Origin of the sequence: Pseudomonas frederiksbergensis, from assembly GCF_001874645.1 — a bacterium.
Lineage (GTDB): Bacteria > Pseudomonadota > Gammaproteobacteria > Pseudomonadales > Pseudomonadaceae > Aquipseudomonas > Aquipseudomonas frederiksbergensis_B.
This window is the reverse complement of sequence record NZ_CP017886.1, coordinates 899381-957051: the sequence shown is the minus strand read 5'-3', so window position 1 is coordinate 957051 and position 57671 is coordinate 899381. Positions and strand designations below refer to the sequence as shown.

General features: G+C 59.8%; 47 protein-coding genes and 1 other RNA gene (2 of these 48 running past the window's edge). 18 read left to right on the top strand and 30 right to left on the bottom strand.

Features of this window, described 5'->3' with window-relative positions; translation table 11 throughout:
- Positions 1 to 145 carry the beginning of a D-alanyl-D-alanine carboxypeptidase/D-alanyl-D-alanine endopeptidase gene (gene dacB, locus BLL42_RS04745; RefSeq protein WP_071551006.1) on the bottom strand. 1316 nt of this gene lie to the left of the window's left edge, so 145 of the gene's 1461 nt are visible here — the first part of the coding sequence; it begins with the start codon at positions 143 to 145; the stop codon falls past the left edge of the window.
- Positions 146 to 378: 233 nt separating this feature from the next.
- On the opposite strand from dacB, the gene BLL42_RS04740 reads away from it, so the two are divergent.
- Positions 379 to 723, top strand: coding sequence for a YggL family protein (locus tag BLL42_RS04740; RefSeq protein WP_071551005.1), 345 nt, complete (start codon positions 379 to 381; stop codon positions 721 to 723).
- Positions 724 to 852: 129 nt separating this feature from the next.
- On the opposite strand, the gene BLL42_RS04735 is transcribed toward BLL42_RS04740, so the two are convergent.
- Positions 853 to 2043: a benzoate/H(+) symporter BenE family transporter gene (locus BLL42_RS04735; protein ID WP_071551004.1), complete on the bottom strand. Its 1191-nt coding sequence runs from the start codon at positions 2041 to 2043 to the stop codon at positions 853 to 855.
- 347 nt (positions 2044 to 2390) lie between these two features.
- On the opposite strand from BLL42_RS04735, the gene BLL42_RS04730 reads away from it, so the two are divergent.
- A complete protein-coding gene (locus BLL42_RS04730) occupies positions 2391 to 3155 on the top strand; it encodes a GntR family transcriptional regulator (RefSeq protein ID WP_071551003.1) in 765 nt (254 codons plus the stop codon).
- Between the two features lie 159 nt (positions 3156 to 3314).
- Here the strand turns inward: BLL42_RS04730 and guaD are convergent, their stop codons facing one another.
- The 4 genes from guaD to xdhA are packed head-to-tail and all read right to left on the bottom strand — an operon-like array spanning position 3315 to position 9336.
- On the bottom strand, positions 3315 to 4619 hold the full coding sequence (gene guaD, locus BLL42_RS04725) for a guanine deaminase (protein WP_071551002.1): 1305 nt from the start codon (positions 4617 to 4619) through the stop codon (positions 3315 to 3317).
- 22 nt (positions 4620 to 4641) lie between these two features.
- Positions 4642 to 5484, bottom strand: a complete 843-nt coding sequence (gene xdhC, locus BLL42_RS04720; protein ID WP_071551001.1) for a xanthine dehydrogenase accessory protein XdhC — start codon at positions 5482 to 5484, stop codon at positions 4642 to 4644.
- An 11-nt stretch (positions 5485 to 5495) separates the two neighbouring features.
- Positions 5496 to 7889: a xanthine dehydrogenase molybdopterin binding subunit gene (gene xdhB, locus BLL42_RS04715; protein ID WP_071551000.1), complete on the bottom strand. Its 2394-nt coding sequence runs from the start codon at positions 7887 to 7889 to the stop codon at positions 5496 to 5498.
- Positions 7882 to 9336: a xanthine dehydrogenase small subunit gene (gene xdhA / locus BLL42_RS04710; RefSeq protein ID WP_071550999.1), complete on the bottom strand. Its 1455-nt coding sequence runs from the start codon at positions 9334 to 9336 to the stop codon at positions 7882 to 7884. Before xdhA ends, xdhB begins: the two co-directional genes overlap by 8 nt.
- 266 nt (positions 9337 to 9602) lie before the next feature.
- Here xdhA and BLL42_RS04705 point away from each other — a divergent pair, with 266 nt between their 5' ends.
- From BLL42_RS04705 to ffs, 5 genes are all read left to right on the top strand, one after another.
- Positions 9603 to 10262, top strand: coding sequence for a GntR family transcriptional regulator (locus tag BLL42_RS04705; protein ID WP_071550998.1), 660 nt, complete (start codon positions 9603 to 9605; stop codon positions 10260 to 10262).
- Between the two features lie 2 nt (positions 10263 to 10264).
- Positions 10265 to 13753: a chromosome segregation protein SMC gene (gene smc, locus BLL42_RS04700; RefSeq protein WP_071550997.1), complete on the top strand. Its 3489-nt coding sequence runs from the start codon at positions 10265 to 10267 to the stop codon at positions 13751 to 13753.
- A 256-nt stretch (positions 13754 to 14009) separates the two neighbouring features.
- The gene (gene zipA / locus BLL42_RS04695) at positions 14010 to 14858 is read left to right on the top strand and encodes a cell division protein ZipA (RefSeq protein WP_071550996.1); all 849 of its coding nucleotides are present in this window, start codon (positions 14010 to 14012) and stop codon (positions 14856 to 14858) included.
- 91 nt (positions 14859 to 14949) lie between these two features.
- The gene (gene ligA / locus BLL42_RS04690; RefSeq protein ID WP_071550995.1) at positions 14950 to 17307 is read left to right on the top strand and encodes an NAD-dependent DNA ligase LigA; all 2358 of its coding nucleotides are present in this window, start codon (positions 14950 to 14952) and stop codon (positions 17305 to 17307) included.
- 189 nt (positions 17308 to 17496) lie between these two features.
- An RNA gene (ffs, locus tag BLL42_RS04685) (signal recognition particle sRNA small type) lies at positions 17497 to 17593 on the top strand.
- A 120-nt stretch (positions 17594 to 17713) separates the two neighbouring features.
- Here the strand turns inward: ffs and BLL42_RS04680 are convergent.
- The gene (locus tag BLL42_RS04680) at positions 17714 to 18082 is read right to left on the bottom strand and encodes a VOC family protein (RefSeq protein ID WP_071550994.1); all 369 of its coding nucleotides are present in this window, start codon (positions 18080 to 18082) and stop codon (positions 17714 to 17716) included.
- 136 nt (positions 18083 to 18218) lie between these two features.
- Complete coding sequence (locus BLL42_RS04675; RefSeq protein ID WP_071550993.1) at positions 18219 to 18533, bottom strand: helix-turn-helix domain-containing protein; 315 nt, start codon at positions 18531 to 18533, stop codon at positions 18219 to 18221.
- 489 nt (positions 18534 to 19022) lie between these two features.
- On the opposite strand from BLL42_RS04675, the gene BLL42_RS04670 reads away from it, so the two are divergent.
- The 5 genes from BLL42_RS04670 (at position 19023) to BLL42_RS04650 (ending at position 25413) form a co-directional block, all read left to right on the top strand.
- The gene (locus BLL42_RS04670) at positions 19023 to 20723 is read left to right on the top strand and encodes a putative bifunctional diguanylate cyclase/phosphodiesterase (RefSeq protein WP_071550992.1); all 1701 of its coding nucleotides are present in this window, start codon (positions 19023 to 19025) and stop codon (positions 20721 to 20723) included.
- Between the two features lie 173 nt (positions 20724 to 20896).
- Complete coding sequence (dnaX, locus tag BLL42_RS04665) at positions 20897 to 23008, top strand: DNA polymerase III subunit gamma/tau (RefSeq protein WP_071550991.1); 2112 nt, start codon at positions 20897 to 20899, stop codon at positions 23006 to 23008.
- A 67-nt stretch (positions 23009 to 23075) separates the two neighbouring features.
- Positions 23076 to 23414 (top strand): YbaB/EbfC family nucleoid-associated protein, encoded by a 339-nt coding sequence (locus BLL42_RS04660; protein WP_008028561.1) that lies wholly within the window; start codon positions 23076 to 23078, stop codon positions 23412 to 23414.
- Positions 23415 to 23557: 143 nt separating this feature from the next.
- Positions 23558 to 24160 carry a recombination mediator RecR gene (gene recR, locus BLL42_RS04655; protein ID WP_071550990.1) on the top strand — a complete coding sequence of 201 codons (603 nt, stop codon included), beginning with the start codon at positions 23558 to 23560 and terminating at the stop codon, positions 24158 to 24160.
- Positions 24161 to 24264: 104 nt separating this feature from the next.
- Positions 24265 to 25413, top strand: a complete 1149-nt coding sequence (locus BLL42_RS04650; RefSeq protein WP_071550989.1) for an acyl-CoA dehydrogenase family protein — start codon at positions 24265 to 24267, stop codon at positions 25411 to 25413.
- 86 nt (positions 25414 to 25499) lie between these two features.
- On the opposite strand, the gene BLL42_RS04645 is transcribed toward BLL42_RS04650, so the two are convergent.
- From BLL42_RS04645 to ccoN (BLL42_RS04570), 16 genes are all read right to left on the bottom strand, one after another.
- A complete protein-coding gene (locus BLL42_RS04645; RefSeq protein WP_071550988.1) occupies positions 25500 to 26048 on the bottom strand; it encodes an adenine phosphoribosyltransferase in 549 nt (182 codons plus the stop codon).
- Between the two features lie 78 nt (positions 26049 to 26126).
- Positions 26127 to 26861: a fumarate/nitrate reduction transcriptional regulator Fnr gene (fnr, locus tag BLL42_RS04640; RefSeq protein ID WP_071550987.1), complete on the bottom strand. Its 735-nt coding sequence runs from the start codon at positions 26859 to 26861 to the stop codon at positions 26127 to 26129.
- Between the two features lie 79 nt (positions 26862 to 26940).
- Entirely contained in the window at positions 26941 to 28323 is a 1383-nt protein-coding gene (gene hemN, locus BLL42_RS04635) for an oxygen-independent coproporphyrinogen III oxidase (RefSeq protein WP_071550986.1), read from the bottom strand.
- Positions 28324 to 28537: 214 nt separating this feature from the next.
- Positions 28538 to 29221, bottom strand: a complete 684-nt coding sequence (locus BLL42_RS04630) for a sulfite exporter TauE/SafE family protein (RefSeq protein WP_071550985.1) — start codon at positions 29219 to 29221, stop codon at positions 28538 to 28540.
- Complete coding sequence (gene ccoS / locus BLL42_RS04625; protein WP_071550984.1) at positions 29214 to 29444, bottom strand: cbb3-type cytochrome oxidase assembly protein CcoS; 231 nt, start codon at positions 29442 to 29444, stop codon at positions 29214 to 29216. Before ccoS ends, BLL42_RS04630 begins: the two co-directional genes overlap by 8 nt.
- Before the next feature lie 22 nt (positions 29445 to 29466).
- The gene (locus tag BLL42_RS04620; protein ID WP_071550983.1) at positions 29467 to 31917 is read right to left on the bottom strand and encodes a heavy metal translocating P-type ATPase; all 2451 of its coding nucleotides are present in this window, start codon (positions 31915 to 31917) and stop codon (positions 29467 to 29469) included.
- A gap of 140 nt (positions 31918 to 32057) precedes the next feature.
- Positions 32058 to 32591 carry a FixH family protein gene (locus BLL42_RS04615; RefSeq protein ID WP_071550982.1) on the bottom strand — a complete coding sequence of 178 codons (534 nt, stop codon included), beginning with the start codon at positions 32589 to 32591 and terminating at the stop codon, positions 32058 to 32060.
- A gap of 11 nt (positions 32592 to 32602) precedes the next feature.
- Positions 32603 to 34018, bottom strand: coding sequence for a cytochrome c oxidase accessory protein CcoG (ccoG, locus tag BLL42_RS04610; RefSeq protein WP_071550981.1), 1416 nt, complete (start codon positions 34016 to 34018; stop codon positions 32603 to 32605).
- A 359-nt stretch (positions 34019 to 34377) separates the two neighbouring features.
- Complete coding sequence (ccoP, locus tag BLL42_RS04605) at positions 34378 to 35355, bottom strand: cytochrome-c oxidase, cbb3-type subunit III (RefSeq protein WP_071550980.1); 978 nt, start codon at positions 35353 to 35355, stop codon at positions 34378 to 34380.
- Positions 35352 to 35537, bottom strand: coding sequence for a CcoQ/FixQ family Cbb3-type cytochrome c oxidase assembly chaperone (locus BLL42_RS04600; protein ID WP_003175465.1), 186 nt, complete (start codon positions 35535 to 35537; stop codon positions 35352 to 35354). Before BLL42_RS04600 ends, ccoP (BLL42_RS04605) begins: the two co-directional genes overlap by 4 nt.
- Positions 35538 to 35542: 5 nt before the next feature.
- Complete coding sequence (gene ccoO / locus BLL42_RS04595) at positions 35543 to 36151, bottom strand: cytochrome-c oxidase, cbb3-type subunit II (protein ID WP_054593209.1); 609 nt, start codon at positions 36149 to 36151, stop codon at positions 35543 to 35545.
- The gene (gene ccoN / locus BLL42_RS04590) at positions 36151 to 37593 is read right to left on the bottom strand and encodes a cytochrome-c oxidase, cbb3-type subunit I (protein ID WP_071550979.1); all 1443 of its coding nucleotides are present in this window, start codon (positions 37591 to 37593) and stop codon (positions 36151 to 36153) included. The genes ccoO (BLL42_RS04595) and ccoN (BLL42_RS04590) overlap by 1 nt, the downstream gene beginning before the upstream one ends.
- 482 nt (positions 37594 to 38075) lie before the next feature.
- Complete coding sequence (gene ccoP / locus BLL42_RS04585; protein ID WP_071550978.1) at positions 38076 to 39029, bottom strand: cytochrome-c oxidase, cbb3-type subunit III; 954 nt, start codon at positions 39027 to 39029, stop codon at positions 38076 to 38078.
- Positions 39026 to 39232, bottom strand: a complete 207-nt coding sequence (locus BLL42_RS04580) for a cbb3-type cytochrome oxidase subunit 3 (protein ID WP_071550977.1) — start codon at positions 39230 to 39232, stop codon at positions 39026 to 39028. Before BLL42_RS04580 ends, ccoP (BLL42_RS04585) begins: the two co-directional genes overlap by 4 nt.
- A gap of 3 nt (positions 39233 to 39235) precedes the next feature.
- A complete protein-coding gene (gene ccoO / locus BLL42_RS04575) occupies positions 39236 to 39844 on the bottom strand; it encodes a cytochrome-c oxidase, cbb3-type subunit II (protein WP_071550976.1) in 609 nt (202 codons plus the stop codon).
- A gap of 10 nt (positions 39845 to 39854) precedes the next feature.
- Entirely contained in the window at positions 39855 to 41279 is a 1425-nt protein-coding gene (gene ccoN / locus BLL42_RS04570; protein WP_071550975.1) for a cytochrome-c oxidase, cbb3-type subunit I, read from the bottom strand.
- A gap of 98 nt (positions 41280 to 41377) precedes the next feature.
- On the opposite strand from ccoN (BLL42_RS04570), the gene BLL42_RS04565 reads away from it, so the two are divergent.
- Complete coding sequence (locus BLL42_RS04565) at positions 41378 to 42052, top strand: alpha/beta family hydrolase (protein ID WP_071550974.1); 675 nt, start codon at positions 41378 to 41380, stop codon at positions 42050 to 42052.
- A 99-nt stretch (positions 42053 to 42151) separates the two neighbouring features.
- On the opposite strand, the gene BLL42_RS04560 is transcribed toward BLL42_RS04565, so the two are convergent.
- The 3 genes from BLL42_RS04560 to acnA all read right to left on the bottom strand — a co-directional run bounded on the left by BLL42_RS04560 (position 42152) and on the right by acnA (position 47546).
- A complete protein-coding gene (locus tag BLL42_RS04560; RefSeq protein WP_071550973.1) occupies positions 42152 to 43717 on the bottom strand; it encodes a methyl-accepting chemotaxis protein in 1566 nt (521 codons plus the stop codon).
- A gap of 101 nt (positions 43718 to 43818) precedes the next feature.
- The gene (locus BLL42_RS04555) at positions 43819 to 44610 is read right to left on the bottom strand and encodes a CPBP family intramembrane glutamic endopeptidase (protein ID WP_071550972.1); all 792 of its coding nucleotides are present in this window, start codon (positions 44608 to 44610) and stop codon (positions 43819 to 43821) included.
- A gap of 185 nt (positions 44611 to 44795) precedes the next feature.
- On the bottom strand, positions 44796 to 47546 hold the full coding sequence (gene acnA / locus BLL42_RS04550; RefSeq protein ID WP_071550971.1) for an aconitate hydratase AcnA: 2751 nt from the start codon (positions 47544 to 47546) through the stop codon (positions 44796 to 44798).
- Positions 47547 to 47911: 365 nt separating this feature from the next.
- Between acnA and rlmM the strand changes: the two genes are divergently transcribed.
- Complete coding sequence (gene rlmM / locus BLL42_RS04545) at positions 47912 to 48985, top strand: 23S rRNA (cytidine(2498)-2'-O)-methyltransferase RlmM (RefSeq protein ID WP_071550970.1); 1074 nt, start codon at positions 47912 to 47914, stop codon at positions 48983 to 48985.
- A 223-nt stretch (positions 48986 to 49208) separates the two neighbouring features.
- The gene (tusA, locus tag BLL42_RS04540) at positions 49209 to 49460 is read left to right on the top strand and encodes a sulfurtransferase TusA (RefSeq protein ID WP_071550969.1); all 252 of its coding nucleotides are present in this window, start codon (positions 49209 to 49211) and stop codon (positions 49458 to 49460) included.
- Here tusA and BLL42_RS04535 read toward each other — a convergent pair.
- Positions 49457 to 50866: an MATE family efflux transporter gene (locus tag BLL42_RS04535; RefSeq protein WP_071550968.1), complete on the bottom strand. Its 1410-nt coding sequence runs from the start codon at positions 50864 to 50866 to the stop codon at positions 49457 to 49459. The genes tusA and BLL42_RS04535 overlap by 4 nt on opposite strands.
- Before the next feature lie 274 nt (positions 50867 to 51140).
- On the opposite strand from BLL42_RS04535, the gene pdxB reads away from it, so the two are divergent.
- Positions 51141 to 52283 carry a 4-phosphoerythronate dehydrogenase PdxB gene (pdxB, locus tag BLL42_RS04530; protein WP_071555701.1) on the top strand — a complete coding sequence of 381 codons (1143 nt, stop codon included), beginning with the start codon at positions 51141 to 51143 and terminating at the stop codon, positions 52281 to 52283.
- A 219-nt stretch (positions 52284 to 52502) separates the two neighbouring features.
- Here the strand turns inward: pdxB and BLL42_RS04525 are convergent, their stop codons facing one another.
- A complete protein-coding gene (locus tag BLL42_RS04525; RefSeq protein WP_071550967.1) occupies positions 52503 to 52682 on the bottom strand; it encodes a PA1571 family protein in 180 nt (59 codons plus the stop codon).
- A gap of 258 nt (positions 52683 to 52940) precedes the next feature.
- Here BLL42_RS04525 and BLL42_RS04520 point away from each other — a divergent pair, with 258 nt between their 5' ends.
- Complete coding sequence (locus tag BLL42_RS04520; RefSeq protein ID WP_167368530.1) at positions 52941 to 54731, top strand: ABC transporter transmembrane domain-containing protein; 1791 nt, start codon at positions 52941 to 52943, stop codon at positions 54729 to 54731.
- Between the two features lie 94 nt (positions 54732 to 54825).
- Here BLL42_RS04520 and BLL42_RS04515 read toward each other — a convergent pair whose 3' ends face one another.
- Positions 54826 to 56754, bottom strand: coding sequence for a transglycosylase SLT domain-containing protein (locus BLL42_RS04515; protein WP_071550966.1), 1929 nt, complete (start codon positions 56752 to 56754; stop codon positions 54826 to 54828).
- 213 nt (positions 56755 to 56967) lie between these two features.
- Here BLL42_RS04515 and BLL42_RS04510 point away from each other — a divergent pair, with 213 nt between their 5' ends.
- Positions 56968 to 57671, top strand: the start of a protein-coding gene (locus BLL42_RS04510) for an ATP-binding cassette domain-containing protein (protein WP_071550965.1). 1213 nt of this gene lie beyond the right edge of the window; the window shows 704 of its 1917 coding nt (coding positions 1-704); the start codon lies at positions 56968 to 56970; its stop codon lies off the right edge, out of view.

Below are 57671 nucleotides of genomic sequence, written 5' to 3'. Positions count from 1 at the left end.
ACAGGGCGCTGTCCTGCAACTTGCTGGCTCTGAGAGCCTTTTCAACGTTGGGTGACAAGGCTGTGTTGATCGGGGCGGCGGAAATCGGGAAGGCCAGTGGCACAAGCAGGCTGGCGAGAAGCAATGGACGCAAAGATTTGATCATCTGAAATAAAGCCCTACAGCCGAGGGGGAAAAGATGAGGGCATGAAGATAAATTCCCTCAGTGGTCGCGAAAGTGTCGGCATTATGCCCCAAGCAATAGCGGCTTGTGCCGTACGCAGAGGGTCGAATCCGCTATTTTTTTACCGGCGGTAGGCACAAGCCCCGAGAGAGTCGGGCAAACGACGGCTTAAACTGCTAAAGTGCCGCCCGTTATTACTTTTGAGGATTGTTCCAATGGCGACTAACCGTTCCCAGCGTCTGCGCAAAAAACTGTGCGTCGATGAATTTCAAGAGCTGGGTTTCGAACTGAACCTGGATTTCAAAGAAGATTTGGCTGATGAAGTCATTGACGCTTTCCTCGACGCGTTTCTGAAAGAAGCCATGGAAGCGAACGGCCTGGGCTACGTTGGCGGCGACGACTTCGGTCTGGTTTGCCTGCAGAAACGTGGCTCGGTCAGCGCAGAACAACGCGCCGCCGTTGAAGCCTGGCTGAAAGCTCGCTCCGAGCTGACCAGCGCAGAAGTCAGCCCGTTGCTGGACGTTTGGTACCCGGAAAAGCCGATCAATCCGGTAGCTTGATGTTCAAAAAAACGGCGACCCGAGGGTCGCCGTTTTTGCAAAGATCAAAAGATCGTCCGAACGCGGCCCGAACCTTCGGCAGCTCCTACAGGGTGTACGCATTTGTAGGAGCCTGCGATCTTTTGCGTTTCAGGCCTTGCGCCAGTTCAGAATCATCAACGTCACCACACCCGCGACAATCCCCCAAAACGCCGAGCCAATGGAAAACAGCGTCAGCCCCGACGCGGTGACCATAAAGGTGATCAGCGCCGCTTCCCGTTCCTTCACTTCGCTCATGGCGATGCTCAAGCCGTTAATGATCGAGCCGAACAGCGCCAGCGCGGCAATCGACAGCACCAGCTCTTTGGGCAAGGCGGCGAACAATGCGGCCAGGGTTGCACCAAAGACCCCGGCAATCCCGTAGAAAATCCCGCACCAGACGGCCGCGGTGTAACGCTTGTTGCGGTCTTCATGGGCATGTGGCCCGGTGCAGATTGCGGCGCTGATGGCGGCCAGGTTGATCCCGTGGGAACCAAACGGCGCCAGTAACAGCGAGGCGATGCCGGTGGTGGTGATCAGCGGCGAGGCCGGCACGTTGTAGCCGTCGGCGCGCAACACGGCGATGCCGGGCATGTTCTGCGAGGTCATCGCCACCACAAACAGTGGAATGCCGATGCTGATGGTCGCTGCGAGGGAAAAGTGCGGGGTGGTCCAGACCGGGGTTGCTACTTCGAGATGAAAACCACTGAAATCCAGCAGGCCCATGAAGCCGGACAAGGCAGTGCCGATCAGCAGCGCCGCCAGCACCGCATAACGCGGCGACAGGCGCTTGACCACCAGGTAGGTGAAAAACATCCCCAGTACCAGTCCGGTGCGATGTTGGGCTGCGACGAAAATTTCGCTGCCGATCTTGAACAGAATCCCCGCCAGCAACGCCGCCGCCAGTGACGCAGGAATGCGTTTGAGCAGACGTTCGAAGCTGCCGGTCATTCCGCAAAGGGTGACGAGCACGGCGCAAGTGATGTAGGCGCCAATCGCCTCGCCGTAGGTTACGCCCGACAGGCTGGTGATCAGCAGCGCCGCACCGGGCGTCGACCAGGCAATGGTGATCGGTGTGCGATAGCGCAAGGACAAACCGATCGAGCACACGGCCATGCCAATCGAAATCGCCCAGATCCACGATGAAATTTGCCCGCTGCTCAGGCCCGCCGCCTGGCCAGCCTGGAACATCAGCACCAGCGAGCTGGTGTAGCCGGTCATCATGGCGATGAACCCGGCGACAATGGCCGAAGGTGAAGTGTCGGCCAGTGGGCGAAGGTGCACGTGAGTGGCGTCGGTCATGGCGCGGTGTTCCTTGTTCTGTTGAAAATCTCGATGACACTGCCTGCGTAGGAGCTGCCGGAGGCTGCGATCTTTTGATCCTGGCTTTTGTGGTGTTGCCGAGAAAAAGATCGCAGCCTCCGGCAGCTCCTACACGGGGGTATAAGCCACGGGGTTTGTGTCCAAGCCTAAACTTAAACGTGACGGGGCGTTGCAATACAGCCGGGGGCGTAAATGGCCGTACAGTCGTGTTGCCCCCAGCGGTTGTGTACAATGTGCTGTGTTTTTTACGCGATACTTGCCAGCGACCCTCTGTGACGTATTACAGTCACGGTCAATTCGCCGCAGTTCTCCCGACTCGAGTGCCCATGAACGAACAGTTGCAGCCCCTCAAGAAACAACCGCGAGCAGGCAAAGCCGGCCGCAGCGGAACCCAGGACGATATCGTCTATGCGCATATCTTCGAGGCCATCCTCGAACAGCGTCTGGCGCCCGGTACAAAATTGAGCGAAGAGGCGCTGGGAGAAATTTTCGGGGTCAGTCGCACCATCATTCGCCGCGCGCTGTCGCGTCTGGCCCACGAAGGTGTGGTGCTGTTGCGTCCCAACCGTGGCGCCGTGGTTGCCAGCCCGAGTGTTGAAGAAGCCCGTCAGGTATTCATGGCGCGGCGTCTGGTTGAGAAGGCGATCACCGAACTGGCAGTCGTACACGCGACGGCCGAACAGATTGCCGAGCTGCGGCAGATGGTCAACGACGAGCGCGACAGCTTCTCCCGTGGCGACCGTGGTGCCGGTATCCGTCTGTCTGGCGAATTCCACCTGAAGCTGGCCGAGGCGGCGAAGAACGCCCCGCTGATCAGCTTCCAGCGCAGCCTGGTGTCGCAGACGTCCTTGATCATCGCCCAGTACGAAAGTGGTAACCGCTCGCACTGCTCCTACGATGAGCACACTCAGTTGATCGATGCCATCGAGGCCCGCGACGCCGATCTGGCGGTGAGCCTGATGATGCATCACATGGATCACATCGACAGCAAACTCAACCTCGACGAAGAAAGCGCCTCGGACGATTTGCATGCCGTGTTCTCGCACCTGTTGCAGACCAAAAAGCCAGGGCGACCAACGGCCAAGCTCTGATTGGCTGGAGGGCCGAAAAGATCGCAGCCTGCGGCAGCTCCTACGAAGGGACGCATTCCTACGTAGGAGCTGCCGCAGGCTGCGATCCTGGCAATCTGACAGGCAATAAAAAATCCCCCGAGCTGTAAAGCTACGGGGGATTTTTATGCCTGGGGAAACTTAGCGCTGGTGAACGAGGTTACCCGCCGCATAAGTCTGCAACACGGTCCGGTCATCACCCAGTGTCATCAGTACAAACAACGTCTCGGCGATGGTGTTGGCCTGTTTCAGGCGATAGCTGAGCAGCGGCGTGGCGTTGTAGTCCAGCACCAGAAAGTCGGCGTCGGTGCCCGGTTGCAGGGTGCCGATCTTGTCTTCCAGGCGCAGTGCGCGGGCACCGCCGAGGGTCGCCAGGTACAGCGATTTGAACGGGCTCAGGCGTGCGCCTTGCAGTTGCATGACTTTGTAGGCTTCGTTCAGCGTTTGCAGCAGCGAGAAGCTGGTGCCGCCGCCGACGTCAGTGCCCAGGCCCACGTTCAGGTTGTGTTTTTCGGCCATTGGCAGGTTGAACAGACCACTGCCGAGGAAGAAGTTCGAGGTCGGGCAGAAGGCGATAGCCGAACCGGTTTCAGCCAGGCGTGCGCACTCGTCGTCGCACAGGTGTACGCCGTGTGCGAATACCGAGCGTTCGCCGAGCAATTTGTAGTGGTCGTAGACGTCCAGGTAACCCTTGCGCTCCGGGAACAGCTCTTTGACCCATTCGACTTCTTGCAGGTTTTCACTGATGTGCGTCTGCATGTACAGGTCGGGGTATTCGCTGAGCAACTGGCCGGCGAGGGTCAGTTGTTCCGGGGTGCTGGTCGGGGCAAAACGTGGCGTCACCGCGTAGTGCAGACGACCCTTGCCGTGCCAGCGCTCGATCAGTGCCTTGCTCTCGACGTAGCTGGATTCGGCGGTGTCGGTCAGGTAGTCCGGCGCGTTGCGGTCCATCATCACCTTGCCGGCGATCATCCGCAGGTCGAGCGTCCGTGCGGCCTCGAAAAACGAGTTCACCGATTGCGGGTGCACGCTGCCGAACACCAGCGCGGTGGTGGTGCCGTTGCGCAGCAATTCCTTGATGAAGATGTCGGCGACTTCTTCGGCGTGGGCCTTGTCGGCGAACTGGCTTTCGCACGGGAAGGTGTAGGTGTTGAGCCAGTCCAGCAGTTGTTCGCCGTAAGCGCCGACCATGCCGGTTTGCGGCAGGTGAATGTGCGTATCGATGAAGCCCGGAGTGATCAGCGCATCCTGGTAATGGGTGATTTGAATGTCGGCGGGCAGGCTGGCGAGCAGTTCTCGGGCGTGGCCAATGGCGCTGATCCGGCCGTTTTCAGTCACCAGCAAGCCATCTTCGAAATACTCGTAGGAGGCTTCGATGCCAACCACGGCAGGGTCGGCGATGCTGTGCAGAATGGCGGCGCGGTAGGCTTTGCGAGTCAAAGGCATGTCGTTCTCGGTTCGTGGCTTTTTAGTTCGAAGCGTGACTGCGGCGTGAGGCGGGCAGCAGTTTGGCAATCGGTTCGGCTTTCGCGGTGTGCTGGCCGAAATTCGCGTTATAGGTGGCGATGATTTCGCCGGCGATGGAGATGGCGATTTCCACAGGTAGTTTGCCTTTGACCTCGCCCAGACCCATCGGGCAGCGCATGCGTTGCAGCACGGCGTTGTCGAATCCGCGCTCGCGCAAGCGGTGTTCGAACTTCACCCGTTTGGTCTTCGAGCCGATCAGGCCGAAGTAGGCAAAGTCGTTGCGCTTGAGGATCGCCGCGGTGAGTTCCAGGTCGAGCTGGTGATTGTGGGTCATGACGATGCAGTAACTGCCAGCGGGCAGATCGTCGATTTCGTCCACCGGTTCTTCGGCAATGATTTTACGCACGCCGTGGGGGATCTGTTCGGGGAACTCTGCCTCCCGCGAATCGATCCAGCGCACGCGGCAGGGCAGGCTGGCCAGCAACGGCACCAGCGCCCGACCGACGTGGCCGGCGCCGAATACGGCGATCTGTGCTTGCACCTGGCCCATGGGTTCGAACAGCAACACGGTGACGCCACCGCAGCACTGGCCGAGGCTGGCGCCGAGGCTGAAGCGCTCCAGGTGGGTGTCCTGTTTGCCGCTGGCAAGCATCTCCCGGGCGACTTGCATCGCCTTGTATTCCAGATGCCCGCCACCGATGGTGTCGAACGCCTGCGTGGCGCTGACGACCATCTTCGAACCGGCATTGCGCGGCGTCGAGCCGAGCTCTTCGATGATGGTCACCAACACACAGGGTTCACCCTGGGTTTGCAGGTCGGCGAGGGCGCTGATCCAGTTGTACATGTCCCACCTCTTCAGATCGTTTCGCTCTCGGTTTGCGCAGCTTTCACCGCCTTCAACTGGCGCATCTGTTCACAGCCCCACAGCACCCGCTCCGGTGTGGCCGGTGCGTCGATGTTGGGTTGATGTCTGTAATCGCCCAGGCTCGCCACTGCATCCTTGATCGCGCACCAGGCGGCAATGCCCAGCATGAACGGCGGTTCGCCCACGGCCTTGGAATGGAACACCGTGTCTTCCGGGTTCTTGCGGTTTTCCACCAGCTTCACTCGCAAGTCCAGCGGCATGTCGGCAACCGCCGGGATCTTGTAGCTGGCCGGGCCGTTGGTCATCAGCTTGCCTTTGTTATTCCAGACAAGCTCTTCCATGGTCAGCCAGCCCATGCCCTGGATGAAACCGCCCTCGACCTGGCCCACGTCGATGGCCGGGTTCAGCGAGGCGCCGACGTCATGCAGGATGTCGGTACGGAGCATTTTGTATTCGCCGGTCAGGGTGTCGACGATCACCTCGGCGCAGGCTGCGCCAAAAGCGAAGTAGTAGAACGGCCGACCACGCGCCTGGCTGCGGTCGTAGAAGATTTTCGGGGTCTTGTAGAATCCGGTGCTCGACAGCGACACCTGAGCAAAATACGCCTGCTGAATCAGTGCTTCGAAGGTCAGGATGTGATCGCGAACCCGTACATGACCGTTGTGGAATTCCACATCTTCTTCGCTGACCTTGTATTGGCGCGCGGCAAATTCCACCAGGCGTTGCTTGATGATTTCGGCGGCGTTTTGCGCGGCCTTACCGTTCAGGTCAGCACCGCTGGATGCGGCGGTCGGCGAGGTGTTCGGCACCTTGTCGGTGTTGGTCGCGGTGATCTGCACACGGTCGACTTCAACCTGGAACACTTCGGCCACGACTTGCGCGACTTTGACGTTCAAACCCTGACCCATTTCGGTGCCGCCGTGGTTCAGGTGAATGCTGCCGTCGGTGTAGACGTGAATCAGCGCGCCGGCCTGGTTGAGGAAGCTGGCGGTGAAGGAAATACCGAATTTCACCGGGGTCAGCGCCAGGCCTTTTTTCAGGATCGGGCTGTTGGCGTTGTAACGCCGGATCGCTTCGCGGCGTTCGGCGTACTGGCTGCTTTCTTCAAGTTCCGCGGTTATTTCCTCGAGCATGTTGTGCTCGACGGTCTGGTAGTAATGGGTGACGTTGCGCTCGGTCTTGCCATAGTAGTTGGCCTTGCGCACCGCCAGCGGATCGAGGGCTAGATGGCGGGCGATGGCGTCCATCACTTCTTCGATGGCGACCATCCCTTGCGGGCCGCCAAAGCCACGATAGGCGGTGTTCGATGCGGTGTTGGTCTTGCAGCGGTGACCGTTGATGGTCGCATCGCCCAGGTAGTACGAGTTGTCCGAGTGGAACATCGCCCGGTCGACGATCGACGCCGACAGGTCCGGTGAACAACCGCAGTTGCCGGCCAGTTCCAGCTGGATGCCGTGCAGGCGTCCGGTGTCGTCGAAGCCGACATCGTACTCAATGTAGAACGGGTGACGTTTGCCGGTCATCAGCATGTCTTCGACCCGCGGCAGACGCATTTTGGTCGGCTGCCCGGTCAAGTGGGCGATCACCGCGCAGAGGCACGCGGGGCTCGCGGCCTGGGTTTCCTTGCCGCCGAAGCCACCGCCCATGCGGCGCATGTCGACAACGATTTTGTTCATCGACACGTCGAGTACTTCCGCCACCAGTTTCTGCACTTCGGTGGGGTTCTGGGTCGAGCAGTAGACGATCATGCCGCCGTCTTCAGTCGGCATGACCGACGAGATCTGGGTTTCCAGATAGAAGTGTTCCTGGCCACCGATGTGCAGCGTGCCTTGAATCCGATGCTCCGCGGTCGCCAGCGCAGTGGCTGAATCACCGCGTTTGTGGGTGTGGCTATCCAGCACGAAATGGCGTTTGCGCAGGGCTTCGACCACGTCGAGTACCGGCTCCAGATCTTCATATTCGATGATCGCTGCCATTGCTGCTTTGCGTGCGGTTTCCAGGTCTTTCGCCGCCACCGCAAGCACCGGTTGACCGACGAATTGCACGTCGTCGATGGCCAGCAACGGATCGCCCGGCAACAACGGGCCGATGTCTTTCAGGCCCGGCACGTCTTCGTGGGTAATGGCGATGCGCACGCCTTCGAAGGCGTAGCAGGGCTGGGTGTCGATGCTGATGATTTTCGCGTGGGCGCGGTCCGAGAGCCGCGCGTAAACGTGCAACTGATTCGGAAATTCCAGTCGATCGTCGATGTACTGCGCTTCACCCGATACATGTTTGTCGGCGCTGTCGTGCTTGACGCTGCGGCCAACGCCGCTGGTCAGATCCTTGGCAAACAGTTCGGCCAGTTCGGCTTGGGTCTTCTCGACTGTGTGATGGTTAGACATAAGCGGTCACCCGAGTCTCGATGTGCGGTGTTTGCAGTTCGATGAAGTATTTGCGCAGCAGGTTTTGCGCGCTGAGCAGGCGATATTCCTTGCTCGCACGGAAGTCCGAGAGCGGCGTGAAATCTTCGGCCAGGGCAGCGCAGGCGCGTTCGAGCGTAGTGTTGTTCCATTGCGCGCCGAGCAGCGCGGCTTCGCAGCTTTTCGCCCGTTTCGGCGTCGCAGCCATACCGCCAAAGGCAACGCGAGCGTCGGCGACCAGACCATTTTCAATGCGCAGATTGAACGCCGCGCAGACGGCGGAAATGTCATCGTCCAGGCGCTTGGAGACCTTGTAGGCACGGAACAGTTGTTCAGCGCTGGCACGCGGCACGATGATCTTCTCGATGAACTCGCTTTCCTGGCGCGCAGTGATCCGGTAATCGATGAAATAGTCTTCCAGTGCCAGGGTGCGACGGGTTTCGCCTTTGCACAGCACAATCTGTGCGCCGAGCGCGATCAGCAGCGGTGGCGAGTCACCTATCGGCGAGGCGTTGCCGATGTTGCCGCCAAGGGTGCCCTGATTGCGAATCTGCAAGGAGGCGAAACGTTGCAGTAATTCGCCGAAGTCCGGGTACTCGGCCTTGAGGGCGTCATAGCAGTCGGAGAGGGCGGTGGCGGCACCGATTTCCAGGCGATCGTCAAAGCGTTCGATGCGCTTCATTTCTGCGACGTTGCCGACGTAGATCATCACCGGCAGCGTGCGGTGAAACTGGGTCACTTCCAGCGCCAGGTCGGTGCCGCCGGCCAACAGCCTGGCTTGTGGATAGGCGTCATAGAGATCAGCCAGATCGGCCACGGTCAGCGGCACCAGGCAGCGTTTGTCGCCGCTGTTCAGTTCACCGGTATCGGTCGGTGCGATGGCCTTCAGGCGAGCAATGGTATCGGCTTCGCGAGCGTCGAACTGGTCGGTCGGTTTACCGCAACACACCTGTTCGGCGGCGGCCAGAATCGGCCGGTAGCCGGTGCAGCGGCAGAGGTTGCCGGCGAGGGCTTCGTGGGCTTTATGGGAATCGGGGTGATCGCTGTTTTTCTGCAAGGCGAACAGCGACATGACAAAGCCCGGGGTGCAGAAGCCGCACTGCGAGCCGTGGCATTCGACCATGGCTTTTTGCACGCTGTGCAATTGCCCCTGGTGCTTGAGGTCTTCGACGCTGATCAGCTGTTTGCCGTGCAGCGACGAAACAAACGTCAGGCACGAGTTGAGGCTGCGATAGCGAATGTGTTCGCGGCCGCTGTCATCGGTCTGCAATTCACCGACCACCACCGTACACGCGCCACAGTCACCGCTGGCGCAACCTTCTTTGGTACCGGGTTTGCCCAAATGTTCGCGCAGATAGTTCAGCACGGTCAGATTCGGGTCCAGGGCGTGCTCGCTACGGAGTTCCTGGTTAAGTAAAAACTGGATCACGGAAGGCCTCGCAGACTCATTATTGTTGTTAACCGACTTGAACCGAATTTATCAGGTCTGACTTTGTGGTCAATGGTTTTCTGACTTAAGGGTCAGGAAATTCGCTTTTGCCGATCAACAGCGGCTTCTTTCATTATTGACCCTCTCGGGATACCTCGCCTTTTGCTTGAATCGTGCCAAATTCCGCTGGCTGGGCCCTGCGCCATCACCCCGCAAGTGCGCTACACTGCGCCGCTTGTGCAGATCGAAGAGTTTGAAGGAAAACCATGACGTTCAAGGCGCCGGATAGCCTCGCCGAGCAAATTGCTCACCACCTCGCCGAGCGCATCATTCGCGGCGACCTCAAGCCGGGAGAGCGCATCCAGGAACAGAAGGTCACGCTGGCCCTCAATGTCAGCCGCGGCTCGGTCCGCGAAGCCTTGCTGATCCTCGAGCGCCGGCACCTGATCGCCATCCTGCCGCGTCGTGGCGCCCATGTGACTGAGCTCACCGCGCACAAGGTGCAGAGCCTGTGCACGTTGATGAGCGAGCTGTATATCCTGCTCGGCAATTCGGTGGCCGACCGCTGGCAAGTCCAGGCCGACATGGCGCCGTTCCTGCAAATTCAGCAGCGTTTGAGTGCCAGTTACGAACGTCAGGACATTCGCGCCTTTGTCGAAGACAGCTTCAGCGTGATGCGGGCGGCGTACCCCTTCGCCAACAACCCGTACTTGCAAGAAACCGTCGAGAACCTGCAACCGGCCATGAGCCGTGCGTATTTTCTCGCCCTGGAACAGCGCAAGGCCGAGATGAGCGAGTTCCTTGAGCTGTTCGAACGCCTGCTCGCGGCCGTGCTGGCGCGTGATCTGCCACAGATTCGCGTCGTGCTCTCGGCTTATGCCCAGCGCAGTTGCGATCTGGTGCTGTCTGCCTTGCCGGTTGCCTGAGCGTGCGGCTCAAATGCATCAAACTGGTGGGGTTCAAATCCTTCGTCGACCCGACCACGGTGAACTTCCCCAGTAACATGGCGGCGGTGGTCGGGCCCAATGGTTGCGGCAAGTCGAACATCATCGACGCCGTACGCTGGGTGATGGGCGAGAGCTCGGCAAAGAACTTGCGCGGCGAGTCGATGACTGACGTCATCTTCAACGGCTCTACCAGCCGCAAACCGGTGAGCCAGGCGAGCATCGAACTGGTGTTCGACAACTCCGACGGCACGTTGATCGGCGAATATGCGGCTTACGCGGAAATTTCCATTCGCCGCAAAGTCACCCGCGACAGCCAGAACACCTATTTCCTCAACGGCACCAAGTGCCGTCGTCGAGACATTACCGATATCTTCCTCGGCACCGGTCTGGGCCCGCGCAGCTACTCGATCATCGAGCAGGGGATGATCTCCAAGCTGATCGAAGCCAAGCCGGAAGACCTGCGTAACTTCATCGAAGAGGCGGCGGGAATCTCCAAGTACAAGGAGCGCCGGCGCGAAACCGAAAACCGCATTCGTCGCACCCACGAAAACCTGGCGCGTCTGACCGACCTGCGTGATGAGCTGGAACGTCAGCTCGAACGCTTGCACCGTCAGGCCCAGGCCGCCGAGAAGTATCAGGAATACAAGGCCGAAGAGCGTCAGCTCAAGGCTCAACTGTCGGCGTTACGCTGGCAGGCATTGAACGAACAGGTCGGCCAGCGCGAGGCGGTCATCGGCCATCAGGAAATCAGTTTCGAAGCCCTGGTCGCTGAGCAACGTAATGCTGATGCGAGCATCGAACGGTTGCGCGACGGTCATCACGACCTGTCTGAGCGCTTCAATCTGGTGCAGGGACGTTTCTATTCGGTCGGTGGCGACATCGCCCGGGTCGAGCAGAGCATTCAGCATGGCCAGCAGCGTTTGCGTCAGCTGCAGGACGACCTCAAGGAAGCCGAGCGTTCGCGCCTGGAAACCGAGTCGCACCTGGGCCACGACCGCACGTTGCTGGCGACCCTCGGCGAAGAGCTGGACATGCTCACGCCCGAGCAGGAAGTCACCAGCGCCGCCGCTGAAGAGGCCGCCGCCGCGCTGGAAGAATCCGAAACCACCATGCACGGCTGGCAGGAGCAGTGGGACAGTTTCAACCTGCGCTCGGCCGAGCCGCGGCGTCAGGCTGAAGTCCAGCAGTCACGCATCCAGCAGCTGGAAACCAGCATGGAACGGCTGGCCGAACGTCAACGTCGCTTGGCCGAAGAGCGCGACTTGCTGTCGGCGGACCCGGAAGACGCGGCGATCCTTGATCTCGGCGAACAACTGGCTGCCAGCGAGGCAACGCTCGAAGATTTGCAGGCCAGCGAAGACGCGCAGGTCGAGCGTCTTGAGCAGTTACGTCAGGCGCTGCAACTGGCCCTGCAAAACCAGCAGCAGGCGCAGGGCGACTTGCAACGACTCAACGGGCGTCTGGCCTCGCTGGAGGCATTGCAGCAGGCAGCGCTCGATCCGGGCACCGGCACCGCCGAGTGGTTGCGCGAACAGCATTTGGCCGAGCGTCCACGTCTGGCCGAAGGCTTGAAGGTTGAAGCAGGTTGGGAGCTGGCGGTGGAAACCGTGCTCGGCGCCGACTTGCAAGCAGTGCTGGTCGATGACTTCGCGGGTTTCGATTTGTCCGGGTTTGCCCAGGGCGATCTGCGCTTGCTCAGTCCGGCCAGCGACGGTGTGCGGATACCCGGCAGTCTGCTCGACAAGGTTGAGGCGCAGATCGATCTGTCGCCGTGGCTAGGCCAGGTCAAGCCGGTGGACAGTCTTGAACAGGCTCTGTCGCTGCGTGGCCAATTGTCGCTTGGTGAAAGCTTGATCAGCCGTGACGGCTACTGGGTTGGGCGGCACTTTTTGCGGGTGCGCCGCGCCAGTGAGGCCGAGAGCGGCCTGTTGGCACGCGGGCAGGAAATCCAGCGTCTGGGGCTTGAGCGCGAAGAGCGCGAAGCCACCGTCGAGACCCTGGAGACCACCTTGCAAAACCTGCGCGCCCAGCAGCGTCAGCAAGAGAATGGCCGCGAACACTTGCGTCGTTTGCTGCAAGACGAAGCGCGCCAGCAAGGTGAATTGAAAGCTCAGTTGTCCGCCGGTAAGGCCAAGGCCGAGCAACTGACGTTGCGCCGCACCCGGCTCGATGAAGAACTCGGCGAATTGGCTGAGCAGCGTGCGCTGGAACATGAACAGGTTGGCGAGTCGCGCCTGCAATTGCAGGAAGCCCTCGACAGCATGGCAATTGACACCGAGCAGCGCGAGTTGCTGCTGGCCCAGCGCGATAGTTTACGTGAGCGTCTTGACCGAGTGCGGCAGGAGGCCCGTCAGCATAAAGACCACGCGCACCAATTGGCGGTGCGTCTGGGCTCGCTCAAGGCGCAACACGATTCAACCCGTCAGGCACTGGAGCGGCTGGAATTGCAGTCCGAGCGCCTGACTGAAAAGCGCGAGCAGCTCAGCCTTAATCTGGAGGAGGGCGAAGCGCCGCTGGAAGAGTTGCGGCTCAAGCTTGAAGAGTTGCTCGACAAGCGCATGAGCGTAGACGAAGAACTGAGAACCGCGCAGATCGCCCTGGAAGATGCCGACCGCGAATTGCGTGATGCCGAGAAGCGCCGCAACCAGGCCGAGCAGCAATCGCAGTTGATCCGTGGTCAACTCGAACAGCAGCGCATGGAGTGGCAGGCCCTGACCGTACGCCGCAAAACCTTGCAGGATCAATTGCTCGAAGACGGCTATGACTTGCACGGGGTACTCGCCACTCTGGTGGCCTCGGTAGGCGAAAAAGAAGCCGAAGAAGAACTCGAGCGAATTGCCGCACGAATTCAGCGACTGGGCGCGATCAACCTCGCAGCCATCGACGAGTACCAGCAGCAGTCCGAGCGCAAGCGTTATCTGGATGCTCAGGACGCTGACCTGGTGGAAGCGCTCGACACCCTGGAAAACGTCATTCGCAAGATCGACAAGGAAACCCGTAATCGCTTCAAAGATACCTTTGATCAGATTAACGGTGGATTGCAGGCGCTTTTTCCAAAAGTTTTCGGTGGTGGCAGCGCTTATTTGGAACTGACGGGCGAAGATCTACTCGATACAGGGGTAACGATCATGGCGCGTCCGCCCGGGAAGAAGAACAGCACCATCCATTTGCTATCCGGCGGTGAAAAAGCCCTGACGGCATTGGCGTTGGTTTTTGCGATCTTCAAGCTGAATCCGGCTCCGTTTTGCATGCTCGACGAAGTTGACGCCCCCCTGGATGACGCTAACGTTGGACGCTATGCCCGATTGGTGAAAGAGATGTCACAAACGGTGCAGTTCATCTATATCACCCACAACAAGATCGCCATGGAAATGGCCGACCAATTGATGGGGGTTACGATGCACGAGCCCGGTTGTTCGCGTCTGGTAGCTGTGGATGTCGAGGAGGCGATGGCGATGGTGGATGCCTGAGTCATGGCGCGTAGGCCAAATATTTGCGGGGAGCAGGGGTTTTTACCCGCAGAGATTGCTGGCCAATCGACATAATGGCTGAAGCCATTGTGACTGACGGTGTAAAGTTATCTTTGGTCGTGCTAGTTTAATGTCAATTTTTCGTATGCGTGGGCAAAACGCCATTCAGAACATAGAGTTGGCGCCACGTTTTAAAGCGGTTTACAGCTTGTAAACCCCTTATTTTCCAGCATTTTTTATAGAGGCACGGGATTACATGGAAATCGGTCTGCGCGAGTGGCTGATCGTCATCGGCATTATTGTCATTGCCGGTATTCTTTTTGATGGCTGGCGGCGCATGCGCGGCGGCAAGGGCAAGCTGAAATTTCGCCTGGACCGAAGCCTGTCCAACCTGCCGGACGAGGACAGCGGCGCCGAACTGCTGGGCCCGCCGCGCGTGCTGGATACCCATAAAGAACCGCAACTCGACGAGCATGACTTGCCGTCGGTGAGCATGCCTGCCCGTGAGCCGCGTGAGTCGGGTTCCAAGCGCGGCAAGCGGGGTGGCGAGCCATCCCAGGGCGACCTGAATTTGAATCTGGACCTGGATGGCGGCCCGAGCTTCAGCAGCCGTGATGATTTCCCGGACGAAACCAAATCGTCGAGCCCTGCAGTCAATAAAGAACAACAGCAGGCAGAAGAAGTATTGGTCATCAGCGTGATCTGCCGTGACCCGGGCGGTTTCAAAGGTCCTGCCCTGTTGCAGAACATTCTGGAAAGCGGCCTGCGCTTTGGCGAAATGGATATCTTCCACCGTCACGAAAGCATGGCCGGCAATGGCGAAGTACTGTTCTCCATGGCCAACGCGGTCAAGCCTGGCGTGTTCGATCTGGACGATATCGATCTGTTCAGTACCCCGGCCGTCAGCTTCTTCCTCGGCTTGCCAGGCCCGCGCCACCCGAAACAGGCGTTCGATGTGATGGTCGCGGCTGCCCGCAAACTGTCTCAGGAGCTCAATGGCGAACTGAAAGACGATCAGCGCAGCGTGCTGACCGCTCAAACCATCGAGCACTACCGTCAACGTATCGTCGAGTTCGAGCGTCGCGCGCTGACCCAGAAGCGCTGATTCAACGGTTGCTCCCGCGCCAAGCGCGGGACGATCAGCAAATATAGATTGAGCAGCCTCGGCTGCTCTTTTGCTTTATGAGAGAACACCCATGACCGCCGCTGAAAATCGCATTCTAAAGCTGCGTGCTGAGCTGGATCAGCATAACTACCGCTACCACGTCCTCGACGAACCGAGCATTCCGGACGTCGAATACGATCGGCTGTTCCATGAACTCAAGGCGTTGGAGGCGGCAAACCCCGAGCTGATCACCAGCGACTCGCCGACCCAGCGGGTTGGCAGTGCGGCGCTCTCGGCGTTCACTCAAGTACGGCACGAAGTGCCAATGCTCAGTCTCGGCAACGCCTTCGAAGAAATCGACATGCGCGAGTTCGATAGACGGGTGACCGAAGGTCTGGATTTGCCGGCCGGCGATTTGTTCGGCGGTGGCGTCGAGGTTGAATACAGCTGCGAGCCGAAACTCGATGGCCTGGCCGTCAGCTTGTTGTATCAGGACGGCGTGCTGGTGCGCGGCGCTACTCGCGGCGACGGCACCACCGGTGAAGACATCAGCGTCAACGTGCGCACCGTGCGCAACATTCCGCTCAAGCTGCAGGGCAGCGGTTGGCCTGCCACCCTGGAGGTGCGTGGCGAAGTGTATATGTCCAAGGCCGGTTTCGAGCGTCTTAACGCCACGCAACTGGAAGTCGGCGGCAAGACCTTTGCCAACCCGCGCAATGCCGCGGCGGGCAGCTTGCGTCAGCTGGATTCGAAGATTACCGCCAGTCGTCCGCTGGAGTTCTGTTGCTATGGTCTCGGCCAGGTCTCGGTCGAAATTGCCGATACGCACATCGGCAATCTGCAGCAACTCAAGCAATGGGGCATGCCGGTCAGTCGCGAGCTGAAACTGGCCAAGGGCATTGATGAATGCCTGGATTACTACCGCGATATCGGCGAACGCCGTAATGCGCTGCCTTATGAAATCGATGGTGTGGTGTTCAAGGTCAACAGCATCGCTTCGCAGCGTGAGTTGGGCTTCCGTGCTCGCGAGCCGCGCTGGGCGATTGCCCACAAGTTTCCGGCGATGGAAGAACTTACCGAGTTGCTCGACGTGGAGTTCCAGGTCGGCCGAACCGGCGCGGTCACTCCGGTTGCGCGATTGAAACCCGTGAAAGTGGCGGGGGTGACCGTGTCCAACGCGACATTGCACAACATGGATGAAGTGGCGCGTCTGGGCTTGATGATTGGCGATACGGTGATCATCCGCCGCGCCGGTGACGTGATCCCGCAGGTGGTGCAAGTGGTCACCGAGCGTCGCCCGGAAAGCGCCCGCCCCGTGCAGATTCCCGAGTGCTGCCCGGTCTGTGGTTCGCATGTCGAGCGCACGCAGTTGGTCAAGCGCAGCAAGGGCCGTGAAACGGTGAGCGAAGGGGTGGTGTATCGCTGCGTCGGGCGTTTGGCCTGCGGTGCGCAGCTCAAGCAGGCGATCATCCATTTCGTTTCGCGCCGGGCCATGGACATTGAGGGCTTGGGCGAGAAGAGCGTCGAGCAGTTGGTGGATGAGGGGCTGGTCAGCTCGCCGGCGGATTTGTACGCCTTGAGCTTCGAGCAGATCGTCGACCTGGAAGGTTTCGCCGAGCTGTCGAGCAAGAACCTGCTGAGCGCCATTGCCGACAGCAAGAAGCCGGGGCTGGCGCGTTTTATTTACGCGCTGGGTATTCCGGATGTTGGCGAGGAGACGGCCAAGGTACTGGCACGTTCACTGGCGTCACTTGCGCGGGTTCAGCAGGCATTGCCGCAAGTGCTGACGTACTTGCCGGATGTCGGGCTGGAAGTCGCCTACGAGATTCATAGCTTCTTCGAAGATGCGCACAACCGGAAGGTGATCGAAGAGCTGCTCAAGCATGGCCTGGACATTCAGGATCAGCGCGAGTTGGGTGCCGAATTCGCCGCCAGTACCACGTTGGGCGGGATGATCGACAAGCTCAACATTCCCTCGGTCGGACCGGGCGGGGCGCAGAAGCTGGCCGACAAGTTTGGTTCGCTGGAGGCGATCATCAGCGCCGATTGGCTGGATATGCGCCAGGCGCTGCCGGAGAGGCAGGCCAACGCGGTTCGGGAGTTCTTCGCCATCGAACAGAACCGTCAGCTGGCGCTGGATGCTGAAAAGCAGTTGCGCGACTTCGGCATGCACTGGCAAAGCGAGAAGAAAGTCGTCGAAGGCTTGCCGCTGGCGGGTCAAACCTGGGTGCTCACCGGCTCTCTGGAGCTGATGAGTCGTGACGTCGCCAAGGACAAGCTCGAAAGCCTCGGCGCCAAGGTGGCGGGCTCGGTGTCGGCCAAGACCTACTGCGTGGTGGCGGGGCCTGGCGCCGGCTCCAAATTGGTCAAGGCCAATGAGCTGGGGTTGAAGGTGCTGGACGAAGAAGCGTTCGTGGCGTTTTTGGCTGGGCGCGGCATCGCTGTCTAAAGTCGGCAAGATCGCAGCCTACGGGATCGGTATTTACCGGTAGGAGCTGCCGAAGGCTGCGATCTTTTCATGAGCTGCGCATGTCCTTGACCCGATTCATATTTTTAATCCGCGCCAACGGTTGTAACTTCGTCTCAGATAGGTACAATGGCGCGGCTCGCCGTCAGGTGAGCGTCGTTATGGTGACCCCATCGGTCCCCCCGCAACGATTACCCGTGAACCTGGTCAGACCCGGAAGGGAGCAGCCACAGCGGGAACATTGTGTGCCGGGGTGTGGCTGGTGGGGTTGCCACCTTAACGCCAAGCCTTCTTTCGCAAGGCTTGTACATCCTCAGAAAAATCCAGAATCTTTATCTCGTTGATCTTTCCTGATCGATGCCTCGCTTCGTCTGAAATAACCTTACCGTCATTCCGAAAGCGCAAACACCCGCAACCGATGCCCATCAGGATCGAGCGCCACGAAGGTGTAGCCGAAATCCAGTGCAGTCGGTGTCTGGGCGATGCGCAGGCCTTGCGCGGTCCATGCGGCGTACAGCGTGTCGACCGTCTGTTCGTCGGCCACCGAGAATCCCAGTTCGCCACCACCACCCGCCGCTTCAGCCGCAGGTTCCACGGTGTGCCTGGACCACAGCCCAAGCTTTACGCCCGAATCGAGAATGAACAGCGCGAAGGTCGGTTGCAGTTCAACCGGTGGTTTGTCCAGCAGGCGGCTGTAGAAGTGGGCGCTGGTGGCGGGGCTGTCGACGTACAGCAGCAGGTAATGTTGGGCGTTCATGGCGACTCCGATGTCGTTGGCGTTGATGGCTCAAGCCTAGACGGTCGGATTGTCAGTTTCTGTCAGTAGTCGATAACAAAAGAGCAGGCATGTGTATCAACCCAATACGCATATCTGCTCTTTTTTGTATCTGGCTCTAAGGCTTGGACAAGGCCTGGTCTACCGCCGCGATCAGCTTTCCCAGATCCTTCGGGGTGGCTTTGTGTATGACACCGAACAAATACGCTCGCTGTTCGTCTTCGTCGCCAAGATCGGCAAAAAACGCTTTGAGCTTCACTCCCAGCACATCGGCAAGCATGAACAGGGCTTCCACGCTGGGGGTATAGGTGCCGGTTTCGAAGCGGCTGATGGTTTTGGGGTCAAAACCGGTTCTTTCGCCGAGTTCAGCCTGAGTAAGCCCCGCCACCTTGCGATAGCGCCTTATGGCTGGACCCAAACTTGAAATTTGCATCGCTCAATTCCCATTTAGAATCAAGAACTTAACGATAGATTTTTGCATTAGACAACTGCATGATCCATCACCTTGCTTTGCAAAATGTGATGTATTTCGTAGAATCACCGTTTCGCACAGGCATTGGGTGACCAGACTTTATAAGTCCAGGCAATGTGAGACGGCCAGCATTGCGTTACTCGCAGGGTGTGCAGAGACACCGCTGACGACGCGAAATGCCGTTTCAATATTACCAGAGTCAGCGTTTCTGACGTGTTTGTACGAGGCCTCTGAGCCTAGTTGATCTTCGTCTGTTCGGGGGCCATCAAATGCTGTTCATGGAGTTTTAACGTGCATCTGAATTTGCCGGCCCGCTCTATTGCAAGGATGTTGCTCAGGCAACATCACGCGCTGCGATTCCCTGCGCAGCGCCGCCTCTTTCAAAACATCTCTTCCGGGCGTTGCGCGCTGGTCGAGCGGTACAACCGCTAGCCACAGTGAGCCGTACTCATGGATGAGCAGTACCGCAGGGCTGTAGATGCAGCCGCCATTTTCTCCGAGACTGACCTGGCGGGGCGTATTACTTACGTCAACGATTTGTTTTGCGAGGTGTCTGGCTACAGTCGCGAGGAATTATTGGGTGCCAACCACAGCATCCTCAACTCAGGCCTGCATCCTGACGATTTTTTTGCAACGATGTGGCGCACCATTGCCCTGGGCAATGTCTGGAAGGGCGAAGTCTGCAACCGGGCCAAGGACGGTAGCCTGTACTGGGTCGATAGCACCATGGTGCCGGTGCTGGACGAGTCGACCGGACGGGTCCACCGGTATCTGTCGATTCGCTTCGATATCAGTGAAAAGCGTCAGTTGCTGCACTCACTGCAATGGCGGGTCGGCCATGACGTACTGACCGGTCTGCCCAATCGGGCGTATCTCTCCGACTTGCTCGAGCAGGCCCTGGATTATTCCCGTGTCGAGAGCGTGCCGTTGGCGGTGTGCATGCTCGACCTCGACGGCTTCAAGGCGGTCAATGACGGCTATGGTCACGCCAGTGGCGACTTGTTGCTGGTGGAAGTGGCCAAGCGCCTACGCACCATCGTTCGTGGCGAAGATGTGGTGGCGCGGCTGGCCGGGGACGAATTCGTGCTGATCTTGCGGTTTGTGCACGATATGCCGGAATTGCGCGCGGCGCTGCATCGAGTGCTGGGGGCCATCTCTGCGCCGTATTCGATTCTGGGCAAGGATATCAATGTCTTTGCCAGCATTGGCGTCACCCTGTTCCCGGACGACAGCGAAGATGCGCAAACCCTGCTGCGCCATGCCGATCAGGCGATGTACGTGGCCAAGCAGAGCGGGCGTAACCGTTTTCACCTGTTTGATGTGGTGCGCGACCAAGAGGTCAAGGCGACTCATCAGACGGTCGCGCGGGTTCGACAGGCCTTGCTCAATGATGAGCTGCGCCTGCATTTTCAGCCCAAGGTCAATATGCGTTGCGGTGCGGTGGTTGGTTTTGAGGCGTTGCTGCGCTGGGAGCATCCGCAGAACGGTCTGGTGCCGCCCAGGGAGTTTCTGCCGTTTGTGGAAGAGACTGATCTGATCGTCGATATTGGCGAGTGGGTGATGGAGCAGGTTCTGGCGCAGTTGTCGCGATGGCAAAAGGACGGTCAACGTTGGCCGGTCAGCGTCAATATTGCTGCCCGGCATTTTCAGCGGACGGATTTTTTTGATCGGCTCAAGAGCGTGCTCGAACGGCACGCCTGGGTTGCGCCCCAGTTGCTTGACCTGGAGATTGTCGAGTCGGTGGCGATCGAGAATATTCAGCACGTCAGCACCTGTCTGCAAGCCTGTCAGGCGCTGGGCGTGAGGTTCTCTCTGGGAGATTTCGGCACGGGTTATTCGTCGCTGAGTTACCTCAAGCGCCTGCACACGCACACCATCAAGATCGATAAGTCATTTGTGCGCGACATACTGCATGATCGCGATGATCTGGCGTTGACCACCGCGGTGATTGGACTTGCCCGGGCCTTTGGGCGAGAGGTGATTGCCGAAGGTCTGGAAAGCATCGAGCATGGTGAGTTGCTGTTGCGCCTGGGCTGCGAGGTGGCGCAGGGCTATTTCATCGCGCGGCCGATGCCGGCCAGTGAGGTGCCGGGCTGGGTCGAGGCCTTCGTCACTCCGATCCAGTGGCAGGTGCTGGACCAGGCCGTCTGAGGCTTATTGTGGTGAATCGGCCGGGGTCGGTTCGTTGGTTTCAGTGTGGAGCCTGATGATGTAAAACGCCCCCAAAGACCCGCTTGGCCACATTAGCCGAGCGCACCGGATGCAATTTTGGCCTTGCTCCGATAGCATTACCCGCTTCCGCTTCCCAGTCGCGACGGTTTTCGATGAGTTATCAGGTTCTTGCACGTAAATGGCGTCCGCGCTCGTTCCGCGAAATGGTCGGCCAGACCCATGTGCTCAAGGCTCTGATCAATGCCTTGGACAGCCAGCGGCTGCACCACGCCTATCTTTTTACCGGCACCCGAGGTGTGGGCAAGACCACCATCGCGCGGATCATTGCCAAATGTCTGAACTGTGAAACAGGTATCACTTCGACGCCGTGTGGCGAGTGTTCAGTGTGTCGCGAAATCGATGAAGGGCGCTTTGTCGATCTGATCGAAATCGATGCCGCGAGCCGGACCAAGGTCGAGGACACCCGTGAGCTGCTCGATAACGTGCAGTACGCGCCGAGCCGTGGGCGCTTCAAGGTCTACCTGATCGACGAAGTACACATGCTCTCCAGCCATTCCTTCAATGCGCTGTTGAAAACCCTCGAAGAACCGCCGCCCTACGTCAAGTTCATCCTGGCGACCACCGATCCGCAGAAACTTCCTGCAACGATTCTGTCGCGGTGCCTGCAGTTTTCGCTGAAAAATATGACGCCGGAGCGTGTGGTCGAGCATTTGACCCATGTGCTCGGGGTCGAGAATGTGCCGTTCGAAGACGATGCACTGTGGCTGTTGGGTCGTGCTGCCGACGGTTCGATGCGCGATGCCATGAGCCTCACCGACCAGGCCATTGCCTTCGGTGAAGGCAAGGTCATGGCGGCTGACGTGCGGGCGATGCTCGGCACGCTCGATCATGGTCAGGTCTATGACGTCCTGCACGCGCTGCTCGATGGCGACGCCAAGGCTTTACTCGAAGCGGTGCGGCATCTGGCGGAGCAGGGCCCGGACTGGAATGGCGTGCTTTCGGAAATTCTTAACGTGCTGCACCGCGTTGCGATTGCCCAGGCCTTGCCTGAAGGCGTCGATAACGGTCATGGCGACCGCGACCGGGTGTTGGCGCTGGCTCAGGCCTTGCCGGCCGAAGACGTACAGTTCTATTACCAGATGGGCCTGATTGGCCGCCGCGATTTGCCGCTGGCGCCGGACCCGCGCGGTGGTTTCGAAATGGTCTTGCTGCGAATGCTCGCGTTCCGACCGGCAGACACTGCGGACGCACCGAGGCAGCCGCTAAAGCCAGTGGGGATCAGCCAGGCCACAGTTGATTCCGCACACTCAGTGGCTGGCGCAGCGCGTGTTGCGCCGGTAGTCGCTTCTGCTCCCGTTGCTGCTGCGCCTGTCGCATCGGCGCCGGTTCAACCGGTTGCCGAGGTGGTTGCCCCCGCTCCGGCACCTGTTGCTCCGGTGGTCGTGCCTGTGCCTGTGCCTGCGGTCGAGGCGGTGGCTGAACCTGTGGCCGTCGTCGAAGAAGTTGTCGACCTGCCCTGGAACGATCCGATAGAGCCCGAGATCGTGCAGCAACCGGCCGTCGAGCCGGTGCTGGAGACGAGCGCCGAACAACCTGACTTGACACCCATGCCGACGCCGACTCCGGACAGCGTTGTACCCGATGCACCTTCGTTAACCGCAGCGCCGATTCCCGAGCCGTCGGTGGCTGAAGTCGACGCCGCTACGCCGGGCATGGACCTGGATGACGAGCCGCCGCTGGACGAGGACTACATCGAGCCGGACATGGATTCGGCCTATAGTTACCTGGATGAGCTGGCCAGTGAGCACGCCGCAGAACCAGCGCCTGAACCCGAACCTGAACCCGCCGCGATGCCGGCCACGGGGCTGGCATTGCAATGGCTGGAGCTGTTCCCGAAATTGTCGATTTCCGGCATGACCGGCAGCATCGCCGCCAACTGCACGCTGATCGCAGTCGATGGCGATCACTGGTTGCTGCACCTGGATCCGGCCCACAGCGCGCTCTTCAACGCGACTCAACAACGCCGGCTCAACGATGCGCTGAATCAGTATCACCAGCGCACCCTGACGGTGAGCATCGAGCTGATCAAGCCTGAGCAGGAAACACCGGCACAGGCGGCTTCGCGTCGACGTGCCGACCGCCAGCGCGAGGCCGAGGATTCGATTCACGGCGATCCGTTCATCCAGCAAATGATGCAACAGTTCGGTGCGGTAATCCGTAACGATACTATTGAACCTGTCGAGGCTCTGGTCAGCCAGGGCTAATAACTGAAGGTGTTCGGCCCACTGGTCCGGGCGCTGTTTTGATCCAAGTACTTTTGAGGTGATTCCCATGATGAAAGGTGGCATGGCCGGCCTGATGAAGCAGGCGCAGCAGATGCAGGAAAAAATGGCCAAGATGCAGGAAGAACTGGCCAACGCCGAAGTCACCGGTAAAGCCGGTGGCGATATGGTCACCGTGGTCATGACCGGTCGTCACGACGTCAAGCGCGTGACGATCGATCCAAGCCTGGTGGAAGGCCTGAGCGAAGACGACAAGGAGATGCTGGAGGCCGTGTTCGCTGCCGCCGTCAACGACGCCGTTCGCAAGATCGAAGCCAACAGCCAGGACAAAATGTCCGGCATGACCGCAGGCATGCAACTGCCGCCGGGCATGAAACTGCCATTCTGATTCGCTAACGCGTCGGATGGACTACAAAAATGCCAGGCATTGCGCTTGGCATTTTTGTTTCTGCGACACACGGATGAGCATTTGACGCTGGCCAGAGGCGCGGGTATAAACCGCGTCTCGTTGATATGTCGGACGTTTCCCCCATGAGCTTCAGCCCTTTGATTCGCCAACTGATCGACGCCTTGCGCACCTTGCCCGGTGTCGGTCAGAAAACCGCCCAGCGCATGGCGTTGCAACTGCTCGAGCGTGATCGCAGCGGTGGTTCGCGGCTGGCGCTGGCCTTGAGTCAGGCCATGGAAGGGGTCGGCCATTGTCGACTGTGCCGCACACTGACCGAAGACGATCTGTGCCCACAATGCGTGGACCCTCGTCGCGACGATACCTTACTGTGCGTGGTCGAAGGGCCGATGGATGTCTATGCCGTGGAGCAGACCGGGTTTCGCGGTCGCTACTTCGTGCTCAAGGGGCATTTGTCGCCACTCGACGGTCTGGGGCCGGAAGCCATCGGTATTCCGCAATTGCTGGCGCGGATTGAAGAGGCGGGTACTTTCACTGAAGTCATCCTGGCCACCAACCCGACGGTTGAAGGTGAAGCGACAGCGCACTACATCGCCCAGTTGCTCAGCAACAAAGGCCTGATCGCCTCACGCATCGCCCATGGTGTGCCGTTGGGTGGCGAGCTTGAACTGGTGGATGGCGGCACCCTGGCCCATTCGTTTGCCGGGCGTAAGCCGATCGTGTTGTAAGGCATCCATCGTAAAAAGATCGCAGCCTGCGATCTTTTGATCTTGCACCTTGAAAACCAAGCAAGCGCTCGGTAAGTTCGCTGAACCTTCAGTGGAGCTTGCCAATGCCTGCCTTTCAGGAATACTTCGACCCTGGCCATCAGTTGGTCCGCGACAGCGTGCGACGTTTCGTCGAGCGCGAGATTCTTCCGGACATCGATCAGTGGGAGGAGGCCGAGAGTTTTCCTCGTGAGCTCTACCTCAAGGCCGGCACCGCGGGCATTCTCGGCATTGGTTATCCCGAAGCGCTGGGTGGCAGTCACGAAGGTGATCTGTTCGCCAAAATCGCCGCCAGTGAAGAGCTGATGCGCTGTGGTTCTGGCGGGCTGGTGGCGGGGCTGGGCTCGTTGGACATCGGCCTGCCGCCGATCCTCAAATGGGCCACGCTCGAGGTTCGCGACCGAGTGGTGCCGAAAGTCCTTTGCGGCGAAAAAATCTGCGCGTTGGCGGTCACCGAGCCCGGTGGCGGCTCCGATGTGGCCAACCTGAAAACCAGTGCCGTGCGTGACGGTGACTACTATCGGGTCAGTGGCAGCAAAACCTTTATCACCAGTGGTGTTCGTGCGGATTTCTATACTGTCGTGGTGCGTACCGGTGAACCGGGGTTTGCTGGTATCAGCCTGCTGCTGATCGAGAAGGGCACGCCGGGATTCACCGTCGGTCGTCAGTTGAAGAAAATGGGTTGGTGGGCGTCGGACACCGCCGAGCTGTTTTTCGATGATTGCCGTGTGCCGGTGGGCAACCTGATTGGCGTCGAGAACATGGGGTTCGCCTGCATCATGGGCAACTTTCAAAGCGAGCGCCTGGCGTTGGCGTTGATGGCCAACATGACTGCGCAACTGGCACTGGAAGAAAGCCTGAAATGGGCCCGGCAGCGCGAAGCGTTCGGCAAACCGATTGGCAAGTTTCAGGTACTCAAGCATCGCTTGGCGGAGATGGCCACGGCGCTGGAAGTCTCTCGAGAGTTCACCTATCGCCAGGCGGCGAAAATGGCCGCTGGGCAAAGCGTGATCAAGGAAATATCCATGGCCAAGAATTTTGCCACTGACACCGCCGATCGCATCACCAGCGACGCTGTGCAGATCCTGGGTGGGCTGGGTTATATGCGTGAAAGCCTGGTGGAGCGGCTTTACCGCGACAACCGGATCCTTTCGATCGGGGGTGGTACGCGGGAAGTGATGAACGAGATCATCAGCAAGCAGATGGGGCTGTAGGCGCTGCCGCAGGCTGCGATCTTTACCAACATAGATCAAAAGATCGCAGCCTTAGGCAGCTCCTACGGCTGCGATCTTTTAGGGGCTTACTTGTCGGTCAGCGCAAACTGCGTCAGGCAAAACGTCGGGATGCCCATGTCTTCCAGCCGCTGGGAGCCGCCCAACTCCGGCAGATCGATAATTGCAGCGGCTTCGAAAACCCGCGCGCCCATGCGCCGAATCAGGTTCGCAGCAGCAATCAGCGTGCCGCCAGTGGCGATCAGGTCATCGAACATTACCACCGAATCACCCTCGCACAGGCTGTCGGCGTGGACTTCAAGGAAGGCTTCGCCGTACTCGGTCTGATAACCCTCGGACAGCACGTCAGCCGGCAGTTTGCCTTGCTTGCGGAACAGCACCAGCGGCTTGTTCAGCTGATAGGCAATGATTGATCCAATCAGAAAGCCGCGCGCATCCATGGCGCCGATGTGCGTGAAGTCAGCCTCTACGTAGCGGTGCGCAAAGCTGTCCATCACCAGGCGCAGGGCCTTCGGAGATTGGAACAGCGGGGTGATGTCGCGAAAGATTACGCCCGGCTTTGGAAAGTCGATCACGGGGCGGATCAGGGATTTGATGTCGAAGGAGTCGATGATCATCGTCGAGGTGTCCTGGCAGGCTACAAACGCCGCAGTATAACGGCGGCCGAGCAGGTTCGCTCAGCCGCAATCGCCACGTCAGCCTTCGACCGAGCCACCGGCCAGCGCACACAGCTGGATTGGGTCGAGGATATGCACTTCCTTGCCTTCGGCGGCGATCAGCTCGTTCTGCTGGAAGCGCGTGAACACCCGGGACACGGTTTCCACCGCGAGGCCCAGGTAATTACCGATTTCGTTGCGTGACATGCTCAGGCGGAACTGGTTGGCAGAGAATCCGCGTGCGCGGAAACGCGCCGACAGGTTGACCAGGAATGTGGCGATACGTTCGTCAGCGGTTTTCTTCGAGAGCAGCAGCATCATCTGCTGATCGTCACGAATCTCGCGGCTCATCACGCGCATCAACTGGCGGCGCAACTGTGGCAGTTGCAGGGCCAGTTCATCGAGACGTTCGAAGGGGATTTCGCACACCGAAGTGGTTTCCAGTGCCTGGGCCGAAACCGGGTGGCTCTCGGTGTCCATGCCCGACAAGCCGACCAGTTCGCTCGGCAGGTGGAAGCCGGTGATCTGCTCTTCACCGCTGTCGCTCAGGCTGAAGGTTTTCAACGCCCCGGAGCGTACTGCAAAGACGGAATCGAACTGGTCGCTCTGGCGGAACAGGAACTCGCCTTTCTTCAGCGGGCGACCACGTTTGACGATATCGTCCAGCGCATCCATGTCTTCCAGATTCAGAGAAAGTGGCAGGCAGAGGGGGGCCAGGCTGCAATCCTTGCAATGTGCCTGGCTATGAGCGCGCAGTTTAACTGGCTCGGACATTTCTTAGATCCTTGTGGGAAAGCACACATAAGATGTAAGGGTAACCTACGCAATGACGTCGAGGCCAGTGTGGGGTGACTTAAATCACCCGAGAGAAGCGCTGGCGATTCTGTTGTTCCAGGTAAGCATCGAAGACCATGCACACCGAGCGGACCAGCAACCGGCCGGCGGGCAGGACCACGATTTTCTCGTTGTCGAGCTCGATCAGGCCATCCTCGGCCATGGCCCGCAACTGAGGCCAGAGCTCGCTGAAGTAGCCGCGAAAATCGATGTTGAAGGCCTGTTCGATCTGGGCGAATGCGAGGCTGAACGTGCAGATCAATTGCTGAATCACTGCCCGCCGCAGGCGGTCGTCCTGGTTACACAACAGACCACGGCTGGTGCCCGGTTGTGCGCTGGCCAGAGCGTTTTGGTACTGATTCAGATCGCTGCTGTTCTGGCAGTACAAATCACCAATCTGGCTGATGGCCGACACGCCAAGACCGATCAGGTCGCAATGACCGTGGGTGGTGTAACCCTGGAAGTTGCGTTGTAGCGTCGACTCTTCCTGAGCGATGGCCAGCTCATCATCCGGCAGGGCGAAATGGTCCATGCCGATGTAGCGATAACCAGCGGCGGTCAGTTGCTCGATGGTGCGCTGAAGCATGTTCAGTTTTTCGGCGGGTGCCGGCAGGTCGTTGCTGTTGATTCGCCGCTGCGGCATGAAGCGTTCGGGCAGGTGCGCGTAGTTGAACACCGAGAGCCGATCCGGTTGCAGACTGATGACTTCGTCCACGGTGCGGGCGAAGCTCTCGGCGGTTTGCTTGGGCAGGCCGTAGATCAGATCGATATTGATCGAGCGGAACTGTAAGGTACGCGCCGCGTCGATCACCGCCCGCGTTTCCTCCAGGCTTTGCAGGCGATTGACCGCACGCTGTACGGCAGGGTCAAGGTCTTGCAGGCCGATGCTGACCCGGTTGAAACCCAGCTCGCGCAGCAGGCCCATGGTTGACCAGTCGGCTTCGCGCGGGTCGATCTCGATACCGTAATCGCCGGAGTCATCGTCCAGCAGGTTGAAATGCTGGCGCAGTTGCGCCATCAACTGGCGCAGTTCGTCGTGGCTGAGGAAGGTCGGGGTGCCGCCGCCGAAGTGCAGTTGCTCGACTTTCTGGTTCGGGTCCAGGTGACAGGCGATCAACTGGATCTCTTGTTCCAGGCGTTGCAAGTAGGGCAGGGCGCGGCCACGGTCCTTGGTGATGACCTTGTTGCAGGCGCAGTAGTAGCAGATGTTCGCGCAGAACGGCACGTGCACATACAGCGACAGCGGGCGCAGCGCCTTGCGGCTTTCGCGCAGGGCATGAAACAGATCGAAAGTGCCGACCTGGCTGTTGAATTGCGCCGCGGTCGGGTATGAGGTGTAGCGAGGTCCCGCCAGGTCATAACGGCGGATCAGATCTGTGTCCCAACGAATGGCGTCGAGCATGCGGGCATTCCCCCGGATAGGCTGGCAGTGATGGCGAGTCTAGGGGGTGCGGCGTTGGGGCATCTTGATTTGCATCAAGGGTGGTTATTGCTGCGTGAAGTCGGAAAAGATCGCAGCCTGTGGCAGCTCCAGATGCACGCCGATCCCGTGTAGGAGCTGCCGAAGGCTGCGATCTTTTGATCTTTTGATCTTTTGATCTTTTGATCTTTTGCTTTTAATGCCCCATCAACCAATGCTGATGCGGTCCCGGCAGGGTCCAGATGCCGAACAGCATGACCAGAAGGCCGCCGGTCATGCGCACGCTACGCTTGCGCAGCAACGCTGTGACACGTTCGGCCGCAAGGCCAGTGGCCAACAAAACTGGCCAGGTGCCAAGACCAAACGCGAGCATCAACAACGCGCTATCGATGGCATTGCCCTGACTGGCAGACCACAACAGTGTGCTGTAGACCAAACCGCACGGCAGCCAGCCCCAGAGCGCACCGAGCAGCAACGCGCGCGGCAGGCTCGACACCGGCAACAGTCGGTTGGCAACTGGCTGTACATAGCGCCACAAGCCACGTCCCAGGCTTTCGATGCGGGTCAGGCCGCTCCACCAGCCAGCCAGGTACAGGCCCATGGCGATCAGCAGCAATCCGGCGAGGATCCGCATGAGCATCGCTGCCGGACTGTTGGCCACCGCCCATCCCGCCAGGCCGATCAGCAGGCCGGCGGTGGCGTAGCTGAGAATTCGCCCGAGGTTGTACGCCAGCAACAAACGAAAACGCCGGCTGCGTTGTTCCTTGGGAATCGCCAGGGTCAGGGCGCCCATCAGTCCGCCACACATGCCCAGGCAATGCCCGCCGCCGAGCAGACCAAGGATCAACGCAGAAACCAGCAGTGGCGCCAACTCAAGCATGAGGCGGGGCCTTGTCGCTCGGCTTGGCCGGATCAGTCGGTGAGTGACCGCTGGCTTCATCGACCGCTGCCTGATGATTCGGGTCCTGGTCGTCGAACAGGATGCTGTGGGCCGGACCGTCGAGGTCGTCGTACTGACCGCTATCGACCGCCCAGAAAAAAATGTAAATGGCGATGGCGACGATCAGCAGCGCCGCCGGGATCATCACATAAAGAGCTGGCATCTGGACTCCATGCTCGCGCGGCTCAGGCCGGCAGCGGGCGGGTTTCTGGCGTGGTGCGCAACTGCGGCAGGCTCGGCATGCGAGTCAGGCGAAGCGCATTGAGCACTACGGTCAACGAACTGATCGACATGCCGACTGCGGCCCACACAGGCGTGATCCAGCCGAGGGCGGCGAACGGCAACATGAGGCCATTGTACAGCCCGGCCCACAGCAGGTTCTCGATGATTACCCGGCGTGTGCGCCGGGCCAGGCTGAAGGCTTGCACCAGCGCGTCGAGGCGGTTGGACAGCAACACTGCATCGGCGCTGGTTTTCGCCAGATCGGTGGCCGAGCCCATGGCCACGCTAATGTCAGCGGCGGCCAGCACCGGTACATCGTTGACCCCGTCACCAAGCATCAACACTTTGCGGCCTTCCTGGTGCAGTTGCTTGAGCACCTGCAGCTTGTCATCCGGGCGCAAACCGCCACGGGCCTCGTCGATCCCCAATTCAGCAGCGACACTGGCGACCATCGGCGAGCTGTCACCGGACAGCAGCAACGTGCGCCAACCGCGTGCCTTACACGCCGCAAGCAGCGCCGGAGCGTCGCTGCGCAGACGGTCATCGAGCACGAACCACGCCAGCGCGCCGTGACTGTCGCCGAGCAACAGCCATTGGCCGGCTTCATCCGGCATTGCCGGCGCAACACCGCCACTGAGTTCGCAGACAAACGCCGGTTGGCCGATACGCAGGCGCTGTTCGCCGACTCGCCCTTCGAGTCCCAATCCTGGTGTACTGAGGACTTCCTCAGCGGCCAACGGTGCCCGGCCAAAGGCGCGGGCGATGGGGTGTTCGGAGCGGTTCTCCAGCGCGGCGGCGAGGCCCAGACACTGGTCGCCAGTGAGCGCGCCCAGTGGTCGAATCGAGCGCAAGGCCAGGCGACCTTCGGTGAGCGTGCCGGTCTTGTCGAAAATCACCGTGTCGATCTGATTCAAGCCTTCCAGTACGTGACCACGGGTCAGCAGCAGGCCGAGTTTGTGCAAGGTTCCGGTGGCGGCGGTGAGTGCGGTCGGTGTGGCTAGCGACAAGGCACAAGGGCAGGTTGCGACCAGCATCGCCAGCACGATCCAGAAGGCGCGGGACGCATCCAGTTCCCACCAAAGCAAACCGATGGCGGCGGCGGCAATCAGCGACAACAGCAGGAACCACTGCGCGGCGCGGTCGGCGATTTGTGCCAGGCGTGGTTTCTCGGCCTGGGCGCGATCGAGCAGGCGGACGATAGCCGAGAGGCGAGTGTCCTGACCCAGTGCGAGCACTTCGACGGTCAGCGCGCCCTCGACATTCAGGGTGCCGGCAGTCACCGCATCGCCCAGCGTTCGAGGTTGTGGCAGGTACTCACCGGTCAGCAGCGACTCATCGATGCTCGACTGGCCATCGAGGATTTTGCCGTCGGCCGGGAGGATGGCGCCGGGGTGCACCAATACGTGGTCACCGAGACGCAACTCACTGAGCAGGATGCGCACGCTCTGGCCGTCCGCAGTCAGGCGCAAGCACGACGCGGGCAGCAGGTTCACCAGTTGCGCGGTGGCTGCGGCGGTGCGTTCACGGGCGCGGCGTTCCAGATAGCGGCCCGCCAATAGAAACAGCGCAAACATCCCGACCGCGTCGAAATACAGCTCGCCGACTCCGGTGACCGAGGTCCAGATCCCGGCGAGGTAGGCGCCGCCGATGGCCAGCGAAACGGAAACGTCCATGGTCAAGTGGCGGGTGCGCAGGTCGCGCATCGCGCCCTTGAAGAACGGCGCGCAACTGTAGAACACAATCGGAGTGGTCAGGAACAGCGCAACCCAACGCAGGATGGTGTGCAGCTCGGGGCTGAGGTCGATATTGAATTCCGGCCAGGTGGCCATGGTCGCCATCATCGCCTGGAACCATAGCAAGCCGGCGACGCCCAGTTGGCGCAGGGCCAGACGGTTTTCGCTGGCCAGCTGCTCGCTGGCGCGGTCGGCCTGATAAGGGTGGGCGGCGTAACCGATGTGGCGCAGTTCGCTGAGCACTTGGCTCAACGGCAATTGGCTGTCGGCCCAGCGCACGTGCAACCGATGGTTGGACAGGTTCAACCGCGCCTCGGCGACGGCCGGCAGGCTGCGCAGGTGTTTCTCGATCAACCAGCCGCAGGCCGCGCAGCTGATGCCTTCCATCAATAAGGTGGTTTCAGCCAGATCGCCTTCGTGGCGGACAAAAGGTTGTTGCACGTCGGCGCGGTCATACAGCGCCAGTTCGTCCACCAGTTGCACCGGCAAGGCCTCAGGGTTGGCCGAAGCCTCGCTGCGATGGCTGTAATAGTGCTCCAGCCCACCCGCGACAATCGCCTCGGCCACAGCCTGACAACCCGGACAGCAGAGCTCGCGGGTTTCGCCGAGGATGACGGCGGTAAACCGGCTGCCGGATGGAACGGGCAGGGCGCAGTGGTAGCAGGGGAGTGGAGTGGTCATCAGGTATTCACGGGTACCGCTGAATCTGTGTCGTCAGGCAGGGCTTCATCACTGTAGGAGCTGACGAGTGAAACGAGGCTGCGATCTTTTGATCTTCGGCGTCAGCGATGACGCCAAAAGATCGCAGCCTGCGGCAGCTCCTACCGGTCTTCCGCGCCTTGCAGTGGTTCGTCACCGAGCAGCATATCCTTGTCGTGGCCGATCTGTTCTTCTTCGAACATACGCCACACATGATCGTCCTGGCTGCCCAGCAGCTCGACAAAGCGCCGGCCTTCGATCTTGTCGGTCAACTGGCCGATATAACGACCCGGTTCGGTCTCGCTGCGGGTCAGGGTAATCTTGCGATCTTTTTCCGGCTGGGTCGGCGAGATCAGGTTCAGTTCCAGGGTCGCGGGCGTGCTGTTGCCGGTCAGGCGCACGTTGACTTCACCGGTCACCTCATCCAGATGCACACTGGCGCGCAACAGCAGGGTCTGCGCCAGCAACTCGCGGTCCAGCGAACGGTTGATACCTTTGCCCGCCTCGTAGTAATTGTCATTGACTAGGTTGTCCGGGTTTTTGACGGCAATGGTCACCATGGACAGGGTCAGGGTCACCGAACAGGTCAGAATCCCGATGATGATCCATGGCCAGAGGTGCTTGTACCAAGGGCTGGTGGCAGTTGCTGCGGGCATGATGATTTCTCTCAACGAATTTGTGGGCCGATGAATCGGCTCTTGGCTTCAACGTGGACGCTGTCGTCGTCGGCATCCTTGAGGGTGAATTTCACCTCGTTGGTGCTGGACGGCAGTTGTTCCGGTGCGCTCGACAGCTCGACCGGCATGCTGAAAATTTCGCCAGCGGCCACCTTGATCTCGCGCTTGCCTTGCAGCTTGAGATCCGGCAATCCTGAGGCATCCAGCACGTAGGTGTGGTCACGCTGGTCCTTGTTCATGACTTTGAGGCTATAGACGTTCTCGATCCGGCCTTCGGCGTTTTCGCGGTACAGCACACGGTCCTTGCTGACATCGAAGCCGACCAGCGAACGCATGAAGAACGCGGTGATCAGCAAGCTGATCATGGCCAGCAACACCAGCGCGTAACCGATCAGGCGTGGGCGCAGTTTATGGGTTTTTTGCCCGGACAGGTTGTGCTCGGTGGTGTAGCTGATCAGCCCGCGCGGGTAGTCCATTTTATCCATGATGCTGTCGCAGGCGTCGATGCAGGCAGCGCAACCGATGCATTCGATCTGCAAGCCGTCGCGGATGTCGATACCGGTCGGGCACACCTGAACGCACATGGTGCAGTCGATGCAGTCACCCAGCCCCTGGGCCTTGTAGTCGATGCCTTTCTTGCGTGGACCACGGCTTTCGCCACGGCGCGGATCGTAGGAAACAATCAGTGTGTCCTTGTCAAACATCACGCTCTGGAAGCGCGCGTAAGGGCACATGTAGATGCACACCTGCTCACGTAGCCAGCCGGCGTTGCCGTAGGTGGCGAGGGTGAAGAAGCCGACCCAGAAATACGACCAGCCATCAGCCTGGCCAGTGAAAAAGTCGATCGTCAGTTCACGAATCGGCGAGAAGTAGCCGACGAAAGTCATGCCGGTGACGAAACCGATCAACAGCCACATCGAGTGTTTGCTGAGCTTGCGCAGGAATTTGTTGGCACTCATCGGCGCTTTGTCGAGCTTGATGCGCTGGTTGCGGTCGCCTTCGGTGACCTTCTCGCACCACATGAAAATCCAGGTCCAGACACTTTGCGGGCAGGTATAGCCGCACCAGATGCGTCCGGCGTACACGGTGATGAAGAACAGGCCGAAGGCGCTGATGATCAACAGGCCGGACAGCAGGATGAAATCCTGTGGCCAGAAGGTCGCGCCGAAGATGAAGAATTTGCGCTCCGGCAGGTTCCACCAGACCGCTTGATGGCCGCCCCAATTGAGCCAGACCGTACCGAAATACAGCAGGAACAATACGGCGCCGCCGACCATCCGCAGATTGCGGAACAGACCGGTGAAGGCACGGGTGTAGATTTTTTCCCGAGAGGCGTAGAGGTCGACGCTGTTATTCGCGTTCTTGGCAGGCGGGGTGACGTCGTGTACCGGAATCTGGTTGCTCATCATTGCATCCCACGGCAGTGGAAAAATGCCACGGTCAGTACGTGCCGACCGCGGTCAAAAAGGGGTGTTGCAGTGGCGCAATGATACGCCTGTCGCTCTAACTCAAGGGTGCGACCTTTGGTCGCGTTGGGGGAAATCAATCAATGGTGTAATGACTTGTATCAATTGACATGTGAATTATGGACGAGTTTTCAGGGCGGGGTGGGTGATCCTGTTTCCTTCCATTTCTGCGATGCACTGATTGATCCCGATTTCCCCCGTAGGAACTGCCGAAGGTCGAGTGTGCAACGAAGCCCAAACAAAACGGCCCCGCCAATTCACACTGGCGGGGCCGTTTTTTGTTGCTTCAAGCGTTTGCCTTACTCGGCGTTTGCAGCTTTCTCGCCGTGAGACAGGCTGTAAACGTAAGCGGCCAGCAGGTGAACCTTGTCGTTGCCTTGCAACTGAGCTTGCGCAGGCATCTGGCCCTGACGGCCGTAACGGATGGTCTGCTGCAGTTGAGCGAAGCTCGAACCGTAGATGAGCGCTTCCGGGTGAGTCAGGTTCGGCGCGCCCATTGCCGGGGTGCCTTTGCCTTCCGGACCGTGGCAAGCCACGCAGTTGGCCGCGAAGATCTTCTGGCCGGCAGTCGGATCAGCTTTTGCGCCTTCCGGCAGTTTGCGGCCACCGAGGCCGGTCAGTACGAAAGAGGCGACGTCGCTGACACCTTGCTCGCCGATGACTTCACCCCAGGCTGGCATCATCGCGTGACGGCCGCCCATGATGGTGGTCTTGATGGTTTCCGGCTCACCGCCCCAGCGCCAGACTTTACCGGTCAGGTTGGGGAAGCCATAAGCGCCTTTGGCGTCGGAACCGTGGCAAACCGAGCAGTTGGAGGCGAACAGGCGGCCACCCATCTTCAGGGCTTGCGGGTCCTTGGCCACTTCTTCAATCGGCATGGCGGCGAACTTGGCGAAGATCGGACCGAATTTGGCGTCCGATTTGGCCATTTCCTTTTCCCACTCGTGAACGCCGGTCCAGCCGGACTGGCCGTTAGCGAACGCGGTCTGCTTCTCGTTGTCGAGGTAGCCGTAACCCGGCAGGAGGCCTTTCCAGTTGCCAAGGCCCGGGTACAACACCAGGTAGCCGAGGGCGAAGATGATGGTGCCGACAAACAGCATGAACCACCATTTCGGCAGCGGGTTGTCGTATTCCTCGATCCCGTCGAAGGAGTGGCCAACTGTCTCATCCGTCTGTTCGGTGCGCTGGCCCTTGCGGGTCGACAGCAGCAGCCAGGTCAGGGCGAAGATGGTACCCAAACTGAGGACTGTGACGTACAGACTCCAGAACGTAGTCATTCTTTGTTACTCCTAGAAGCTTGCTCGACGTGCTTGATGGCTTCGGGATCATCCGCGAAAGGCAGCAAGGTCGCGTCTTCAAACTCCGATTTACGCTTGGGGCTGAACACCCACAACGCCAGACCGATAAAGGCAACCATCACGACAACGGTGCCCAGGCCACGAATCATCCCGATATCCATCCAAATCACCGTTTGCTTTTGATGATGGTGCCCAGGCCTTGCAGATAGGCCACCAGCGCGTCCATTTCGGTTTTGCCCTTCACGGCATCTTTTGCACCGGCGATGTCTTCGTCGGTGTAAGGAACGCCGAGGGTGCGCAAGACTTCCATTTTCTTCGCGGTGTCTTTGCCGTCGAGCTTGTTTTCCACGAGGAACGGGTAAGCCGGCATTTTCGACTCAGGCACCACGTTGCGCGGGTTGTACAAGTGCGCACGCTGCCAGTCATCGGAGTAACGACCGCCAACACGGGCCAGGTCCGGACCGGTACGCTTGGAACCCCACAGGAACGGGTGGTCCCAAACGCTTTCACCGGCTACCGAGTAGTGACCATAACGTTCGGTTTCAGCGCGGAACGGACGGATCATCTGCGAGTGGCAGCCGACACAACCGTTGGCGATGAAAATGTCACGGCCTTCAAGTTCCAGCGCCGGGCGTGGCTTCATGCCTTCAACCGGCTTGTTGGTCACGTCCTGAAAAAACAAGGGGACGATCTGGGTCAGGCCGCCAATACTGACGGCGATAACCATGAAGAAGGCCAGCAGGCCAATATTCTTCTCGACTGCTTCATGCTTCATCAGTGAGCTCCAACGACAGCGATCTGAGCGGCGGCTTCAGCATCTTCCGGATTCGAGGCGCGTACGGTGCGGAACACGTTGTACGCCATGAACAGCATGCCGCTGGCAAAGAACGCACCACCCAGGGCGCGAACGATGAAACCAGGGTGGCTGGCTTGCAGGGCTTCGACGAAGGAGTAGGTGAGGGTGCCGTCATCGTTGATTGCACGCCACATCAGACCCTGGGTGATGCCGTTGACCCACATCGAGGCGATGTAGAGCACGGTACCGATGGTTGCGAGCCAGAAGTGCGTGTTGATCAGGCCGACGCTGTGCATCTGCGGACGACCGAAGATTTTCGGGATCATGTGGTACAGCGCACCGATCGAAATCATCGCCACCCAGCCCAAAGCACCGGCGTGTACGTGGCCGATGGTCCAGTCAGTGTAGTGAGACAGCGAGTTGACGGTCTTGATGGCCATCATCGGGCCTTCGAAGGTCGACATACCGTAGAACGCCAGAGACACGACCAGGAAGCGCAGGATCGGGTCGGTACGCAGCTTATGCCAGGCGCCCGACAGGGTCATCATGCCGTTGATCATGCCGCCCCAGCTTGGCGCCAGCAGGATGATCGACATCGCCATACCCAGCGACTGAGCCCAGTCCGGCAGTGCGGTGTAGTGCAGGTGGTGCGGACCAGCCCAGATGTACAGGGTAATCAGTGCCCAGAAGTGCACGATCGACAGGCGATACGAGTAGATCGGGCGCTCGGCCTGTTTAGGCACGAAGTAGTACATCATCCCCAGAAAGCCCGTGGTCAGGAAGAAACCTACCGCGTTGTGGCCGTACCACCACTGGATCATGGCGTCGGTTGCACCGGCGTACGCCGAGTAGGACTTGAAGAAACTGACCGGCAGGGAGGCGTGGTTGACGATGTGCAGCATCGCCGTCACGATGATGAAGGCACCATAGAACCAGTTACCGACATAGATGTGCTTGGTCTTGCGCTTCATGAGGGTGCCGAAAAACACCGCACCGTAGGTGACCCAGACGATAGCCAGCAGGATTGCCAGAGGCCATTCCAGTTCCGCGTATTCCTTGGTGGTGGTGTAACCCAGCGGCAAGGTAACGATCGCGCCGACGATTACAGCCTGCCATCCCCAGAAGTGGAAGGCGGCCATGCTGTCGGAAATCAGTCGCGTTTGGCAGGTTCGCTGCACGACGTAATAAGAAGTGGCAAACAGTGCACAACCACCGAAGGCGAAAATCACCAGGTTGGTGTGCAACGGGCGTAGGCGTCCAAACGTCGTCCACGGCAGGCCAAAGTTAAGTTCTGGCCATACGAGCTGTGAGGCGATGAAGACACCGAGCCCCATGCCAAGGATCCCCCAGACCACCGTCATGATGGCGAACTGGCGGACTACCTTATAGTTATAAGCAGTCGGACTGATTGCTGTGCTCATTCTAAGGTTCCACGGTTTAGGTGTTTTATTAGGGATAAAAATCGGTCGCAAGTATGGAGAAAGCGGGGGGTCATTGCAACGCGCCATGACCCATGTCAATGCTTTCAAAAGCTGATTCTGCGGCCTTTCCATGCTCCGCGTAGGGACAAAATTGCCCACAGACAAAATGTCTCGGCGGACGAAAAAGGCGAGGGGGTCGGGTCAGTTGTAACTGGGTGTGTTCAAACGAGGTGGGCGGGTGACAGACGGCAATTTGCGCGACAGCCGGTATCTACCAGCCTTTGCGGCCTGTCATCGAACGGATTCGTCGAACGCATCGTGTACGGTTGACCCTGACCGGCTGTTGCCAGTCCACTCCGGAGCAAGCTTAGACGTGAATCCGTGGAACCGAAAGGCGGGCCCAATGGAGGGTGCGACAATGCGTCGCAAAGGGGCAGGGAACTGCCGCATTCGGGTGAATACGGCAGCAGAGCGGTCAGGATTTATTCGGTTGTGCTTTCAGCCTGCAAACGCTCGGCGGGGGCAGAGTGAGACAGGCTGTAAACGTAAGCGGCCAGCAGGTGAACCTTGTCGTTGCCTTGCAACTGAGCTTGCGCAGGCATCTGGCCCTGACGGCCGTAACGGATGGTCTGCTGCAGTTGAGCGAAGCTCGAACCGTAGATGAGCGCTTCCGGGTGAGTCAGGTTCGGCGCGCCCATTGCCGGGGTGCCTTTGCCTTCCGGACCGTGGCAGGCCACGCAGTTCGCCGCGAAGATCTTCTGGCCGGCAACTGGATCAGCTTTTGCGTCTTCCGGCAGTTTGCGGCCACCGAGGCCGGTCAGTACGAAAGAGGCGACGTCGCTGACGCCTTGCTCACCGATGACTTCACCCCAGGCTGGCATCATCGCGTGACGGCCGCCCATGATGGTGGTCTTGATGGTTTCCGGCTCACCGCCCCAGCGCCAGACTTTACCGGTCAGGTTGGGGAAGCCATAAGCGCCTTTGGCGTCGGAACCGTGGCAAACCGAGCAGTTGGAGGCGAACAGGCGGCCACCCATCTTCAGGGCTTGCGGGTCCTTGGCGACTTCTTCAATCGGCATGGCGGCGAACTTGGCGAAGATCGGACCGAATTTGGCGTCGGCCTTGGCCATTTCCCGCTCCCATTCCTTGGTCTGGGTCCAGCCGTCTTGATAGCCCGGCAGGATGCCTTTCCAGTTGCCCAGGCCCGGATAAAGGATCAGGTAGCCGACGGCAAACACCAGCGTTCCGGCGAACAGCATGAACCACCACTGCGGCAGCGGATTGTCGTACTCCTCGATGCCGTCGAAACTGTGGCCCATGGTCTGGTCGACGCTGCCCTTGGTTTCGCCCTTGCGGGTGCCGATCAGTAGCCACGTCAGACCGATCAGGCTGCCAATGGTCAGTACGCAGATCCACGTACTCCAAAAGGTCGTCATGGCTGGGTACTCCTTGTTGTTGCTGTTGCTTGGCTATGGGTGTCGTCGGGTTGCGATTCATCGGCAAAGGGCAGCAGGCGCGCTTCGGCGAATTCCGCGCTGCGTTTGCCGTTGAATACCCAGAGCGCCAGTCCGACAAACGCTACGAATACGACGACAGTGCCCAGGCCGCGGATCATTCCAGTACTCATTTCAAACACCATGGCTCACCTCTTGCTCTTGATCGCAGTGCCGAGCACTTGCAGGTAGGCGACGAGTGCGTCCATTTCGGTCTTGCCCTTGAGCGTTTCGGTGGCACCGGCGATGTCTTCGTCGGTGTACGGAACGCCGAGGGTGCGCATGACCCGCAATTTGGCTTCGGTGTGGCTGCTGTCCAGCGCGTTGGCCACCAGCCATGGGTAGGCGGGCATTTTTGACTCCGGCACGACGTTACGCGGGTTGTACAAGTGCGCGCGATGCCAGTCTTCCGAGTAGCGACCGCCGACCCGGGCCAGGTCCGGGCCGGTGCGCTTGGAGCCCCACAGGAAGGGGTGATCCCAGACGCTTTCGCCCGCCACCGAGTAGTGGCCGTAGCGTTCGGTTTCAGCACGGAATGGGCGGATCATCTGCGAATGGCAGCCGACGCAACCTTCGCGGATGTAGAGGTCGCGACCTTCGAGCTGCAGCGCGGTGTAAGGTTTCATGCCTTCGACCGGCTTGTTGGTGACGTCCTGGAAGAACAGCGGGACGATCTGGGTCAGACCGCCGATGCTCACCGCGAAGACCATCAGCAGCAACAGCAGGCCGACGTTTTTCTCAATCGTTTCGTGTTTCATGGCGGACTCCTCAGGCCATCTGCGCCGCGGCGGCGACTTCGGCTGGCTGTGCGGCACGCACGGTGCGCCAGGTGTTGTAAGCCATCAGCAGCATGCCGCTGAAGAAGATCGCGCCGCCCACCAGTCGCACGACGTAGCCTGGGTGGCTGGCCACCAGGGTTTCGACGAAGGAGTAGGTCAGCGTGCCGTCTTCGTTGACCGCGCGCCACATCAGGCCCTGGGCGATACCGTTGACCCACATCGAGGCGATGTAGAGCACGGTGCCGATGGTTGCGAGCCAGAAGTGCGCGTTGATCAGGCCGAGGCTGTGCATCTGCGTGCGGCCGAAGATTTTCGGGATCATGTGGTACAGCGCGCCAATCGAGATCATTGCTACCCAGCCGAGTGCGCCGGCGTGTACATGGCCGATGGTCCAGTCGGTGTAGTGGGAGAGGGCGTTGACCGTCTTGATGGCCATCATCGGCCCTTCGAAGGTCGACATGCCGTAGAACGCCAGGGACACCACGAGGAAGCGCAGGATCGGGTCGCTGCGCAACTTATGCCAGGCGCCCGAGAGGGTCATCATGCCGTTGATCATGCCGCCCCAGCTCGGAGCCAGCAGCACCAGGGACATCACCATGCCCAGCGACTGCGCCCAGTCCGGCAGCGCGGTGTAGTGCAGGTGGTGCGGGCCGGCCCAGATGTACAAGGTGATCAGTGCCCAGAAGTGCACGATCGACAGGCGATACGAGTACACCGGACGTTCGGCCTGTTTCGGCACGAAGTAATACATCATCCCGAGGAAGCCGGCGGTGAGGAAAAACCCTACCGCGTTGTGCCCGTACCACCACTGCACCATGGCATCCGTCGCACCGCCGTAGGCCGAGTAGGACTTGGTCCAGCTCACCGGCAGGGAGGCGTGGTTGACGATATGCAGGATGGCCACGGTGATGATGAACGCACCGAAGAACCAGTTACCGACGTAGATGTGCTTGGTCTTGCGCTTCATCACCGTGCCGAAGAAAACCACGCCGTAGGCGACCCAGACGATGGCGATCAAAATGGCGATCGGCCATTCCAGCTCGGCGTATTCCTTGGAAGTGGTGTAGCCCAGCGGCAGGCTGATGGCGGCCAGGACAATGACCAACTGCCAGCCCCAGAAGCAGAACGCGGCGATTTTCGGCGCGAACAGCTGCGTCTGGCAGGTACGTTGCACCGAATAGAAGGAGCTGGCGAACAGGGCGCAACCGCCGAACGCGAAGATCACCGCGTTGGTGTGCAGCGGCCGCAAGCGGCCGAAGCTGGTCCAGGGCAAATTGAAGTTGAGTTCGGGCCAGACCAATTGAGCCGCGAGAAAAACCCCGAGCCCCATGCCGACGATGCCCCACACCACCGTCATAATGGCGAATTGGCGGACCACCTTGTAGTTATAGGCGGTACTTAAAGAAGTGTTCATGGTTCCCCATCCACGGTTCAGCCGAAGTGAAAGCGTCCGCGCAAGGCGATGACGCTCTCTTCGCCTGGAGTTATAGGCAGATTAAAAGCGAGGTAAGCATGGACAAACAGCACATAGCCAGTATTGACGGGGATCAATGGGCGCAGTGCGTGCAGGATCACGGATGGTTGTGGGGTGCCGCCTCTGTGCCGGCATCGGCAACGCTGATTTTCGCTCATGGCGCCGGCGCACCGATGGACAGTGACTGGATGAACGACATCGCTGCACGCCTTGCCGGGCTTGGCGTCAACGTATTGCGTTTCGAGTTTCCGTACATGGCGCAACGGCGCATGGATGGTGGCAAGCGCCCGCCGAATCCGGCGCCCAAATTGCTCGAATGCTGGCGTGAAGTGCATGCCCTGGTGCGACGTCATGTCGCTGGGCGTCTGGCCATCGGCGGCAAGTCCATGGGCGGACGCATGGCCAGTTTGCTGGCCGATGAGTTGGGGGCGGATGGGTTGGTGTGTCTGGGGTATCCGTTTTATGCGGTGGGTAAACCGGAGAAGCCGCGTGTCGAGCATTTGGCCGGGCTCAAGACGCCGACGCTGATTGTGCAGGGGGAGAGGGATGCGTTGGGTAATCGTCCGGCTGTTGAAGGGTATGAGTTGTCGCCGAGTATCGAGGTGTTTTGGTTGACGGCAGCCGACCATGATTTGAAGCCGTTGAAGGCTTCGGGCTTTACCCATGAGCAGCATTTGGAATCAACGGCGAAAAAGGTTGCTGGATTTCTGTAGCAAGCAAGATCAAAAGATCGCAGGCTGCGGCAGCTCCTACAGGGTGTACGCCGATCAAATGTAGGAACTGGCGCAGCCTGCGATCTTTTGAGTTTATTGTCAGCGGTTAAACCGCTCCACCAACGAATACTGGGTACTCGCCGTACGGGTCAGCTCTTCACTCAGCAGGGCCGAGTTCTGTGCCTGTTCCGAGGTCTGGTCAGCCAGTTGCGCAATGGTGCTGATGTTGCGGCTGATCTCTTCGGCCACAGCACTTTGCTCTTCGGTCGCCGCCGCAATCTGGGTGGTCATGTCGGTGATGTTGGCCACCGCTTCGCTGATGCCCACCAGTGCCTGGTCCGCTTCCAGGACCCGCGCCACGCCTTCTTCAGCCTGGCGGTGGCCCGCTTCCATGGTTTGCACCGCGGTGCTGGCGGTTTGCTGGAGCTTGGCGATCAGGCTGTGGATCTGCCCGGTCGATTCGCTGGTGCGTTGCGCCAGTTGCCGTACTTCGTCGGCAACCACCGCAAAACCACGTCCCATCTCACCGGCGCGAGCCGCTTCGATGGCAGCGTTCAAGGCCAGCAGGTTGGTCTGGTCGGCAATGCCTTTGATCACGTCGACCACGCCGCCGATTTCGTCGCTGTCCTTGGCCAGTTGGGTCACGGTCAGACCGGTTTCACCGACGACCACCGACAGACGCTGGATTGCGTCACGGGTTTCACCGGCGATGTCACGCCCGCGACCGGTCAGGCGATTGGCTTCCTGGGTGGCGTCAGCGGTGCGTTGCACGTGGCTGGCGACTTCCTGGGTGGTGGCGGCCATCTGGTTGACAGCGGTTGCCACTTGTTCGGTCTCGACGCGCTGGCGTTCCAGGCCTGTCGAGCTTTTGTGTGCCAGGGTGTCGGACTGTCGAGCCTGTTCGGTCAGGTGCTCGGCGGTGTCTTGGAGGCGAGTCAGGCAGGTTTTCAGACGGGCTTCCTGGCTGAGGATCGACATTTCCAGGCGCGCTTGAGCGCCGCGGCTGTCGGTGTACATCTGCGCAATCAGCGGGTCGGACGTGGTCTGCTCGGCCAGGCGCAGCAAGCGCTTGAGACCGCGCTGTTGCCAGCTCAAGCCCAGTAGGCCGAGCGGCACGGACAGCCCGGCGGCCAAGACAAAACCCCACTGCGAGTTGAGCGTGGCGCCGATCATGAAGCTCAGTTGGCTGACCAGAATGAACGGCAACCAGTCTTGTAGCACCGGCAGCCATTTGTCTGTTTGAGGAATAGCCGACTTGCCCTGATTGATGCGTTGGTAGAGCGCTTCGGCGCGTCGGATCTGTTCGGCGGTGGGCTTGACCCGCACCGACTCGTAACCGACCACCTGATTGCCGTCGAACACCGGTGTGACATAGGCGTTAACCCAGTAGTGGTCACCGGTCTTGCAGCGATTCTTGACAATGCCCATCCATGGCAAGCCTTGTTTCAGTGTGCCCCACATGTGCGCGAAGACCGCAGTCGGGACGTCGGGGTGACGAACCAGGTTGTGCGGCGCACGGATCAGCTCCTCACGAGAAAACCCGCAGATTTCGACGAAAGCGTCGTTGCAGTAGGTGATCAGGCCTTTGGCATCGGTCGTGGAAATCAACCGTTGCTGAGCCGGGAAGGTCCGTTCGCGTTGTGTAATGGGCTGGTTATTACGCATGGCTTATTCAATCCGCAAGGCTTTGACAGGGTGTCGGCAATGCCAGGAATAAATTGAAAATTTATTTTCAATATTCAGCAGTGCCGCACATTGTTTGGTCTTCAACCCGCGAGCATCGGGTAGGTAAAGAGGCCAAAGTGCAGCAGATTCAAGCCAAAGTGCGTGGCGATTGCTGCCCCCAATCCACCGAAACGGTACGCCAGCCCGTAACCGACCCCGGCAAGGCTCGCCAGCAGCACCCATTGCCAGCCAGCGCCCAGGTGCGCCAAGCCGAACAACAGTGCGGTGCTGAGCAGGGCGAGGTGTTCGCCGTAGCGCAGGTGTTGCAGGCAACGGCTCAAACCACCCTGAATGTAACCGCGAAACAGCGCTTCCTCGACCAAGGTCACCAGCAGCAGGTTATTCAGCACCCAGAGCCAGGATTGATCGGGCCACTTCGGCGCCCAACTGATCATACCCAGCAGCAGCGCGCCACCCAAAGCGGCCAGCACACTCAAGGTCAGCGCCATGGCGGTGGCGTAAACGGACAGTCGTAGCGAGTGCCGGCCAACAATCCACGGGCAAACCAGCAACAGCCAGAAGCCAATCAGTGGTTTGTCCAGATTCAGGTACATGGAAAACGGCGCCGCATCAGCGGTGAAGCGTTCCGGTCCGATACCGTGACCGTTGTAGAAACCGGGAAGCCAGTGCATTGCCAGCGCCACCGCCAGGAAAATGAACAAGCCGTGACCCAGGACGCGGCCGACCTGGATCTGTTGCTGGCGAACGGCAAAACCGGCAAACAGTAACAACCCGACGGAAATGGCCGCCAGCCAGCCGAGTTGGCCGTAGATCAGGGCCAATGCGTAGCCGATGGAGAGGAGTGCCAGGTAGAGCCATGGCAGAGCATTCATGTGAAGTCCTTGTGAGCGGTGGTGCCAGTTTGGGCGCCAAGATCGCAGCCTGCGGCAGCTCCTACAGGGGAACACAATGCAGGAGCTGCCGCAGGCTGCGATCTTTTCTGAGGCGTGCGATTAAAGGGACGTTCGCGACGCAAACAAAAACACCGCCCGAAGGCGGTGTTTTTGTCAGTGCGACATTATGAAGCAATCAACTGTCGCAACACGTAATGCAGAATCCCTCCCGCTTTGAAGTATTCCACTTCGTTCAAGGTGTCGATCCGGCACAACACGTCCACCTTCTTGCTGCTGCCGTCTTCGCGGGTGATCAGCAGCGTCAGGTTCATTCGCGGCGTCAGCTCGACGCCCGTCAGCCCTTGAATGTCGAGTGTCTCCTTGCCGGTCAGGTTCAGGCTCTTGCGGTTCTGATCGAGCTTGAATTGCAGCGGCAGCACGCCCATGCCCACCAGGTTGGAACGGTGAATCCGTTCGAAGCTCTCGGCAATCACCGCTTTGACGCCCAGCAGATTGGTGCCCTTGGCTGCCCAGTCACGGCTTGAACCGGTGCCGTACTCCTGGCCCGCGATCACCACCAACGGAGTGCCTGCCGCTTGATAGCGCATGGCGGCATCGTAGATCGCCAGTTTCTCCCCGGTTGGAATGTAGAGTGTATTGCCGCCTTCTTCGCCGCCGAGCATTTCGTTGCGAATGCGGATGTTGGCGAAGGTTCCGCGCATCATCACTTCATGGTTGCCGCGACGTGAGCCGTAAGAGTTGAAATCTCGTGGTTCCACACCGTGTTCGCGCAGGTAGTGTCCGGCCGGACTGTCAGCCTTGATGTTGCCGGCAGGGGAGATGTGGTCGGTGGTCACCGAATCACCGAGCAGGGCCAGCACGCGTGCACCGCTGATGTCCTGAATCACCGGCAGGGGGCCGGAAATGTCATCGAAGAACGGCGGATGCTGGATGTAGGTGGAATCCTTCTGCCAGACGTAGGTTGCTGCTTGTGGGACTTCGATGGCTTGCCACTGCGCATCCCCGGCGAACACTTCGGCGTATTCCTTGTGGAACATTGCGGTGTCGACCTGCGCCACGGCGTCGGCGATTTCCTTGCTGCTTGGCCAGATGTCCCGCAGGTACACCGGTTTGCCATCCTTGCCTTCACCCAGCGATTCGCTGCTGATGTCCATGCGCACGCTGCCGGCCAAGGCATACGCGACGACCAGCGGAGGGGAGGCCAGCCAGTTGGTTTTCACCAGTGGGTGCACGCGACCTTCGAAGTTGCGGTTGCCGGACAGCACTGAGGCGACGGCCAGGTCGGAGCTCTGGATGGCTTTTTCAATCGGTTCCAGCAACGGCCCGGAGTTACCGATGCACGTGGTGCAGCCGTAGCCGACCAGAGAAAAGCCCAGTTGATCGAGGTACTGGGTCAGGCCGGCGGCCTTGTAGTAGTCGGTGACTACTTTGGAACCCGGCGCCAGAGAGCTTTTCACCCACGGCTTGCGTTTGAGACCTTTCTCCACGGCTTTTTTTGCCACTAACCCCGCAGCCATCATCACGCTCGGGTTGGAGGTGTTGGTGCAAGAGGTGATGGCGGCAATCACCACGGCACCGTTTTTCAGACGATAGGTCTGGCCCTCGTACTCGTAGTCCGCCTCGCTCACGAGATCGGCATTGCCGACGGCGACACCGCCGCCACCTTCGCTTTCGAGGCGGCCTTCTTCCTTGCTGGTGGGGCGGACGGGCTTGACTTGCAGGCCAAGGAAGTCAGTGAACGCCTGAGCGACATTCGGTAGCGACACGCGGTCCTGTGGGCGTTTGGGGCCGGCGAGGCTGGCTTCGACGCTGCTCATGTCCAACGCAAGACTGTCAGTGAACGCTGGTTCTTTACCGGGCAGACGCCACAGGCCCTGGGTTTTGCAGTAGGCCTCGACCAGTTTCACTACGGCGGTGGGCCGACCGGACAGGCGCAGGTACTCCAGTGTCACGTCGTCCACCGGAAAAAAGCCGCAGGTGGCGCCGTATTCCGGGGCCATGTTGGCGATGGTTGCGCGATCCGCCAACGGTAACTCGGCGAGGCCGTCACCATAAAACTCGACAAATTTGCCGACCACGCCTTTCTTGCGCAGCATCTGGGTGACGGTCAACACCAGGTCGGTGGCGGTAATACCTTCCTTGAGTTTGCCGGTGAGTTTGAAACCGATCACTTCCGGGATCAGCATCGACACCGGCTGGCCGAGCATTGCCGCTTCCGCTTCGATGCCACCCACCCCCCAGCCGAGTACGCCGAGGCCGTTGATCATGGTGGTGTGGGAATCGGTGCCGACCAGCGTATCCGGGAAGGCATAGGTGCGGCCGTCCTCATCCTTGGTCCACACGGTGCGGCCGAGGTATTCCAGATTGACCTGGTGACAGATGCCGGTGCCCGGCGGTACGACGCTGAAGTTGTCAAAGGCACTCTGGCCCCAGCGCAGGAAGGCGTAACGCTCGCCATTGCGCTGCATTTCGATGTCGACGTTCTGTGTGAAGGCCGTGCTGCTGGCGAATTTGTCGACCATCACCGAGTGGTCGATCACCAGGTCCACCGGCGACAGCGGATTGATTCGCTGCGGATCGCCACCGGCCTTGGCCATGGCGGCGCGCATGGCCGCGAGGTCGACCACCGCCGGCACGCCGGTGAAGTCCTGCATCAACACGCGCGCGGGGCGGTACTGGATTTCCCGGTCGCTGCGCCGCTCTTTGAGCCAGGCAGCGAGGGCCTTGAGGTCGGCGCCGGTGACGGTTTTTTCGTCTTCCCAGCGCAGCAGGTTTTCCAGAAGCACTTTGAGTGACATCGGCAGCTTGTCGAGATCGCCCAAGGACTTGGCGGCTTCTGGCAGGCTGAAATAATGGTAGGTCTTATCGTCGATTTTCAGCGTTTTAAGGGTCTTCAGACTATCGAGGGACGGCATTGAAATAACTCCTTTCAGACTGCGTGAAAACTACTGCGCTCGGCAATCCTGCGTTAAAAACAGGCTCAGAGTGCTCATTTACAACTCGTAGACTCCGCTTCCTCGCCTGTTTTTGCCTTGTCTTGCCTTCGCTCGCTACGTTTTCACGCAGTCTGTTCGGGTCCGCACGGCTACGGACTGACGGGGCAGACAGAGCTCTTAACCTAGTCCTGTTTGGGGCTTAAGGCTAATAACCGGGCTCTATGGACAGGTCCAGGGTTGCGAACTCGGCTATCATGCGCCGGTTTTCGTGACAGGCTTTGCTTCAACGCAAGTCTGGGCATCGCGCAGTGGCTGAATGTCTCGCCATCTGCACAGGAGTAAGAATGAATACCCTCTTTATGCATTGCCGGCCGGGCTTCGAAGGCGAAGTCTGTTCCGAGATTTCCGAGCATGCCGCGCGGCTGAACGTGGCCGGTTATGCCAAGGCCAAAACCGCCAGCGCCTGCGCCGAGTTTGTCTGCACCGAAGAAGATGGCGCCGAACGCCTGATGCGCGGCCAGCGTTTCGCCGAGCTGATTTTCCCGCGCCAATGGGCCCGCGGCATCTTTATTGATTTGCCGGAAACCGACCGCATCAGCGTGATCCTCGCCCATTTGGCGAGTTTCCCGACCTGCGGCAGTCTGTGGCTGGAAGTGGTCGACACCAACGACGGCAAAGAGCTGTCGAACTTCTGCAAGAAATTCGAAGGCCCGCTGCGCAAGGCGCTGACCGGCGCCGGCAAACTGGTGGAAGACGTCAACAAGCCGCGGTTGCTGCTGACCTTCAAAAGCGGCCGTGAAGTGTTCGTCGGCCTGGCCGAGGCCAACAACTCGGCGATGTGGCCGATGGGTATTCCGCGTTTGAAGTTTCCGCGTGAAGCGCCAAGCCGTTCCACCCTGAAGCTGGAAGAGGCGTGGCACCACTTCATCCCGCGTGATCAGTGGGACGAGCGCCTGCACAGCGACATGACCGGTGTCGACCTCGGCGCCGCGCCTGGCGGCTGGACCTGGCAGTTAGTCAATCGCGGCATGTTGGTGACGGCTATCGATAATGGCCCGATGGCTGAAAGCCTGATGGACACCGGGTTGGTGCAGCACTTGATGGCTGACGGTTTCACCTTCAAGCCCAAGCAACCGGTGGACTGGATGGTCTGCGACATCGTCGAGAAACCGGCGCGCAACGCCGCGATGCTGGAGGAGTGGATTGGCGAGGGGCATTGCCGCGAGGCGGTGGTCAACCTGAAGCTGCCGATGAAGCAACGTTATGCCGAAGTGAAGCGTTTGCTTGAGCGCATCGCAGAAGGTTTCAAGGCGCGTGGCATTCGGGTCGATATCGGCTGTAAACAGCTATACCACGACCGCGAGGAAGTGACCTGCCACTTGCGCCGGCATGATGTGAAAAAGCCGAAATCCCGCTAGCTCATCGGATCAACGTAGGAGCTGCCGCAGGCTGCGATCTTTTGATCTTGCTCCGCGGCATTTTTCAGCACCGCCAAAAGATCGCAGGCTTCGCCAGCTCCTACGCTGGCCGTGTACACCCGGGATTATGGATGTACGTCGATCACCGTAGGTGTGATGTAAGCCGATGATGACGTTGCACCCGACATTGCGCGACAATGCCGGCCAGTTTCAGGAGTGAGTCATGAGTGAAATGATCAATACGCCGGTAGACGGCACCCTCGACGCCACCGGCCTCAATTGCCCGGAGCCGGTGATGATGCTGCACCAGCATATTCGTGACCTGGTGCCTGGCGGCCTGCTCAAGGTGATCGCCACCGACCCGTCGACCCGTCGCGACATTCCCAAATTTTGCGTGTTTCTGGACCATGAACTGGTCGGACAGCATGAAGAGGCAGGCACCTACCTCTATTGGATTCGCAAGAAACTCGCTTAACCCGCCGAACGACTGATGCGAATCCGCTTGCGTGCACTGCGCGTCAGGCGGATCGACAGCATCAGCGCCGCGCAGCTCAAGCCCGCAATCAGACCTTCCCACAGCCCGCTCGGGCCGCTGGCCGGGCCGAACCAGTCGGTCAATCCCAGCATGTACCCCACCGGAAGGCCGATACCCCAATAGGCAAACAACGTCAGGACCATGGTCACCCGGGTGTCCTGGTAACCGCGCAGGGCGCCGGCGCAGATCACTTGGATAGCATCGGAAAACTGGTACAGCGCGGCATAGACGATCAGCATCGAGGCGATCTGGATAACGGTCTTGTCAGCGGTGTAGATCGAGGCGATAGGTTCACGCAGGAGCAGAATCAGGCTCGCCGAGAACGCGGCAAATACCAGTGCCGCGCCCAGGCCGACCTTCGCCGCGAAGCGCGCCTGATACGGGTTCCCGGCCCCCAGCGCCTGACCCACCCGTACGGTGACCGCCATCCCCAGGGAATAAGGAATCATGAACAGCAGCGAGCTGATGTTCAGGGCGATCTGGTGCCCGGCCACGACGGTCGACCCGAGGCTGCCGATCAGCAGGGCGATGACAGCAAAGATGCTGGACTCGGCAAAAACCGCGATACCGATCGGCAGGCCGATGCCGACCAAACGTTTGATCACCGCCCACTGCGGACGGTCGAAACGTGCCAGCACACGCGTGGGGGCATAGAAGGACGCCCAGCGGGTCCAGCCGGCCATGCTCAGCGCCATGAACCACATGACGATGCCGCTGGCCCAGCCACAACCGACGCCGCCGAGGGCCGGCAGGCCGAAATGACCATAGATCAGCGCGTAGTTCACCGGAATGTTGAGCAATAGACCGCTCAGGCCAATGACCATGCTTGGACGGGTGCGGCCCATGCCATCGCTGTAGCAGCGCAGCACGTAGTAGAAAGCAATGCCGGGAAAGCCGAAGGCGATACCTTGCAAGTAGCCCATGCTCGGTTCAATCAACTGCGGGTCGACTTTCATCCAGTGCAGGATCGGCTCGGCACTAAGCAACAGGCCACTGCCTATCAGTCCGGCACAGAGTGCCAGCCACAAAGCCTGGCGTGTCAGCGGACCGATCTCTTCGTGCTGCCCTGCGCCAAAGCGTTGGGCAATCTTGGGGGTGGTGGCCAGCAGAACCCCGGTCATCAGCAGGTAGATCGGAATCCAGATCGAATTACCCAGTGCGACCGCCGCCAAGTCTCGTGGGCTGACGCGGCCGGCCATCACCGCATCGACGAAGCCCATGGCCGTGGTTGCCAGCTGCGCGATCATGATCGGCAGTGCCAGGCCGAGCAGGTTTTTAAGCTCCAGGCGAATCCGGGCCGAGCGGTTGAGGGAAGTAGCGGCGAGGCTGTCAGTCACGGAGTTCACAGGTGAAGCGTCCAGAGGGGTTGATGCTTGGGGCGGCGCATTCTACGCGTTGACGTCGCAGTCAGGAAAACTCCAGTGTTGTGGATTTGTAAAGCACGCACCTTCACATGTGCCCGCCGTAGGAGCTGCCGCAGGCTGCGATCTCTTGATGTTGCTTTCCGATGGTCCTGAAGGGCAGCAACGCTCAAGAAAAATCGAAGATCAAGAGATCGCAGCCTGCGGCAGCTCCTACAACGATGTGCGCTACACTGCCGATCCGCCAAAGGAGCCTGCCATGCTGATTGTTGCCGACGAAAATATCCCGCTGCTCGATGCGTTCTTTGAAGGTTTCGGTGAAATCCGCCGCGTACCGGGACGCGCCATCGACCGCGCCACTGTCGAGGCGGCCGATGTGCTGCTGGTGCGTTCGGTGACCAGCGTCGACCGCGACTTGCTGGAAGGCAGCAAGGTGCGGTTTGTCGGCACCTGCACCATTGGTACGGATCACCTGGATCTGGACTACTTTCAGCAGGCCGGCATCACCTGGTCCAGTGCGCCGGGTTGTAATGCCCGGGGCGTGGTCGACTACGTGCTGGGCAGCCTGCTGACCCTGGCCGAAATCGAAGGCGTCGATCTGGCCGAGCGCACTTACGGGGTGGTCGGTGCCGGTGAAGTCGGCGGTCGACTGGTCAGGGTTCTGCAAGGTCTGGGCTGGAAGGTGCTGGTGTGCGATCCACCGCGTCAGGCGGCCGAAGGCGGCGAGTTCGTCAGTCTGGAGCAGATCATCGGGCAATGCGACGTGATCAGTTTGCACACTCCGTTGAGCAAAAGCGCTGAGCAGCCGACCTGGCACCTGTTTGACGAAAACCGTTTGAACCAGCTCAAGCCTGGCGCCTGGTTGATCAACGCCAGCCGTGGTCCGGTGGTGGACAACGCCGCGCTACGTGAGGTGCTGCTCGAGCGCGAAGACCTGCAAGCGGTGCTGGATGTGTGGGAAGGCGAGCCGAGTGTCGATATCGGGTTGGCCGAGCTGTGTGTGATCGCCACCCCGCATATCGCCGGTTACAGCCTCGACGGCAAGCAGCGCGGGACTGCACAGATCTATCAAGCGTTTTGCCAGTTCCTCGGGCAACCGGCCCAGGTTTCCCTTGATGAGTTGTTGCCGGCACCGTGGTTGGCGCAAGTCCACTTGAACGCCGGTTGTGATCCGGCCTGGGCGCTGGCGACGGTCTGCCGTGGGGTGTATGACCCGCGCCGCGATGACGCGGATTTCCGCCGCAGCCTGGTGGTCAGCGGTGCCGAGCAGCGTACGGCGTTTGACCTGTTGCGCAAGCATTACCCGGAGCGTCGAGAGATTGATGGGTTAAAGGTGCGCATTGACGGTGAGTCGCCGGCATTGCGGCAAATGGTGGTGGCGCTTGGGGCTGTAGCGATCTGAAACTACTGACATGAACCCATGTAGGAGCTGCCGCAGGTTCGGGCCGCGTTCGGACGATCTTTTGATTGTGATCTTCGCCTCTGACTTATCGGTATCCGGGTAGTCGCTAAAAGATCGCAGCCTGCGGCAGCTCCTACAAAGAGCGGAGATGTCCCACAACGCAAACGACCATAAAAAACCCGGCCATCAGGGCCGGGTCGGAAGACGTAAGGCTATGTATCAATCTTGCTTGGCAGGCTTGACCAACCGTTGTTCCAGTTCGCGGCACGCACTCTGGATCATATCTTCAGTGATCGGCACTTCGCGCCCTTGGGCGTCAATAATGGCGCACCCCAGAGACTGGTGTGGCTGGGTGCGAATCACCTGAACTTTGTCATCGCTGCTGTGTTGCAAGGACATGGCCTGTCTCCTCATCAGGTTGTGCGTTTACTGTAGAACCACCCAATGACCAAACTGTGACAACTCCCTACAGGGGACAAGGCGGCAGTACCAGTCCACCAGAAATAACCTCGGACTTCTAGCCGGACTTTAGACCGATAACATCTAGGCTCTATTGTCAGCGGTCATATTTAACCTGACTCATTGTGATTTACAGCGTTCCGGCGGATTGACCGGTGTAGGCTTGGCCGGGTTGATCTTTTCAGTTTGCGCTTTCGGATGATCCTGATGCTGTCTGCCCGTCACCGCCGCGCCATTCGTCTGGCCAGTCGTTTTGTTGCACCTTATCGTTGGCAGGCGCTCGGTGCCTTGCTGGCGCTGATCGTCACTGCCGGCATTACCTTGTCCATGGGGCAGGGCATTCGCCTGTTGGTGGACCAGGGCTTCATGACCCAGTCACCGCAGTTGCTCAACCACTCCATAGGTTTGTTCATGTTGCTGGTGTTGGGGCTTGCGATCGGCACTTTTATGCGTTTTTACCTGGTGTCGTGGATCGGTGAGCGCTGCGTGGCCGATATCCGTCAACACGTGTTCAATCACTTGATTTACCTGCACCCGGGGTTCTACGAGAACAACCGCAGCTCGGAGATCCAGTCGCGTCTGACGGCTGATACCACGCTGCTGCAATCGGTAATCGGCTCATCGCTGTCGCTGTTCCTGCGTAATCTGCTGATGGTCATCGGCGGGATCGTGTTGCTGTTTATCACCAATCCCAAGCTCACCAGCATTGTGGTGGTGGCGCTGCCGTTGGTAATCGCGCCGATTCTGATCTTCGGTCGCCGGGTGCGCCGCCTCTCGCGTTTGAGTCAGGATCGCATTGCCGACATCGGCAGCTATGTGTCGGAGTCCCTTGGCCAGATCAAAACCGTGCAGGCCTACAACCATCAGGTGCAGGACGAACAACGCTTCGCGGTCACCGTGGAAGAGGCTTTCGATACCGCACGCAAACGTATCGTCCAGCGCGCCTGGCTGATTACCCTGGTGATCATGCTGGTGCTGGGGGCCGTCGCGGTGATGCTGTGGGTCGGCGGCATGGACGTGATGGCCGGGCGCATTTCCGCGGGTGAGCTGGCGGCTTTCGTGTTCTACAGCCTGATCGTCGGCAGTGCCTTTGGCACCTTGAGCGAAGTGATTGGCGAGTTGCAGCGGGCGGCCGGTGCGGCTGAGCGAATTGCCGAGTTGCTGCGTTCGGAAAACATCATCCAGCCACCGCTCTCGGGGCAGGTGACATTGCCTGATCGAGTGCGCGGTGATTTGCTGCTCGAAGATCTGCGTTTTTTCTACCCGTCACGGCCCGAAAACTACGCTATCGATGGTTTGAGTCTGGCGATCAAGGCCGGCGAAACCCTCGCGCTGGTCGGACCTTCGGGTGCCGGCAAGTCGACGGTTTATGACCTGCTGCTGCGTTTCTACGATCCGATTGCGGGCCGCATCCTGCTCGATGGTGTGCCGCTGACCCAACTTGATCCTATGGATTTGCGCCGTTGTTTCGCGCTGGTGTCGCAAAACCCGGCGCTGTTCTTCGGCAGCATCGAAGAGAACATCCGCTATGGCAAACCCTCGGCGACCCTGGCCCAGGTCCAGGAAGCAGCAAAGATTGCCTACGCCCACGACTTCATCGAAAAAATGCCTGATGGCTATCAGACGCATCTGGGCGACGGCGGCCTCGGTCTCTCCGGTGGTCAGCGTCAGCGCCTGGCTATCGCCCGAGCGTTATTGGTAGATGCGCCGATCCTGCTGCTGGACGAAGCCACCAGCGCCCTCGATGCGCAAAGCGAATACCTGATCCAGCAAGCGTTGCCCAGCCTGATGAAAAACCGCACCACACTGGTCATCGCCCATCGCCTGGCCACGGTAAAGAACGCCGACCGAATTGCGGTAATGGACCAGGGAAAACTGGTAGCAGTGGGTACGCACCACGAGTTGATCGCCAGCAATGCGCTGTATGCGCGGCTGGCTGCATTGCAGTTTGTAGGCGCTGCCGAAGACGGCGATTTTGGCAAATTGTAGGAGCTGCCGAAGGCTGCGATCTTTGTTCTGGCGCCTCAAAGCAAGATCAAAAGATCGCAGGCTACGCCAGCTCCTACATAGCCGGCATTACCGGTTAAAAATCGTCGAAATACCGCTCATGCCAATCCACCAGCGGCTGCGGTGAGTTGAGCTTCTGGCCGTAGATCACCGAGTAAGAGAGCACGTTCTGTACGTACTGGCGGGTTTCATCGAACGGGATGCTTTCCACCCAGACATCGAAGCTCAGATGGTTGGCACCGCTTAGCCACTGGCGAACACGGGCGGGACCGGCGTTGTAGGCGGCGGTGGCGAGGACCCGGTTGCCGTTGAACTGGCTGTGGACCTGACTCAGGTAGGCAGCGCCGAGCTGGATGTTTTTGTCCGGGTCCAGCACTTGCTGCGGCGAGGCCAGGGGAATGCTGAACTTGCGCGCGGTTTCCTTGGCGGTGCCGGGCATCAACTGCATCAGGCCGCTGGCGCCGACGCCGGAGCGCGCGTCGTCCATGAAGGCACTTTCCTGACGGGTAATGGCAAATACCCAGCTCGAATGCAGGCCGCGGACCTTGGCTTCGCGTACCAGGGTTTCGCGGTGAGCCATCGGGAAGCGAATGTCCAGGTCGTCCCAGTATTGCGCCTGACTGATGGTGCGGATCGCCGGGAAATACCACTTCAGATCGTAGGCCAGTTTCGCCTGGGCAACCATTTCGTCACGACTGAAGTGGCGGCTGACGTAGTACCACTCGCGGCGCCCGTCGACGACCTGCCCGCGAGCATGCAGCTCCAGGGCCCGACGTACGCCCGGTGTATTGCGGACTTTGTTGATCAGCGCCTGACTCAATACCAGTGGTTTGTTGACCAGTGAATAAGGCGATTGCGAGCGATCAGCGGCAAGGAACCCATAGAAGTCACGCTCACGGGCGAGGCTCTTGTACAGGGTTTGCGCTTCCGGGTTCTGCGGCTGGGCCAGTTCCAGGCTGCGGGCCTGCCAGTAGCGCCAGCGGTTGGTGGTGGCCAGATCCTGCGGCAAGCGGCGGGTCAACTGATAGGCATCATCCCAGCGCGCCAGGCGCAGCAGCAAGCGCAAACGCCATTCGGACACGGTATTGTCGCGCAGCTCCGGGTCGTATTTGCTCATCACATCGAGGGCGCGGCTGTCGAAACGCCGGGCCAGGGTCAGGCCGATTTCACGCGCGATGGCGACCTTTTCGTCACGCGAGAAATGCATGCTGGTGGCATAACTGTCGAGCAGGTCCATCGCCCGGTCCGGATCCTGGCGCGCGAAGCGGCGCAGGCCAAGGCTGACAATGTCGGACATGGCTTCATCGGCGGGTGTGAAGCGCGAAGGCTGGTCGAGCATTTCAGGTCTTTGCGCGACATCAACCAATAAGCGCCCACGCGGTGCCAGGGTGGTCATGTTGTTGATCAGGCTGTTGGCCAGCGCATAGTTGCGTGCTTGGGCGGCCAGTTTGACGCGCTCCCAGCGTTTCTGTTCGGTCAGCTGACCTTCGGCGGCCCATTGCGCAAACAGCGAATCGCAGGCTTCAGGCTGGGATTTGCCGGTCAGCCAGAGCTTTTCAGCGTTGGCGTAGCCTTCGGACTTGAGGTTGTGACCGATCTGGTACTGCGCATTGAGGCAGTCCAGTTCAGTGAAATTAAGCTTGGGGTCGTAGTACTTGACGAAGGTCGACCAGTCACCCCGATCAGCCAGCCAGCGCAACCAGCGCAACTTCATCCAGTTGGCTTGCGGCAGGTCGCCGTGCTCGGCGAGGAATCTTTCGATTTCGTCGTTGCTCGCGGTTTTCAGGCGGGCGGTCAACTCGTCATAGGCCAGGTAAGGCTCCAGCGGATAATCGCTCAGCTCCTGGCTGTAGCGAAAATACGGGCCCGTATCACCCTTGGCCAGGGCGCGCTTGGCTTCATCGTAATACTGGCGTTGGGTGAACAGGTCTACCGCCTGGGCGGATTGAACGGCAGTGGCAGAAAGAAGCAAACACGATAAAAAGCTGAAAATGCGACTGCGCATGAGACATCCGGGCAGAGAAATCATGACAAGTGCCAGCAGGTGCCAGCACTGATTGTCTGTAGCTTAGCCTTTTGCCCGCAACCGGTGAAAGCTTTGCCGGCTTGTCGGCATAAGTTCGCAACAATTGTTGTGCAGAGTACTTCGACATTGAAAATGCCAGCCTTCTGACGTCGCAAGTCAGGTAGAATGCGCGCCCGGTTTTTGGAGAAGCTCATGACCCTGCTCAAATTCAGCGATGTGTCCCTTGCTTTCGGCGCTATGCCGTTGTTGGACAAGGTGTCCTGGCAGATCGCCCGTGGTGAGCGGGTGTGCATCATCGGCCGCAACGGCACTGGCAAATCCAGCATGATGAAGCTGGTCAAGGGTGACCAGAAGCCCGATGACGGCTCCGTTTGGCGCGCGCCTGGCCTCAAGATCGGCGAATTGCCGCAAGAATTGCCGGTGGCCGACGAGCGGACCGTATTCGACGTGGTTGCCGAAGGTCTGGACGGCGTGGGCGAGTTGCTCGCGCAGTACCACCACCTGAGTCAGAACTGCGTTACCGACGCCGATCTGGACAAACTGATGCACGTTCAGCATGACCTCGAAGCCCGCGATGGCTGGCGTTTGCAGCAATTGGTCGACAGCACCCTGAGTCGCCTGCAACTGCCGGCTGATAAAACCCTCGCCGAATTGTCCGGCGGCTGGCGTCGTCGCGTCCTGCTGGCGCAGGCCCTGGTTTCCGAACCGGATCTGCTGCTGCTCGACGAACCGACCAACCACCTGGACATCGGTGCGATTGCCTGGCTCGAAGAGGCCTTGAAGGATTTCCAGGGCGCCGTGCTGTTTATTACGCACGACCGTTCTTTCCTGCAAAACCTGGCAACCCGCATCCTGGAGCTGGATCGCGGCGGCCTGATCGACTGGAACGGCGACTA

Excerpts from the sequence above, each read along its gene's own strand:
- ccoN (WP_071550975.1), bottom strand. The coding sequence starts at position 41,279 with ATGAACACTTCTTTAAGTACCGCCTATAACTACAAGGTGGTCCGCCAA.
- pdxB (WP_071555701.1), top strand. The coding sequence starts at position 51,141 with ATGCTGATTGTTGCCGACGAAAATATCCCGCTGCTCGATGCGTTCTTT.
- BLL42_RS04740 (WP_071551005.1), top strand. The coding sequence starts at position 379 with ATGGCGACTAACCGTTCCCAGCGTCTGCGCAAAAAACTGTGCGTCGAT.
- BLL42_RS04705 (WP_071550998.1), top strand. The coding sequence starts at position 9,603 with ATGACGTTCAAGGCGCCGGATAGCCTCGCCGAGCAAATTGCTCACCAC.
- BLL42_RS04565 (WP_071550974.1), top strand. The coding sequence starts at position 41,378 with ATGGACAAACAGCACATAGCCAGTATTGACGGGGATCAATGGGCGCAG.
- ccoP (WP_071550978.1), bottom strand. The coding sequence starts at position 39,029 with ATGACGACCTTTTGGAGTACGTGGATCTGCGTACTGACCATTGGCAGC.
- recR (WP_071550990.1), top strand. The coding sequence starts at position 23,558 with ATGAGCTTCAGCCCTTTGATTCGCCAACTGATCGACGCCTTGCGCACC.
- tusA (WP_071550969.1), top strand. The coding sequence starts at position 49,209 with ATGAGTGAAATGATCAATACGCCGGTAGACGGCACCCTCGACGCCACC.
- BLL42_RS04525 (WP_071550967.1), bottom strand. The coding sequence starts at position 52,682 with ATGTCCTTGCAACACAGCAGCGATGACAAAGTTCAGGTGATTCGCACC.
- BLL42_RS04580 (WP_071550977.1), bottom strand. The coding sequence starts at position 39,232 with ATGGTGTTTGAAATGAGTACTGGAATGATCCGCGGCCTGGGCACTGTC.
- BLL42_RS04520 (WP_167368530.1), top strand. The coding sequence starts at position 52,941 with ATGATCCTGATGCTGTCTGCCCGTCACCGCCGCGCCATTCGTCTGGCC.
- BLL42_RS04555 (WP_071550972.1), bottom strand. The coding sequence starts at position 44,610 with ATGAATGCTCTGCCATGGCTCTACCTGGCACTCCTCTCCATCGGCTAC.
- acnA (WP_071550971.1), bottom strand. The coding sequence starts at position 47,546 with ATGCCGTCCCTCGATAGTCTGAAGACCCTTAAAACGCTGAAAATCGAC.
- ccoN (WP_071550979.1), bottom strand. The coding sequence starts at position 37,593 with ATGAGCACAGCAATCAGTCCGACTGCTTATAACTATAAGGTAGTCCGC.
- BLL42_RS04515 (WP_071550966.1), bottom strand. The coding sequence starts at position 56,754 with ATGCGCAGTCGCATTTTCAGCTTTTTATCGTGTTTGCTTCTTTCTGCC.
- dnaX (WP_071550991.1), top strand. The coding sequence starts at position 20,897 with ATGAGTTATCAGGTTCTTGCACGTAAATGGCGTCCGCGCTCGTTCCGC.
- BLL42_RS04620 (WP_071550983.1), bottom strand. The coding sequence starts at position 31,917 with ATGACCACTCCACTCCCCTGCTACCACTGCGCCCTGCCCGTTCCATCC.
- BLL42_RS04675 (WP_071550993.1), bottom strand. The coding sequence starts at position 18,533 with ATGCAAATTTCAAGTTTGGGTCCAGCCATAAGGCGCTATCGCAAGGTG.
- xdhC (WP_071551001.1), bottom strand. The coding sequence starts at position 5,484 with ATGTACAACTGGATCAGCGCCCTCGCCGACCTGCAAACCCAGGGTGAA.
- BLL42_RS04660 (WP_008028561.1), top strand. The coding sequence starts at position 23,076 with ATGATGAAAGGTGGCATGGCCGGCCTGATGAAGCAGGCGCAGCAGATG.
- fnr (WP_071550987.1), bottom strand. The coding sequence starts at position 26,861 with ATGTCCGAGCCAGTTAAACTGCGCGCTCATAGCCAGGCACATTGCAAG.
- BLL42_RS04560 (WP_071550973.1), bottom strand. The coding sequence starts at position 43,717 with ATGCGTAATAACCAGCCCATTACACAACGCGAACGGACCTTCCCGGCT.
- ccoP (WP_071550980.1), bottom strand. The coding sequence starts at position 35,355 with ATGACTACGTTCTGGAGTCTGTACGTCACAGTCCTCAGTTTGGGTACC.
- BLL42_RS04650 (WP_071550989.1), top strand. The coding sequence starts at position 24,265 with ATGCCTGCCTTTCAGGAATACTTCGACCCTGGCCATCAGTTGGTCCGC.
- BLL42_RS04615 (WP_071550982.1), bottom strand. The coding sequence starts at position 32,591 with ATGCCCGCAGCAACTGCCACCAGCCCTTGGTACAAGCACCTCTGGCCA.
- BLL42_RS04730 (WP_071551003.1), top strand. The coding sequence starts at position 2,391 with ATGAACGAACAGTTGCAGCCCCTCAAGAAACAACCGCGAGCAGGCAAA.
- BLL42_RS04680 (WP_071550994.1), bottom strand. The coding sequence starts at position 18,082 with ATGAACGCCCAACATTACCTGCTGCTGTACGTCGACAGCCCCGCCACC.
- ccoS (WP_071550984.1), bottom strand. The coding sequence starts at position 29,444 with ATGCCAGCTCTTTATGTGATGATCCCGGCGGCGCTGCTGATCGTCGCC.
- BLL42_RS04670 (WP_071550992.1), top strand. The coding sequence starts at position 19,023 with ATGGATGAGCAGTACCGCAGGGCTGTAGATGCAGCCGCCATTTTCTCC.
- rlmM (WP_071550970.1), top strand. The coding sequence starts at position 47,912 with ATGAATACCCTCTTTATGCATTGCCGGCCGGGCTTCGAAGGCGAAGTC.
- ccoO (WP_071550976.1), bottom strand. The coding sequence starts at position 39,844 with ATGAAACACGAAACGATTGAGAAAAACGTCGGCCTGCTGTTGCTGCTG.
- guaD (WP_071551002.1), bottom strand. The coding sequence starts at position 4,619 with ATGCCTTTGACTCGCAAAGCCTACCGCGCCGCCATTCTGCACAGCATC.
- BLL42_RS04645 (WP_071550988.1), bottom strand. The coding sequence starts at position 26,048 with ATGATCATCGACTCCTTCGACATCAAATCCCTGATCCGCCCCGTGATC.
- BLL42_RS04735 (WP_071551004.1), bottom strand. The coding sequence starts at position 2,043 with ATGACCGACGCCACTCACGTGCACCTTCGCCCACTGGCCGACACTTCA.
- ccoO (WP_054593209.1), bottom strand. The coding sequence starts at position 36,151 with ATGAAGCATGAAGCAGTCGAGAAGAATATTGGCCTGCTGGCCTTCTTC.
- BLL42_RS04600 (WP_003175465.1), bottom strand. The coding sequence starts at position 35,537 with ATGGATATCGGGATGATTCGTGGCCTGGGCACCGTTGTCGTGATGGTT.
- zipA (WP_071550996.1), top strand. The coding sequence starts at position 14,010 with ATGGAAATCGGTCTGCGCGAGTGGCTGATCGTCATCGGCATTATTGTC.
- ccoG (WP_071550981.1), bottom strand. The coding sequence starts at position 34,018 with ATGAGCAACCAGATTCCGGTACACGACGTCACCCCGCCTGCCAAGAAC.
- hemN (WP_071550986.1), bottom strand. The coding sequence starts at position 28,323 with ATGCTCGACGCCATTCGTTGGGACACAGATCTGATCCGCCGTTATGAC.
- BLL42_RS04630 (WP_071550985.1), bottom strand. The coding sequence starts at position 29,221 with ATGCTTGAGTTGGCGCCACTGCTGGTTTCTGCGTTGATCCTTGGTCTG.
- ligA (WP_071550995.1), top strand. The coding sequence starts at position 14,950 with ATGACCGCCGCTGAAAATCGCATTCTAAAGCTGCGTGCTGAGCTGGAT.
- xdhB (WP_071551000.1), bottom strand. The coding sequence starts at position 7,889 with ATGTCTAACCATCACACAGTCGAGAAGACCCAAGCCGAACTGGCCGAA.